50 protein-coding genes and 1 tRNA gene (2 of these 51 only partly in view) are annotated in these 57,671 nt (G+C 54.9%); 28 read left to right on the forward strand and 23 right to left on the reverse strand.

The window, feature by feature from the left end; translation table 11 throughout:
* Window positions 1-1,094: the 3' portion of an iron-containing alcohol dehydrogenase gene (locus tag D4100_RS13340; RefSeq protein ID WP_119804549.1), read on the forward strand. The gene continues 34 nt to the left of window position 1, outside the view; 1,094 of the gene's 1,128 nt are visible here — the last part of the coding sequence; the start codon falls outside the window, past its left edge; its stop codon occupies window positions 1,092-1,094.
* Window positions 1,095-1,497: 403 nt separating this feature from the next.
* On the opposite strand, the gene D4100_RS13345 is transcribed toward D4100_RS13340, so the two are convergent.
* From D4100_RS13345 to D4100_RS13390, 9 genes are all read right to left on the reverse strand, one after another.
* Window positions 1,498-2,748: a phospholipase D-like domain-containing protein gene (locus D4100_RS13345; protein ID WP_119804550.1), complete on the reverse strand. Its 1,251-nt coding sequence runs from the start codon at window positions 2,746-2,748 to the stop codon at window positions 1,498-1,500.
* Window positions 2,741-3,391 carry a MotA/TolQ/ExbB proton channel family protein gene (locus D4100_RS13350; RefSeq protein WP_004949824.1) on the reverse strand — a complete coding sequence of 217 codons (651 nt, stop codon included), beginning with the start codon at window positions 3,389-3,391 and terminating at the stop codon, window positions 2,741-2,743. Before D4100_RS13350 ends, D4100_RS13345 begins: the two co-directional genes overlap by 8 nt.
* Before the next feature lie 19 nt (window positions 3,392-3,410).
* Window positions 3,411-5,654, reverse strand: coding sequence for a TonB-dependent receptor family protein (locus D4100_RS13355; protein WP_119804551.1), 2,244 nt, complete (start codon window positions 5,652-5,654; stop codon window positions 3,411-3,413).
* Window positions 5,655-5,695: 41 nt separating this feature from the next.
* Window positions 5,696-6,436 carry an energy transducer TonB gene (locus D4100_RS13360; RefSeq protein WP_119804552.1) on the reverse strand — a complete coding sequence of 247 codons (741 nt, stop codon included), beginning with the start codon at window positions 6,434-6,436 and terminating at the stop codon, window positions 5,696-5,698.
* A 1-nt stretch (window position 6,437) separates the two neighbouring features.
* Window positions 6,438-6,845 (reverse strand): ExbD/TolR family protein, encoded by a 408-nt coding sequence (locus D4100_RS13365; protein WP_004949818.1) that lies wholly within the window; start codon window positions 6,843-6,845, stop codon window positions 6,438-6,440.
* Between the two features lie 285 nt (window positions 6,846-7,130).
* The gene (locus tag D4100_RS13370; RefSeq protein ID WP_119804553.1) at window positions 7,131-7,358 is read right to left on the reverse strand and encodes a non-oxidative hydroxyarylic acid decarboxylases subunit D; all 228 of its coding nucleotides are present in this window, start codon (window positions 7,356-7,358) and stop codon (window positions 7,131-7,133) included.
* Window positions 7,359-7,367: 9 nt separating this feature from the next.
* Window positions 7,368-8,795: a non-oxidative hydroxyarylic acid decarboxylases subunit C gene (locus D4100_RS13375; RefSeq protein WP_065505864.1), complete on the reverse strand. Its 1,428-nt coding sequence runs from the start codon at window positions 8,793-8,795 to the stop codon at window positions 7,368-7,370.
* Between the two features lie 291 nt (window positions 8,796-9,086).
* Entirely contained in the window at window positions 9,087-10,007 is a 921-nt protein-coding gene (locus D4100_RS13385) for a L,D-transpeptidase family protein (RefSeq protein ID WP_119804554.1), read from the reverse strand.
* Between the two features lie 175 nt (window positions 10,008-10,182).
* Window positions 10,183-11,061 (reverse strand): helix-turn-helix domain-containing protein, encoded by an 879-nt coding sequence (locus D4100_RS13390; protein ID WP_065505862.1) that lies wholly within the window; start codon window positions 11,059-11,061, stop codon window positions 10,183-10,185.
* A 114-nt stretch (window positions 11,062-11,175) separates the two neighbouring features.
* On the opposite strand from D4100_RS13390, the gene D4100_RS13395 reads away from it, so the two are divergent.
* From D4100_RS13395 to yncE, 3 genes are all read left to right on the forward strand, one after another.
* The gene (locus tag D4100_RS13395) at window positions 11,176-11,994 is read left to right on the forward strand and encodes an AraC family transcriptional regulator (RefSeq protein WP_199685693.1); all 819 of its coding nucleotides are present in this window, start codon (window positions 11,176-11,178) and stop codon (window positions 11,992-11,994) included.
* Between the two features lie 234 nt (window positions 11,995-12,228).
* Window positions 12,229-12,783, forward strand: a complete 555-nt coding sequence (locus tag D4100_RS13400) for an NADPH-dependent FMN reductase (RefSeq protein ID WP_119804556.1) — start codon at window positions 12,229-12,231, stop codon at window positions 12,781-12,783.
* A gap of 276 nt (window positions 12,784-13,059) precedes the next feature.
* Complete coding sequence (yncE, locus tag D4100_RS13405; protein ID WP_119804557.1) at window positions 13,060-14,136, forward strand: 7-bladed beta-propeller protein YncE; 1,077 nt, start codon at window positions 13,060-13,062, stop codon at window positions 14,134-14,136.
* A 32-nt stretch (window positions 14,137-14,168) separates the two neighbouring features.
* On the opposite strand, the gene D4100_RS13410 is transcribed toward yncE, so the two are convergent.
* On the reverse strand, window positions 14,169-14,483 hold the full coding sequence (locus D4100_RS13410) for a hypothetical protein (RefSeq protein WP_119804558.1): 315 nt from the start codon (window positions 14,481-14,483) through the stop codon (window positions 14,169-14,171).
* A 255-nt stretch (window positions 14,484-14,738) separates the two neighbouring features.
* Here D4100_RS13410 and D4100_RS13415 point away from each other — a divergent pair, with 255 nt between their 5' ends.
* The 7 genes from D4100_RS13415 to D4100_RS13445 all read left to right on the forward strand — a co-directional run bounded on the left by D4100_RS13415 (window position 14,739) and on the right by D4100_RS13445 (window position 21,626).
* On the forward strand, window positions 14,739-16,118 hold the full coding sequence (locus D4100_RS13415; RefSeq protein ID WP_119804559.1) for a glutamine synthetase family protein: 1,380 nt from the start codon (window positions 14,739-14,741) through the stop codon (window positions 16,116-16,118).
* A 57-nt stretch (window positions 16,119-16,175) separates the two neighbouring features.
* Window positions 16,176-16,715, forward strand: coding sequence for a GNAT family N-acetyltransferase (locus D4100_RS13420; protein WP_119804560.1), 540 nt, complete (start codon window positions 16,176-16,178; stop codon window positions 16,713-16,715).
* A gap of 14 nt (window positions 16,716-16,729) precedes the next feature.
* On the forward strand, window positions 16,730-17,431 hold the full coding sequence (locus D4100_RS13425; RefSeq protein WP_119804561.1) for a trehalose-6-phosphate synthase: 702 nt from the start codon (window positions 16,730-16,732) through the stop codon (window positions 17,429-17,431).
* Window positions 17,432-17,716: 285 nt separating this feature from the next.
* Window positions 17,717-19,897, forward strand: coding sequence for a carbon starvation CstA family protein (locus tag D4100_RS13430; RefSeq protein ID WP_119804562.1), 2,181 nt, complete (start codon window positions 17,717-17,719; stop codon window positions 19,895-19,897).
* A gap of 190 nt (window positions 19,898-20,087) precedes the next feature.
* A complete protein-coding gene (locus D4100_RS13435) occupies window positions 20,088-20,291 on the forward strand; it encodes a YbdD/YjiX family protein (protein ID WP_004953088.1) in 204 nt (67 codons plus the stop codon).
* A gap of 22 nt (window positions 20,292-20,313) precedes the next feature.
* Entirely contained in the window at window positions 20,314-21,276 is a 963-nt protein-coding gene (yjiA, locus tag D4100_RS13440) for a GTPase (protein ID WP_119804563.1), read from the forward strand.
* Window positions 21,277-21,371: 95 nt separating this feature from the next.
* A complete protein-coding gene (locus tag D4100_RS13445) occupies window positions 21,372-21,626 on the forward strand; it encodes a hypothetical protein (protein ID WP_119804564.1) in 255 nt (84 codons plus the stop codon).
* An 87-nt stretch (window positions 21,627-21,713) separates the two neighbouring features.
* On the opposite strand, the gene D4100_RS13455 is transcribed toward D4100_RS13445, so the two are convergent.
* Window positions 21,714-22,736 (reverse strand): LacI family DNA-binding transcriptional regulator, encoded by a 1,023-nt coding sequence (locus tag D4100_RS13455; protein ID WP_147417752.1) that lies wholly within the window; start codon window positions 22,734-22,736, stop codon window positions 21,714-21,716.
* 285 nt (window positions 22,737-23,021) lie between these two features.
* On the opposite strand from D4100_RS13455, the gene ascF reads away from it, so the two are divergent.
* The 8 genes from ascF (at window position 23,022) to D4100_RS13495 (ending at window position 36,107) form a co-directional block, all read left to right on the forward strand.
* Complete coding sequence (gene ascF, locus D4100_RS13460) at window positions 23,022-24,467, forward strand: PTS cellobiose/arbutin/salicin transporter subunit IIBC (RefSeq protein WP_119804566.1); 1,446 nt, start codon at window positions 23,022-23,024, stop codon at window positions 24,465-24,467.
* Between the two features lie 16 nt (window positions 24,468-24,483).
* Complete coding sequence (locus tag D4100_RS13465) at window positions 24,484-25,914, forward strand: 6-phospho-beta-glucosidase (protein ID WP_119804567.1); 1,431 nt, start codon at window positions 24,484-24,486, stop codon at window positions 25,912-25,914.
* Window positions 25,915-26,269: 355 nt separating this feature from the next.
* Window positions 26,270-26,587 carry a hypothetical protein gene (locus tag D4100_RS13470; RefSeq protein ID WP_119804568.1) on the forward strand — a complete coding sequence of 106 codons (318 nt, stop codon included), beginning with the start codon at window positions 26,270-26,272 and terminating at the stop codon, window positions 26,585-26,587.
* A gap of 257 nt (window positions 26,588-26,844) precedes the next feature.
* Complete coding sequence (locus tag D4100_RS13475; RefSeq protein ID WP_119804569.1) at window positions 26,845-27,966, forward strand: HNH endonuclease; 1,122 nt, start codon at window positions 26,845-26,847, stop codon at window positions 27,964-27,966.
* Window positions 27,967-28,022: 56 nt separating this feature from the next.
* A complete protein-coding gene (locus D4100_RS13480; RefSeq protein WP_119804570.1) occupies window positions 28,023-28,940 on the forward strand; it encodes a restriction endonuclease in 918 nt (305 codons plus the stop codon).
* Window positions 28,941-29,102: 162 nt separating this feature from the next.
* Window positions 29,103-31,694, forward strand: a complete 2,592-nt coding sequence (locus D4100_RS13485) for a type I restriction-modification system subunit M (RefSeq protein ID WP_119804571.1) — start codon at window positions 29,103-29,105, stop codon at window positions 31,692-31,694.
* Between the two features lies 1 nt (window position 31,695).
* Window positions 31,696-32,880 (forward strand): restriction endonuclease subunit S, encoded by a 1,185-nt coding sequence (locus D4100_RS25685; protein ID WP_158586343.1) that lies wholly within the window; start codon window positions 31,696-31,698, stop codon window positions 32,878-32,880.
* A 17-nt stretch (window positions 32,881-32,897) separates the two neighbouring features.
* The gene (locus D4100_RS13495; protein ID WP_119804572.1) at window positions 32,898-36,107 is read left to right on the forward strand and encodes a type I restriction endonuclease subunit R, EcoR124 family; all 3,210 of its coding nucleotides are present in this window, start codon (window positions 32,898-32,900) and stop codon (window positions 36,105-36,107) included.
* 164 nt (window positions 36,108-36,271) lie between these two features.
* Here the strand turns inward: D4100_RS13495 and D4100_RS13500 are convergent, their stop codons facing one another.
* The 6 genes from D4100_RS13500 to D4100_RS13530 form a co-directional block, all read right to left on the reverse strand.
* Window positions 36,272-37,570 carry a type II toxin-antitoxin system HipA family toxin gene (locus D4100_RS13500; RefSeq protein ID WP_119804573.1) on the reverse strand — a complete coding sequence of 433 codons (1,299 nt, stop codon included), beginning with the start codon at window positions 37,568-37,570 and terminating at the stop codon, window positions 36,272-36,274.
* Between the two features lie 2 nt (window positions 37,571-37,572).
* A complete protein-coding gene (locus tag D4100_RS13505; RefSeq protein WP_004953056.1) occupies window positions 37,573-37,821 on the reverse strand; it encodes a helix-turn-helix domain-containing protein in 249 nt (82 codons plus the stop codon).
* A gap of 174 nt (window positions 37,822-37,995) precedes the next feature.
* Entirely contained in the window at window positions 37,996-38,631 is a 636-nt protein-coding gene (locus D4100_RS13510; protein ID WP_119804574.1) for a carbonic anhydrase, read from the reverse strand.
* Window positions 38,632-39,040: 409 nt separating this feature from the next.
* Window positions 39,041-39,991 (reverse strand): nucleotidyl transferase AbiEii/AbiGii toxin family protein, encoded by a 951-nt coding sequence (locus D4100_RS13515; protein ID WP_119804575.1) that lies wholly within the window; start codon window positions 39,989-39,991, stop codon window positions 39,041-39,043.
* Entirely contained in the window at window positions 39,984-40,379 is a 396-nt protein-coding gene (locus tag D4100_RS13520; protein WP_119804576.1) for a DUF6088 family protein, read from the reverse strand. The genes D4100_RS13515 and D4100_RS13520 overlap by 8 nt, the downstream gene beginning before the upstream one ends.
* A 248-nt stretch (window positions 40,380-40,627) precedes the next feature.
* Window positions 40,628-40,712 (reverse strand) — tRNA-Leu (locus tag D4100_RS13530).
* A gap of 25 nt (window positions 40,713-40,737) precedes the next feature.
* Between D4100_RS13530 and D4100_RS25600 the strand changes: the two genes are divergently transcribed.
* Both D4100_RS25600 and D4100_RS13535 read left to right on the forward strand, forming a co-directional pair.
* A complete protein-coding gene (locus tag D4100_RS25600) occupies window positions 40,738-41,010 on the forward strand; it encodes a hypothetical protein (protein ID WP_147417753.1) in 273 nt (90 codons plus the stop codon).
* An 826-nt stretch (window positions 41,011-41,836) separates the two neighbouring features.
* Complete coding sequence (locus D4100_RS13535; protein WP_119804577.1) at window positions 41,837-42,481, forward strand: acyl-homoserine-lactone synthase; 645 nt, start codon at window positions 41,837-41,839, stop codon at window positions 42,479-42,481.
* On the opposite strand, the gene D4100_RS13540 is transcribed toward D4100_RS13535, so the two are convergent.
* The 3 genes from D4100_RS13540 to lptF all read right to left on the reverse strand — a co-directional run bounded on the left by D4100_RS13540 (window position 42,482) and on the right by lptF (window position 45,570).
* Entirely contained in the window at window positions 42,482-43,198 is a 717-nt protein-coding gene (locus tag D4100_RS13540; RefSeq protein WP_065505835.1) for a LuxR family transcriptional regulator, read from the reverse strand.
* Window positions 43,199-43,405: 207 nt separating this feature from the next.
* Window positions 43,406-44,476 carry an LPS export ABC transporter permease LptG gene (gene lptG, locus D4100_RS13545; protein ID WP_020825022.1) on the reverse strand — a complete coding sequence of 357 codons (1,071 nt, stop codon included), beginning with the start codon at window positions 44,474-44,476 and terminating at the stop codon, window positions 43,406-43,408.
* Entirely contained in the window at window positions 44,476-45,570 is a 1,095-nt protein-coding gene (lptF, locus tag D4100_RS13550; protein ID WP_065505834.1) for an LPS export ABC transporter permease LptF, read from the reverse strand. Before lptF ends, lptG begins: the two co-directional genes overlap by 1 nt.
* Window positions 45,571-45,851: 281 nt before the next feature.
* Between lptF and pepA the strand changes: the two genes are divergently transcribed.
* The 4 genes from pepA (at window position 45,852) to D4100_RS13570 (ending at window position 51,518) form a co-directional block, all read left to right on the forward strand.
* On the forward strand, window positions 45,852-47,363 hold the full coding sequence (gene pepA, locus D4100_RS13555) for a leucyl aminopeptidase (RefSeq protein WP_062869416.1): 1,512 nt from the start codon (window positions 45,852-45,854) through the stop codon (window positions 47,361-47,363).
* A gap of 85 nt (window positions 47,364-47,448) precedes the next feature.
* Window positions 47,449-47,898: a DNA polymerase III subunit chi gene (locus D4100_RS13560; RefSeq protein ID WP_012005017.1), complete on the forward strand. Its 450-nt coding sequence runs from the start codon at window positions 47,449-47,451 to the stop codon at window positions 47,896-47,898.
* Window positions 47,899-47,911: 13 nt separating this feature from the next.
* Window positions 47,912-50,803, forward strand: coding sequence for a valine--tRNA ligase (locus tag D4100_RS13565; protein WP_119804578.1), 2,892 nt, complete (start codon window positions 47,912-47,914; stop codon window positions 50,801-50,803).
* A gap of 211 nt (window positions 50,804-51,014) precedes the next feature.
* Window positions 51,015-51,518 carry a GNAT family N-acetyltransferase gene (locus D4100_RS13570; protein ID WP_037432108.1) on the forward strand — a complete coding sequence of 168 codons (504 nt, stop codon included), beginning with the start codon at window positions 51,015-51,017 and terminating at the stop codon, window positions 51,516-51,518.
* A 110-nt stretch (window positions 51,519-51,628) separates the two neighbouring features.
* Here D4100_RS13570 and D4100_RS13575 read toward each other — a convergent pair whose 3' ends face one another.
* On the reverse strand, window positions 51,629-52,654 hold the full coding sequence (locus tag D4100_RS13575) for an acyltransferase family protein (RefSeq protein WP_119804579.1): 1,026 nt from the start codon (window positions 52,652-52,654) through the stop codon (window positions 51,629-51,631).
* Between the two features lie 402 nt (window positions 52,655-53,056).
* On the opposite strand from D4100_RS13575, the gene D4100_RS13580 reads away from it, so the two are divergent.
* Entirely contained in the window at window positions 53,057-54,664 is a 1,608-nt protein-coding gene (locus D4100_RS13580; RefSeq protein WP_119804580.1) for a GMC family oxidoreductase, read from the forward strand.
* A gap of 15 nt (window positions 54,665-54,679) precedes the next feature.
* On the opposite strand, the gene miaE is transcribed toward D4100_RS13580, so the two are convergent.
* Together miaE and rraB are read right to left on the reverse strand one after the other, a co-directional pair.
* Window positions 54,680-55,444: a tRNA isopentenyl-2-thiomethyl-A-37 hydroxylase MiaE gene (miaE, locus tag D4100_RS13585; protein WP_065505830.1), complete on the reverse strand. Its 765-nt coding sequence runs from the start codon at window positions 55,442-55,444 to the stop codon at window positions 54,680-54,682.
* 44 nt (window positions 55,445-55,488) lie between these two features.
* A complete protein-coding gene (gene rraB, locus D4100_RS13590; RefSeq protein ID WP_065505829.1) occupies window positions 55,489-55,917 on the reverse strand; it encodes a ribonuclease E inhibitor RraB in 429 nt (142 codons plus the stop codon).
* 163 nt (window positions 55,918-56,080) lie between these two features.
* Between rraB and argF the strand changes: the two genes are divergently transcribed.
* Complete coding sequence (gene argF, locus D4100_RS13595) at window positions 56,081-57,100, forward strand: ornithine carbamoyltransferase (protein ID WP_065505828.1); 1,020 nt, start codon at window positions 56,081-56,083, stop codon at window positions 57,098-57,100.
* A gap of 240 nt (window positions 57,101-57,340) precedes the next feature.
* Window positions 57,341-57,671, forward strand: the beginning of a protein-coding gene (locus D4100_RS13600) for an ABC transporter substrate-binding protein (protein WP_119804581.1). 1,238 nt of this gene lie beyond the right edge of the window; the window shows 331 of its 1,569 coding nt (coding positions 1-331); its start codon is at window positions 57,341-57,343; the stop codon falls past the right edge of the window.

Raw genomic sequence — 57,671 nt, forward strand, 5'->3', positions numbered from 1 at the left:
CCTGGTTCGGCCACGGCAGTATTAGCCAACTGATCCCACTACTGGCCACCGATCCCCAGCCGACATTGCTGTTCAGTTGCCGCTCATTCCTCAATGGCGCGGTGTATGCCTCGTTGGCAGATGCCCTGACGCCGCTGCTGATCGGCACCGAGATCGTCAGCCACGAGGCCTCGCCGCAGGAGATCGACGCCTGGGTCGCGCGTTGGCGCGGCAGGGCGCTACGGGTAGTTGCCATAGGCGGCGGCAGCGTACTGGATGCCGCCAAGGCGTTTGCTGCCTTGGTCGAGCATCCGTTGCCGACGCTGCGCTATATGGAAAAGATCGGCGATACCAAAATCAGCGGCGCTACCCTGCCGCTGATCGCCATCCCGACCACTGCCGGCACCGGCAGTGAAGTGACCCAGAACGCGGTGATCACCGACACCCGGCTCAGCAAGGTGAAAGCCTCGCTGCGCCATAACAACTTCGTGCCGCATACCGCCATCCTGGATCCGCAGCTGCTAGAGGGCGCGCCGGACCAGGTGCTGGCCTACTGCGCCATCGACGCCTTTACCCACCTGTTCGAAGCCTATCTGTCCAAAACCGCCAGCGCCATGACGCGCGAGATGTCACTGACCGGCATCCGCCATTTCCTGGACGCCTGGCCGGCGCTCAACCGCAGCGATCGCGCCCGTGAAGCCATCATGCAGGCCTCTTACCTGGGCGGGCTGACGCTGAGCGCCGCCGGGCTGGGGGTGATCCACGGCATTGCCGGCGAGATTGGCGCGCTGCACGATTACCACCACGGCCAGGTCTGCGGCCGCCTGCTGTTACCCTTCCTCGAACTGCTGGCGCAAAGCGAGCAGCCGCAACAGCGCGCGCTGATGAGCGCTCTGGCCGCGCGCCTGTTCCCCGAACAGCAGGACAGCCCGGAACGCTATCTGATCGAATTTATTACCCGCAACGCCATCGCGCCGTTCTGGCAAGATGATCTGCCGATTTCCAGCGGCGAACTGGCGGTGACGCTGGAAAAATCCAACAGCAAAAACTCGTTGATCGACTATACCGCTGCGCAACGGCAACAGATGATCGAAGGCGCATTCCGCGTCGAATGATAATATAATGAGATCAAAGCAATAGCGGGAGATCGGAAATGGGTATCATCGGCTGGATTTTCACCGGCATCGCAATTGGCATTCTGGTTGGCGTACTGCTAAAGATCTTCAGCAGGAAGAAAAAGCAGTAAACGGATTTTAAAGACCGGCAGCGCCGAAAGCTTGTTCAAATAGACCGTCTTTACGCAGCAGGTAACGGCGGTTTATTCCCGGCTCGAACAGGCATAACACCCCGCGTTCGACGATAGTAAAAGCCCCCTAATCCAGATTGAACATATTCCCCAGTTCGCGATTGCGTTCCCCAGGCATATGCCCGCAGAACAGTTGCTGAGCACACTGGAGAGGGCCGGCTGGCGGCCATGAAAGGGTATTGTGGGCGCGGGTTGCCCGCGCCCACGATAAATCAGGACTCGCCGCCCGGTTTCGGCACCGGGTAGTCGTAATCCAGTTTCAGCGGTTCGGCGTAAACGCTGTCCCACAGTTGGCTGTAGAGTTTATCCAGCCGCTGGCTCATCGCCGGGCTGTGCAGCACCAGCTCCAGGTTGCGCGAGTTATCCAGATAGCCGCCGGTCCAGTTGCTGGTGCCCACCCAGGCGGTTGCGCCGTCGATAGTCATCAGCTTGCTGTGGATCACCCGGGCGAACGGGATAAACCCGTGGCTGGCCGGCGGAATGGTCACCACCTTTATCTGCACGTTCGGTACCAGCGCCAGGCTTTTCAGCCAGGCGATATCCGGTTTTTTGGTGTTCCAGTTGGCCACCATCAGCTCGATCTGCACACCGCGCGCGGCGGCGCTGCGCAGGGCGTTATCGATGACCGCGTAATAAGGCCGGCTGCGTTCGGGGCCGAAAGACAACGGCGCATAGTCCATCACCTGCACCCGCACCCGCTGTTTGGCGCTCGCCAGCAGACGCGGCAACTCAACCTGCGAGTCAATCACGCCGACCGGGTTATAGGCCCGCGGGCTGGCGACCAGATAATTGCCCTGCGGCGTTGCCGCCGTGGGCTGATATGCCAGCTGCGGCACCGGTTTATCCGCAGTCAGCAGCGCCTGCGCCCGCCAGTCCTGCTCGAAGATCGCCTGGATCTGCCCGACAACCCCGGCATCGCTGATGCGCAGCCCGGTTTCATGAATATGTTCCAGCGCCCGCCAGTCGAAGTTCTGGCTGCCGACAAACGCCTGCTCGCCATCCACCAACAGGTATTTGGCATGTAAAATACCGCCGCTCAACCGCTGGTAAGGAATAATGCGCAGCTCCAGGTTGGGGATCGCCTTCAGCTGTTCCAGTGTCTCCGGGGTGGAGATACGGATCCCCTTCTCTTCCATCAGAAAACGGATTTTCACCCCGCGCTCACCCGCCGCTTTCAGATGTTGCAGCACGCCGTCCAACAGCGAACCCTGCTGGTTCGCCACATAGAACTGCCCCAGATCGATGCGGGTTTTCGCCGCATCGAACATCTGCTGCCACACCTCGGCGGTGTTGCGCAGGTCATCCGCCTGCAACGCGGTTTCCACCGGCGCGGTATACACCAACTCGTAGCCGGGAATAGCAAAACGCGCCGCCGCACTCTGGCTCAACATCAACAGACAGCCACCCCATAACGCCGTGTAAAGGCGGCCTAATGGCCGCCGTGGTTGATGGCCATTAGGCATAGCGCGGAGCCTCACTGTCAACCCATTGCTCGCGACTGCCGTTTTCCGGGCGGCTGGCCGGTGCCCCGGCACGGATCAACAACACTTTCAGCAGTTCGTTGATGCGCTCCATGCGGCTTTGCAGGTAGTTGTTGCCCACCAGGCACAACAACGCGATGGCGATCCCCAGCCCGGTGGCGTACAGCGCGGTACCCATGCCGGCGGACACCAGGCTAGGTTCGGACACCCCGGAAGCGGCCAGCGCCTTAAAGGTTTCGATAATCCCCATCACCGTTCCCAACAGCCCCAGCAGCGGGGCGGCGGTGACGATGGTTTCCAGCAGCCACAGACCACGCGCCATCAGCGGTTTGCTCAACAGGTACTGCGCGTCGACCAGATCGCCTATCGCTTCGCGGTCACCGGCGCGGTGTTTCTGCTCCAGTACCGGCGCGATCACCGCCAGCGGCAGGCTGTTGCGCTGGGTCAGTTCGTCCGGCAGATCGGCGGCGCGATGCACGTCCGGCGTCAGCGCCTGCTCCAACCGACGGGCCTGGCGCTGGGTGTAGGCGAAATACAGCGCGCGTTCGATAATGATCACCAGCGCAATCGCCAGCGCGGCGTACATCACGTAGAAAATAATGTCGTGCAATAAATTGGCATTCATAACATACCCCTCGAATTAGTTAAAAGGTGGCTTCCAGCGACACGCTAAAGGTGCGCTCTTCCCCGACGTTGTAATACGGCGTACTGGCTTTCACGCCGCCATAAGGCGCGGCGTTGAAGGTGGTGGTACGTACCGAGGTCAGGTATTCCTTGTCGAACAGGTTGCTGACGCCGAAACGCAGCGCCGCGCTTTTAATGATTTTCTTGTCCACCGGCAAATACACCCCCGCCGCCAGATCGAATACCGTGCGGCCGCCGATCTTCTCGTCGTTGGTCAGATCGCCGTAGAACGAGCTGACGTATTTGCCGCTGACGCTGCCGTAATACAGGCCGTCGTCGTAGCCCAGCGTCATGTTCAGCAGGTTTTTCGGCACGTTCGGCACCTCTTTGCCGGACGTCGGCAGCGGCAGCCCGCCGTTGCTGACGATGTCGTTCTTCTGCTTCGACTGGGTATAGGTGTATGAGGTGTAGTAGTTAAAGTTGTGCGGCAATTGGCCGCTCCACTCCAGCTCCAGCCCTTTGTTCTCCACGTTGCCGATGTTCATCATCTCGTAGTCGCCCGACGAGTTGGTGGTGGAGACTTGACGATCGCTGTAGCGCATATAGAACAGCGTGGCGCTCATCAGCATGTCTTCCTGCTGGAAGCGCCAGCCCAGCTCGTGGTTCCAGCTCAGCTCCGGCTTGGTGCTGATCGAGTCGCCGACGTTGTACAGCACGTAGTTCGGTGGGGTACGCATGTTGCGCGTCAGGTTATAGAACACCTGATTTTCCTGGTTCAGCTTGTAGCTGGCGCTGAAGTTCGGCAAGAACTCGTGGTAAGTGGCATCGCGCTTCTCCGGCGTGTTGTACAGGCTGCCCCGGTTGTCCCCTTTACGTTCCACGTACTGATAGGCCAGCCCGCCGACAAAGGTCCAGTCCGGCGTGGCGTACCAGGTGTCCTGCAGCCACACTTTCTGCGCCGGGGTGATGGTGTATTGGTTACGGCCCTGCACGGTCTTGCCGTTGGCGTCCTGCACCTGATCGGAACCGCCCGGTTTACCCGAAATCTGCGCCGGGTTGCCGTCGTCCTTGATGCCGATAAACGGCTGGGTCTGCAACTGGCGCGCACGTTCATACCAGTAGCCGATATCCAGGCTGTGCTGATCGTTGATGTCCCACTTCAGCTTGGTGGTAATGCCGGGGCGCCAGGTCTGGGTCCACGACGGGCGGTAATAGGTGTTGGACTGCAAATTGCTGAGATCGTACTGCCCGGCCTTGTCCGAGGTACTGGACAGCACCGACGCCGTCTGGCCGGTGAAGCTGCCGCCGTTGCCCCAGTAGTAATACGGCTGCAGGGTCAGCGACAGATTGTCGCGCAGCTGCAGCTTTTGGGTGAATGACAGCGTGAAGGTATCGAACGGGTTGCGGTTGAGCTTGTAGTACTTGTTCAACTGGCCCTTGCTGTTGTATTCCGGCGTGGTGGCGTAGTCGGTATGGCGCCCGTCGCTTTCGAACTGCGCCTTGCTCAGGGTGTTGTAGTTGACGTTCTGCTGGCGGTTGTACTTCATGATCAGGTTACTGCTGTTGCCGTTACCGTCTTCGTACAACGAGTTCATTTCGAACTTGTTGGAATATTCGCGCCCTTCACCGCGCCATTTTTTCGCCTCGGTGTGCGAGTAGGAGATCCAGTTGCTAAAACCGTTGTACTCGCCGGTTTCCAAACGAGCAAAGGTTTTGCTCAGGTTGTTGCTGCCCAACGTCTGTTTGACGAAGCCGCCGAAATCTTTTGCCGGCCGGCGCGTCACCATGCCGATATTGCCGCCGCTGGAACCGATGTGCGGGCCGTCCGCTTCGGATGAACCCTGGGTGACGAACACTTCCTCCAGGTTCTCCGAGTCGCCCAGCAGGTTCGGGTAAACCGCATAGTTGCCGGAGTCGTTGATCGGGATACCGTCCATCGACAGGCCGATCTGATCCGAGTTCATGCCGCGCATGGTGTAATCGACGCCGCTCAGGCCGCTGGCGTCGTTGCTGTTGACGTTCAGGCCCGGCGTGTATTTCAGTTTGTCGATGGCATTGGCCGCGGCGGGCATTTTGTCCATCGCCTCTTTGGTGACGGTGGAACGCGCCTTGGCGCTGTCGTCCTGCACCATCATGCCGCCGCCCAGCGACTGCCCTTTCACGCTGATGGTACCGACGTCGGTGGTGTCCGCCGCCAGCGCCGCGCCCGGCAGCATCGCCGACATCACCGCCAGATAAATCCCAGATCGATTGAAAGACTTCATTGTTTCCATCCCCTAAAAAATCAAACTGTTATGCCAGGTCGCTAAGGCGCCTGATAATTGAACGTGGCTGAAAATCGTTTTGTTGTTTGCCCGGCAAAAGCGTCGCTCGGGAACGGCTTCACCTGGCTGATGCTTTGTAAACTGCTCATCGCCGCGCGGTTGAGCAGCATGCTGGCAGCCTTGTTGGCGATGCCGGAAGAGAGCACACGGCCGCTGCGATCGACCTCCAGCCAGACCTCGACGTTGCCCTGCGGCCGTTCGAGCGAAGCCTGCCGTCCGCTCGGGTAGCGCTTGCGCTGTTCCAGTTCGCGGCGCAGTGCCTGCAAATAACCGTTTTCGATCGCCTGGGCATTCACCTTCGGCGCGGCAGGTGCGGCCGGCGTTGGCGCAGGCTTGCTGATCAGCGCTTTCGGGGTTGGCGGTGCGGATACCGGCCTGGCCTTTTCTACCGGTTTGGCTTTCTCTTTTACCGGCTTGGGCTTGGGTTTCGGCTGCGGTTTAGGGACCGGTTTGGCCTCGATGATCGGCTCCGGGGCCGGCACCACAGGTTCAGGAACGGGTTGCGGCTCCGGTGGCGGGGGTTCGGGTTGCGGTGGGGTTTCCACCGGCGGTTCCGGCTGAGGTTCAGGCTCCGGCTCGACCAACGCCAGTTCCATGGTGGTGTCGTCATAGCGTGGCTGGATCTTCAGCGCAGCCTGCTGGCTGGCGAACAGCAAACAGCCCGCTACGATCAGCGCCGGCAGCCAACTGAAAAGGTGACGTGAACGATAGAGCAGATACATGTCACAGCTTCCGTGTAGCGATAGAGACGGAATAGAAGCCGCCCTGGCGCAGGTTATCCATCACCGCCACCAGCCGCTCCACCGCAACGCCCTTGTCGCTGTTGACGATAATGGTGGTAGTCTGGTTTTCCTGCTGCTGCTGTTTGAGCGTGCTGACCAGCGCGTTAAGCGCCACCGGTTGGCCGTCCAACTGCAATTGCTCCTCTGCCCCCAGCGTGATGATCGCCTTCTTCTGCGGCTTCAGTTGCTGAGCGCTGCCGGCGGACGGCAGCTGGGTCTTCAGCCCCAGCGCCGGGATCACGTTCAGGCTAATCAGCACAAAAAACACCAGCAAAAACATCATCACGTCGATCATCGGAATCAACTCGATGTGCGCCTTGTTCTTTTTCGGTTCGTTCCAGTTACGCATGGCACTCCCTCCCAAAAGCAAAGCAGCCAATATAGGAGGCCTTTGTTTACCTTTCGTTACGTTTTTGTGATCTTATTCTCACAGCGTGGATTTTTTGCGAAAATTATCTCAATCGCAGGTGCGACAGGGGATATATAACCCATTAATTAACGCTATTTTTTATCGGAATAACTGCGATTCAGGCCTGCCGCCGTACTGATGGCAGAGCCATAAATGTGAAAATAGTGACAGGGTGTATCGATCGGACGGGGGGATAAAAAGGCGGGCTTTTACCCGCCTGCGGATTTATTTCGTCAGAAGGGGAGGAATGGTCGGCACTTCCGGCGCATTATCGATATCGTGCTGAGTCATGCGAAATTCGAGCGGATAATGTTCCCGTTCCGTTCTGCGGACGGGTTCGGTGTTTCGCCAAGTATAGAGGCAGTGCCGGCACTGATATACCGTCCATACGTCCTTGACCGGCGAATGCGCCATGACGTCTATTTTCTGATCGGCGCAACGAGGACAAATCATATGAACTCCTTAATGGCGGTTAGCCAGCATGGCGGTTAATTTATCCACCCAAAGGGCGGTTTCGGGTAAGTCTTTGACCGGCTGGTTGTAGTGGCCACGCGTATCCGGAGCAACCGGCGTTGTCGCGTCGATGATTAATTTGTCCGTGATACCCGCAGGGCTGGAACCGGGATCCAATTTCAGCACGGGCATGTTTGGTATTTGCACCAGGTCGCCGGCCGGGTTGACCTTGGTGGACAACGCCCACATGACCTGCGGCAGGTTAAAGGGATCAACATCTTCATCGACCATGATCACCATTTTCACGTAACCAAGACCGTGCGGCGTGGTCATTGCCCGCATTCCCACCGCACGCGCAAAACCGCCATAACGCTTTTTGGTTGAAATGATGACGAGCAGACCATGGGTATACATCGCATTCACCGCCTGCACTTCCGGAAACTCGGCTTTCAGCTGTTGATACAAGGGTACGCAGGTTGCCGGCCCAATCAGATAGTCGATTTCTGTCCAGGGCATGCCCAGATACAAGGATTCAAAAATCGGCCGTGAGCGGTAAGAAACCTTATCAATGCGCACCACCGTCATGTTGCGGCCACCGGAATAGTGGCCCGTAAACTCACCGAAAGGGCCTTCAAGCTCGCGCTTGCGGCCTTCAATCACCCCTTCAATGATGACTTCAGAACCCCAGGGTACATCGAAGCCGGTCAAGGGGGCCGTCGCTATCGGGTACGGGCTTCCACGGAGGGCACCGGCCATTTCATACTCCGACTGATCGTATTTCAGCGGCGTCGCCCCCATCAGCGTAATGATCGGGTCGTTGCCCAGCGTAATGGCGATAGGAAGATCCTCTCCGCGCTCTTCGGCTTTATGAAGATGCAGTGCGATGTCGTGCACTGGTACGGGTTGCAGACCAAGCTTGCGTTTTCCCTTCACCTGCATACGATAAATGCCGACGTTTTGCTTGCCGAAGTGCCCGGGATCTTCAGGGTCACGGGAAACCACGCAGGCTTTATCAAGATAGAATCCGCCGTCACCGTCGTTTAAGCGAAACAGCGGAAGGATCTCAAACAGATTAATATCCTCGCCGTTGACCTCGTTCTGAGCCCAGGGCGGATTATCGCGGCGTTCCACAGAGACAGGGAAACGATCCCAGCGGCGAATATACTCATCGATTTGCTGTTTCACCGGCGTTGTCGGCGGGAGCCCCAGGGAAATGGCGTGGTTTTGCCATGATCCCATGGTGTTCATTACCACGTGAGCATGTTCAAATCCTTTAATGTTCCTGAATGAAATGGCCGGGGCGCCTTCACCGATTCTTCCGGTTGCGTTTGCCGCCGCGGCAATATCCGGTTCCGCCTGAACCTCCTCTGTAATTTCGAGTAATTGCCCGGCCTCATCCAGCGCAGATAAATAACTTCGAAGATCATCATAAGCCATCTTTAAACCTCCTCACTGTCAGCCTCTTTTTTGTCGTTCTCTTTTAATCCAGCCCAGCGTTTGCCTGGCTGCAATCAATACGAATTGATCCGGAACCCGTGCGATAACAGGTATCTTGAAAGAGCCGATAAAGCCCATTACGAGTCCGCGCTTTTAGTATTGAAGACGATGATTGGGAAATAATAAAGATGAGTTCGCCATGCGATATTGATTACAGAGGATGGCGGCCGAAAGGCATAAAAAAAGACGCCCGCAGGCGTCTTTTATCGCAACCACTGAAGCCCGGGGCTATCAGTTCACTTTAACCGGCATACCGGAACGGGCCTTAATCGCCGCGTCCACTTCGCTCTGGTTAACGGCAGGATCCATCGCCACTTTATCCACGGCGGCAGAAAGGGTTAACGGCACCGGATCTTTGGACTTCAGTTCTTCTTCGTTAGCGGAAAGCGGGTTGTGCACTTCCATGTAACGGGAACCGTCCGGCTCAACGGTGGCTTTCACCGGCTCATTGATAAACTGCACACGGGTGCCGACCGGCACGTTGTCGAACAGATATTTGATGTCGTCGGCACGCAGACGCACACAGCCGTGGCTCACGCGCAGGCCGATACCGAAGTTGGCGTTGGTGCCGTGGATCGCATACAGGCGACCAACGTACAGCGCATACAGGCCCATCGGGTTGTCCGGACCGGCCGGGAACACCGCCGGCAGGATCTCGCCGTCTGCCGCGTATTCTTCACGCATTTTGGCGGTCGGCGTCCAGGTTGGGCCGTCTTTTTTACGCTGTACCGAGGTTACCCAGTTCAGCGGGGTGTCTTTACCCAACTGGCCGATACCGATTGGCAGCACGACCACGGTGTTGGTGCCTTTCGGGTAGTAGTACAGACGCATCTCGGCGCTGTTGATGATGATGCCCTGACGCGGGGCGTCCGGCAGGATCAACTGCTGTGGAATAGTCAGGGTGCTGCCCGCTTTCGGCAGGAACGGATCCACGCCCGGGTTGGCTTCCAGCATATTGCTCAGGCCCATCTGGTATTGAGCGGCAAAGCTCTCCAGCGGCAGTTTGCTGTCTTCCGGTACGGTGACCTGGATGTTTTCACCAACCAGACGGCTGTCTTTGGCAGGTAAAGGATAAACGACAGCGAAGGCAGCCTGGCTGAATGCAACCAGCGCCGTAAACAGGGTTAATAACGCGCGAATGTTCATTTTCATCTTCGTGTTGGTCGGTGGCCACTGGCAGATTATTGATATAGGTTATTTTCGGCCATAAATGACCGGATGCGCATTATATGTGCACATTGACCTAAGTGCGAAACATTACCGGTGTCATGGCGCACTTTTTTGTAACCTGCTGCGGCGTGAAGATGAATTACTGTGAAAAACACCGCTAAAGCGCGGCGGTTGACGGTGTCATTCGGCGTATGGGGATCAGGTATTCACAACGGATCGCCGTGCTCGCTCCGTTGCATACCCCACCCGGCGTGGGGTAAAAACGCTCGATATCCTGCCCGGGCCGGCGGACCGCTTTCATCATCGGGATCGCGGTGTCGTACAGGCGAGCGATAAAGTTTTGCAATTCTTCTACCCTGCCCTGATAGGCAAAACTGGCGTAGTCGCCTTGCTCGATAAACACCGCCTCGCCTTCCGCCTGCTGATCCGCCAGCGCCACGGTATAGACCACGCGTTTGGCACCGCGTTGGCGGCTGTCCGCTTCCAGGCTGGTGAGGCCATACACCACCGTCGGCAGCTCGGCTTGGGTGCTTACCATCTGGCGCCAGGCGTGTTGACGCAGCTCGTTTTTCGGATGCGGCAATTGCTCCAGGGTGCCGCTGCTACGCCGGGTACGCCCCACCAGCTGCATGGCGGGCAGAGTGACAATGTCCGCCTGCGGCAACGGCCCTTCGCTCAACCGCAGCGGCGGTTGCATGCCGTGGCTGGCCCAATCCGGGCTGCGGCGATAGCCGGCCGGCGGCAAACCGAACTGCTTTTTGAAACAGCGGGTGAAGGTTTGCTGGGAATCAAACTGGTATTTATCGGCAATGCAAGCCACGCTGATGTGGGTGAGCCGCAACTCGCGCGCAGCGGCGCTCAGCCTTCTGCGCCGGGCGTAGGTCCCCAGAACATGGCCGGTGACCTGTTTGAACAACCGCTGCAAATGCCATTTGGAATAGCCGGACCTGGCGGCGATATCGTCCAGCGTCAGCGGCTGGTCAAGATTTTGCTCAATCCAGTCCAGCAGCTGCATGATTACCTGTTGCTGATACATTACGCCCCCTCAAAGCACCAAGACTGGTGCCTACTTTATCGACTGCGGCGCTAGACCGCATTGCACAATCAGGACATAATGTTTTTCAATTGCGCCAAATTGAGAATTATTCTCATGACCATCATTACCAAACCGCGTTTCGATATCGATCAGGTGCCACGGGCGATTTTCGCTGTTCAGGGCTCCACCATCAGCAGCGATTGGGAGATGGCCCCTCACCGCCACCGCAAAGCTCAGTTGATTTATACGGTGCGCGGCATGATCCGCTGCGAGGCGGAAAACGGCCTATGGCTTGTGCCGCCACAGTGCGCGCTTTGGATGCCGGGCAACGTGCTGCATAACGCCCAGGGGGCCGGCGACACCGAATGCTATTGTCTGTTTGTCGATCAGGACGCTATCGCCGGCCTGCCCAGCCATTGCTGCACGCTGGCGGTGTCGCCGTTGCTGCGCGAGCTGCTGTTGCAGGCCAGCGGGTTCGATCCGCTCTATGACGAACGGGGCCCGGAAGGCCGGCTGACCACCGTGCTGCTGGATCAGGTGGTTAACGCACCGATCGAGAATCTGCATTTGCCGGTCTCTCAGGACGCGCGCCTTCGCCAACTGACCGAACGCCTGCTGGCCAATCCGGCGGACAAAGCCACCCTGAACCAATGGGCGCAGCGCATCGGCATGAGCGAGCGCTCTCTCAATCGCACCCTGCAGCAGCAAATGGGCATGAGCTTCGGCCACTGGCGGCGGCAGTTGCACGTGATGCTGGCGTTGCAACGGCTGACCAAGGGCGACAGCGTGCAAAGAGTCGCGCTGGATCTGGGCTACGAGAGCGCCAGCGGCTTTGTCACCATGTTCCGCAAAGCGGTGGGCAAACCGCCGGCGCGCTATCTGGCGGAGAGAAGCGCCGCGGGGCAGGCGGCAGGGAGCGGCATTGCCATGTAGCGGGCGGCGGTTAAGCACTAACTTCTCATTGCGGCGGTGCCGATCTTTATATTCACGCCGATGGAGATCATCGCCTTTTTACTTTAGCCATTTCGGGGAGTAATTTTTCTGGCTATTGGCAGCGGAAACGCGCTTCCCGGCAGCACGTCATAAACGTGCCAACCGATCGGTATCCTTGGTGTAGCACCGCAGTTTCAACGCAATGCCCCCTCGCGGGTTGGAAAATATAATTTTATGGCACACGAATTTCGCATTTTGGGCATTTCCGGCAGCTTGCGCGCCGCGTCGCTGAACAGCCTGTTTTTGCGCGCCATGGCGCTGGTGAGCCCCGACAGCGTGCAGTTCGAGATTTACTCGCACCTGGGCGCCATTCCCTTATTCAACCCAGACCATGAACAACAGGGCCATCCGGCCGTCGCCCACTGGCAATCCGCACTGGCGCAGGCCGATCTGGTGCTGTTGGCCAGCCCGGAATACGCGCACGGCGTGACCGGCGTGATGAAGAATGCGTTGGACTGGATCGTCGGCAGCGGAGAACTTGTGGACAAGCCACTGGCTTTTCCCAATATTTCCGTACGCGCAAAACTGGCGCAGTCGCAGTTGGCGGAAACGTTGCAAATTATGGGCTGTCGCCTGATCGAAACCTGCAGCCCCTGCGCCACCCTCGCCGCGCCTTATGTCTTGTCGGAGGCCGATGAACGCACTTTGGTCGACCATCCCGACATAGGCCCACGGCTGAAGGCTCTGTGGCGCAACATTGAACTCAGTCTGTCGTCGGGCAGACAATAACGCCGCTGCATTTGCATTAATGAGGCAAACGGGGGATTAACAGGCAAGCGGGGAAGATGCTGAATGACGGCATCCCCCTCCACATTGTGATTTTCACCCCAACCCCTGCCGAAATAGCTCCCCTCCGTCATGAATAATGATTATTATTCGCAACTAAAAGGATCGGCGCGCGACGACGCGACCGGCCGGATTTCCCCTTTATTCAATGTTGAGCTTTCCTGGCTCCAGGGCCACCGCCCTGTGGGCGATATGCTTTGTTAACTCCATGGAGAGGTTATGAATTCTGCCACCACCACCAGCCGCCGCTTTGGCGCACGCGCCACCTTCCCGCTGCTGCTGCTCACGTCGATGCTGTTTTCCGCCCCGCTGCTCGCCCAGGGCGAGCCTGAACTGCTGCGCAAACCGGTAGGTAAAGGCGCTTACGAGATGGTGTACAGCCAGGGCGAAAACGCGCTGTACCTGGCGACCTCGCAAAGCCGCAAGCAGGACAAGGGCGGCGTGGTTTATCGGCTGGATCCCAAGACGCTGGACATCACCCAGGTTATTCACAACGACATCAAACCTTTCGGCGCCGCGATTAACGGCAAGACCGATACGCTGTTCTTCGGCAACACGGTAAACAATTCGGTGACCGCTATCGACGCAAAAACCGGCGAAGTGAAAGGCCGCCTGGTGCTGGATGCCCGCCAACGCACCGAGACGGTAAAACCGCTGGCGCCGCGTGAGCTGGTGGCCGACGCCGCGACCGACACGCTGTACATTACCGGGCTGGGTGAATCCAGCGTGGTCTGGGTGGTGGACGGTAAAGCTCTCACCCTGCGCACCACCATCGCCGATACCGGTAAATACGGCACCGGCCTGGCGCTGGACGCCGCAGCCGGCCGCCTGTATGTGACCAACGCCGACGGCGAGCTGGTGACTATCGACACCAAAACCAACAAGGTGCTCACCCGTAAAAAGCTGGATGAAGGCAAAGAGCACTTCTTCCTGAACCTCAGCCTGGATCCGGCCACCCACCGCGCGTTTATCACCGATTCCAAGCAGCCGCAGGTGTTGATCGTCGACACCCGCGACGGCACTGTCCTGAGCAAAATCGAGGTGCCGGAATCGCTGGCGGTGCTGTTCAACCCGGCGCGCAATGAAGTTTACGTGACCCACCGCAAGGCGGGCGAAGTGAGCGTGATTGACGCCAAAAGTTACAAGCTGCTGAACACCCTCAAGACGCCGACCCACCCGAACAGCCTGGCGCTGTCACCGGATGGTCAGACGCTGTACGTCAGCGTCAAACAAGCTTCCAGCCGCGAAAAAGAAGCCACGGCTCCGGATGACGTGATCCGTATCGCGTTGAAATAATCAAGACCGGGGGCGCTTCGGCGCCCCCACCTCTACGGCTTCCCCAGAAACCCATCGGCTTCCTGAACCACTGCCTTTTGGGTCGCCCGCTGGTAAAGGCACAGCGCTTTGCCCGGTTTGTTCTTCATAAACGGCTGCGGATAGCGCCCGCTGATCAACAGCGCCGAGTAACCGACGGCGTCATCATAATGAATGATCGCCCCGGCGGCTTTGGCCGCTTTCAATCCGCTGGCCTTCAGGCAGGCAGCCTGCAGCGCTTTATCCCCCTTGGCCCAGGCGGCTTCGGACGAGGCAGCCGCATTGAAGGCGGTGATGACGGCGGCAAACAGGATAATGATTCTGAGCATGGCTCTCTCCGATTTATTTTGTTATCCGCAGTATATGCAGCCTTTTATTATTCAGCCATCGGACAGCCGCGTATTATTTACAGTTTTTTTATTCCGGGCAGAAATAAAGTTACGGCGTTTTTACAGACAGTTTTCAGGGGCGCGGATAACATCATTACATCGCCATTATGGCCTCACGAGACGGATGCCTCATGTGTTTATACCCTGCCTTGTTTATTATTGAACCCGCGTTTTTCATTAAGCTCGGGGGCCGCCATGTATTCTAATATTATTGGCTTCAACCCTATGCTGGCGGATATTCCTGCCTCGCGGTCGCGCTCATTTCGCAAGGAAGTCGAACAGTATTTACAGCGCTATCCGGATACCGAACACGTCGATATTTATCTCAACGATCTGAATGGCCAGTTTCGCGGCAAGCGGCTGCCGGTGGCCGAACTGTTCTCGCTGGATAAGGGCTGCTATTTCCCGTTGTCGATTTATGCCATGGATCTCGGCGGGCGGGTGATCGAGGAAAGCGGGCTGGGCCAGCAGGCGGGCGAACCGGATCGCTTGTGCCTGCCGGTGCCCGGCACGCTGCGGCCCTGCGCCCGCGATCCGCAACGCCATGCTCAACTGCTGCTGACGATGAAAGATGCCGATGGCGACGCCTGCGAGCTGGAACCGCGCGTGGTGCTGCAACAGCTGCTCGGGCGGTTGCATGCCAAAGGCTATTACCCGGTGGTGGCGGCCGAGCTGGAGTTTTATCTGCACGATCCGCAGCAACTGCCCGCCGGGGCCGGCCACAGCCCAACGCAGAGTTTTTCTGTCGATGCGCCGGAGCGCCACCATGCGCTGCTCAATGAGATTGAGCATCAGGCCCGGTTGCAGGCGCTGCCGCTGACGGGGATCGTGGCCGAGGCCGCCTCCGGCCAGTATGAGTTGAACCTGCACCACAGCGCGCGGGTGCTGGAAGCCTGCGACCAGGTGTTGGCCCTGAAACGGCTGACGCGCCAGATGGCGGAAAAACACCACCAGCACGCCTGCTTTATGGCCAAGCCCTGCGCGCAGGCCGCCGGCAGCGGTTTGCATTTTCATATCAGCCTGCAGGATGAACAGGGCCACAACCTGTTGGCCGGCACGCCGGGCGAGCTGAGCGCCACCATGACGCAGGTGATGGCCGGGATGCTGGCGCTGATGCCGGCCTCGATGGCGATATTCGCGCCGAATATCAATGCATTCCGCCGTTTCCGCCAGGGCATGCACGTGCCGCTGCGCGCCTCCTGGGGCCACAACAACCGCACGGTGGCGCTGCGCCTGCCCTGTGCCGACAGCGCCAACCAGCGGATCGAATACCGGCTGGCCGGTGCCGACGCCAACCCTTACCTGGCGATGGCGGCGATGCTGAGCGGCATGCTGTACGGGCTGGAGCATGCACTGCCGCTGCCCCCGGCGGCCTGCGGCAACGGTTATGAAAACGACGACGCGGCGGCGCTGCCGCTGAGCCAGCAAGAAGCGCTAACGCTGTTCCGGCAAAGCCTGCCGCTGCGCGAAACGCTCGGCCCGGCGTTTACCGCACTGTGGCACACCTGCAAGAGCGCCGAATTGCGCCGTTTTGAAGAGCAGGTCACCGAGGCGGAAATAAGCTGGATGCTGTAACGCCGTGGTTTCGCCACGGTGACGACCTTATTTATTGGCAATGCAAAGAGGACGACGATGAAGTATCAACCTCGGTCGGTAATAGCCGACAATAATAATCAGCCGAACGCAGTCAATGATGGGCCGCTATTCACCTGGCATAAAGGTGCCTTGACGATCAGCACCGATCGCCGGCTATTGGACATCGATTTCATTCATCACTTTCTTCGTCATTCGCACTGGGCGCAGGGGATCGACCGCACCACGCTGGAGCATGCCATTCGCCACAGCCTGTGCTTCGGCCTGTACCGAAAAAAACGCCAGATCGGTTTTGCCCGGGTAGTGACGGACCGCGCCACCTTCGCCTGGTTGAGCGACGTGTTTATCACTGCCGAATATCGCGGCAACGGGCTGGGGCAATGGCTGATGCACAGTTGCCTGGAGCATCCGCTCATCGGCGGGCTGCAGCGCATCATGCTCTATGCCAGCCAGGCGCCATGGCTTTATGCCAAGGCAGGCTATGAACCGATCAACCAGCCAGACAGGGTGTGGACCATCACGCAGCCCGCGATTGATCAGCCCTGCGGCGCACTCAATATCCCCCAATCTGTGCACTGAGTAAGGAAGACACCATGTCCCGTTTGGTTTTGATCTCGAATAAACAGTGTGACAGCAAGGATCTGGCCTGCGCCACGCAGGCCCTTTCGCCCGACGGTGCGAGTGAGGCGGATCGGGGATTGTGGCTGGGCTGGAACGGCGACGTGCAGAACTTTGGCGAACGCCCGGTCAGCTATCGGCACAACGTCGGCTATGAACAAGTGACCTTCCCGCTGTCGATCGATGAGTTTTGCCGCCACTATCAGGGCTACTATCACGATGGCCTGTGGCCGGTGTTCCACAACCAGCCGGAGAAAGCGCATTTCACGCCGGAGAATTACCGGGCTTACCGGCAGCTCAACCTGCATTTCGCCGACATCGCCTGCGAGTATGTTTGCCCAGGCGACATCATCTGCATCGATGATTACCAGTTGCTGCCCTGCGGCCAGGCGCTGAAGGAGCAGGGATTGCTGAACCCGAGCGCGTTCTTTTTCCACCTGCCGTTCCCGTCGGCGGCGCTGCTCAGGCAGATCCCCGAGCACCATGGGTTAATCGAGTCGCTGTTTTTCTACGATCTGATCGGCTTTCAGTCGCTTGACGACCGCAATAATTTCCTCAGCTATCTGGCCGGAGAATACCCGCTGGAAATGTTGCCCGACGACCAGTTGCAGGTTAACGGGCACATCTTCGCCACCGGCATCTTCCCCGCCGGGATCAACGCCAGGAAGATTTACTGATTCAGGCTGCCGCATTGGCAACATCCTCCGTCGTATCGGTGTTGCCAATGCGCTAAAGCAACCACTTCGGCGCCCAACCGTTCACCCTGCATTTCCGACCGTTCAGCCTGCGTATTGAACCGCTGACTGAAATTCACATGTCTTCCCTTTCCCTAAGCCGCAATGATGAGCTGTTGCCAAACCTACGGCTCCACCGTTATCCGCACCCCGGCTACGTGCCTGAAACATCTTATAAGCGGATTAACTCACTCATTTTTTTGCAGATTGAACCATTAAGGACACCTCATGAACCGAGAGGGGATTTTAAAACACATTCCGTGGATGCTACTGGGGATACTCGGTGCTTCCTGCCTGGGCGTGGTTGCGCTGCGCCGTGGCGAACACATCAGTGCGCTGTGGATCATCGTCGCGTCGGTGGCGGTGTATCTGGTGGCATACCGGTATTACAGCCTGTATATCGCCACCAAGGTGATGAAGCTGGACGCCTTCCGCGCCACCCCGGCGGTGGTCAACAACGACGGCCTGAACTATGTGCCGACCAACAAGAACGTGCTGTTCGGCCACCACTTCGCCGCCATTGCCGGCGCAGGCCCGCTGGTCGGCCCGGTGCTGGCGGCGCAGGTCGGCTACCTGCCCGGCACGCTGTGGCTGCTGGGCGGCGTGGTGTTGGCGGGGGCGGTGCAGGACTTTATGGTGCTGTTCATCTCCTCGCGCCGCAACGGCGCTTCGCTCGGTGAGATCATCAAAAAGGAAATGGGCCCGGTGCCGGGCACCATCGCGCTGTTTGGCTGCTTCCTGATTATGATCATCATCCTGGCGGTGCTGGCCCTGATCGTGGTGAAAGCCCTGGCGGAAAGCCCGTGGGGCGTGTTCACCGTCTGCGCCACCGTGCCGATCGCGCTGTTTATGGGCATTTACATGCGCTTCCTGCGCCCCGGCCGGGTAGGGGAAGTGTCGGTGATTGGCATCGTGCTGCTGGTGGCTTCCATCTGGTTCGGCGGCGTGATCGCCCAGGACCCGTACTGGGGCCCGGCGCTGACCTTTAAAGACACCACCATCACCTTCACGCTGATTGGCTATGCGTTCGTCTCCGCTCTGCTGCCGGTGTGGCTGATCCTGGCGCCGCGCGACTATCTGGCCACCTTCCTGAAGATTGGCGTGATTGTCGGGCTGGCGATTGGCATCGTGATCCTCAACCCCGAGCTGAAAATGCCGGCGGTGACGCAGTTTGTCGACGGCACCGGCCCGGTGTGGAAAGGTTCGGTGTTTCCGTTCCTGTTCATTACCATCGCCTGCGGCGCGGTTTCCGGCTTCCATGCGTTGATCGCATCCGGCACCACGCCGAAGCTGCTGGCCAATGAAAAAGACGCGCGCTTTATCGGTTACGGCGCGATGCTGATGGAATCCTTCGTCGCCATCATGGCGCTGGTGGCGGCCTCGATCATCGAACCGGGCCTGTACTTCGCCATGAACACCCCGCCGGCTGCGCTGGGCATCACCATGCCGGACCTGCACCGTTTGGGTACCGAAGACGCGCCGATGATCATGGCGTCGCTCAAAGATGTGACCGCTCACGCGGCGGCGACCGTCAGTTCCTGGGGTTTCGTCATCAGCCCGGAACAGATCCTGCAAACCGCCAAAGACATCGGCGAGCCTTCGGTGCTGAACCGCGCCGGTGGCGCGCCAACGCTGGCGGTGGGCATCGCACACGTGTTCCACCAGATCATCCCTGGCGCCAATATGGGCTTCTGGTATCACTTCGGCATTCTGTTCGAGGCGCTGTTTATCCTGACCGCGCTGGACGCCGGCACCCGTTCCGGCCGCTTTATGCTGCAGGACTTGCTGGGCAACTTTGCGCCCTTCCTGAAAAAAACCGACTCGCTGGTGGCCGGTATCGTCGGCACCGCCGGTTGCGTGGGCCTGTGGGGCTACCTGCTGTACCAAGGGGTGGTCGATCCTCTCGGCGGCGTGAAGAGCCTGTGGCCGCTGTTCGGCATCTCCAACCAGATGCTGGCGGCCGTGGCGCTGGTATTAGGCACCGTAGTGCTGATCAAGATGAAGCGCACCCAATACATTTGGGTCACCGTGCTGCCGGCGGTGTGGCTGCTGATTTGCACCACCTATGCGCTGGGCCTGAAGCTGTTTAGCGACAACCCGCAACTGGAAGGTTTCTTCTTCCAGGCCGGCGAGTACAAACGCAAAATCGCCGAGGGCGGCGCCGAGCTGAGCGCCCAGCAGGTAGCCAACATGCAGCATATCGTGGTGAACAACTACACCAACGCCGGGCTGAGCATTCTGTTCCTGCTGGTGGTGTACAGCATCATCTTCTACGGGGTGAAAACCGCGATGGCGGCGTATAAAAACCCGAACCGCAGCGACCAGGAAACGCCGTACGTGCCGATGCCTGAAGAGATGCCATCCCACGGCGTAACTGAGGGGGACGTCAAAGTTTCGCCGCAGCACTGATGGTGATTTAACGGATACCCTGCATAATGAAAGCTAAGTAGTACCCAATGGATTTCGAGCCGCAACACGGCGGCAAATGAGCGCCCCCCAGGAGCTTGCACAGGTAAGTGACTGGGGTTCGCGAGTGCAGCCAACACCGCTGCGGCTCGAAAGACGACGGGTACGCAGGGTCATTTTTTGGGAGAAGGCCATGTTCGGAAATCTCGGCCAGGCGGGGAAATATCTCGGGCAGGCGGCGCGCATGTTAGTGGGCGTGCCCGACTACGATACCTACGTCCAGCACATGAAAGACAACCACCCGGACAAGCCGGTGATGACCTATAAAGAATTTTTCCGCGAACGCCAGCAGGCCCGCTACGGCGGCGACGGCAAAGGCGGCATGCGCTGCTGCTGATTTGAGTCAATAAGGACCCGACATGAAACCCATCGCCGTCACCATTTTGACCGGCTTTTTGGGCGCAGGCAAAACCACCCTGCTGCGCCATATTCTGAACGCCGACCACGGCTACAAGATTGCGGTTATCGAAAACGAGTTCGGCGAAGTGCCGATCGACAACGCACTGATTGGCGACCGCGCCAGCCGCATCACCACCCTGAGCAACGGCTGCATCTGCTGCAGCAAAGCCAACGAGCTGGCAGACGCACTGCTGGACCTGCTGGACGGCGTAGACAGCGGCCAGTTGGAGTTCGACCGGCTGATCATCGAATGCACCGGCATGGCCGACCCCGGCCCGATCACCCAGACCTTTTTCTCGCATGAGCTCATTTGCGAACGCTTCCTGCTGGACGGCATCATCACGCTGGTGGACGCCGCGCATGCCGATCAACAACTGAACCAGTTCAGCATCGCGCAGGCGCAGGTGGGATACGCCGACCGCATTCTGCTGACCAAAACCGACGTAGCGCCGGACTGCGAGGCGCTGACCCAACGCCTGCAACTGATGAACGCCCGCGCGCCGGTTTACACCGTGACGCACGGCGATATCGACCTGAGCCTGCTGTTCGGCATCGAAGGCTTTACGCTCAACGACAGGCTGAACCTGACGCCGCCCACCCCGCTGTTCCGCCGCATTCCGCAGCCGCAGAACGACATTCGGTCGATCGTGGTGTACCACGACCAGCCGCTGGAACTGATGCAGATTTCCGAAGTGATGGAAGGCCTGCTGCTGGAATACGCCGACAGCCTGCTGCGCTACAAGGGCATTTTGTCGATCAAGGACGAACCGCGCCGGCTGCTGTTCCAGGGCGTGCAACGGCTGTATAACGCCGACTGGGACCGCGAGTGGCTGCCTGAGGAAGAACGGCGCAGTACGCTGGTGTTTATTGGCGTGGACTTGCCGGAGGAGGAGATCCGGGAGCGGTTTGCTGCGTTGGGTTGAGAGCTTGGCTCAACCTAAGAACCCTAATGCGTGGCGCTTTAACGACATAACAGTAGGGGCATACTAAAATATAACCAAGAACTGAGGATGCCCTTATGCCCCAAAGAACTGTTGTTAGTGTTGCAAGTTATGTTCATAAACTTGCAGAAGATCATAAGATTACAGCGTACCGCGACGGAATGAGCCGTATGGCGGTTGCCATTACCGCGCTGGCTGACGACGCTGTCGAATTGGATGACGTTGAGCAATTATTGGTTAATCTTAAACGGAAAGGTGTTCTTACCAAGTCGGAAATACTTGAGCTTCAGGGGCGTTACTTCCGCGAACAAAGGAATGAACGGTTTAGATAAAGAAAATATCTCCTACGGCAGTCTGGATGATCCTGAAATTCAAAGTATTTATATGACATACCGCGGAAAATAATAAAACACGCCTCCTTACTCCACCTGAAAATAAGGCCCCGCCGCCACAGAATCCCGCAGGATCAGGCTCGCCGGGAAGGTCGGGCGTTTGCTCAGTTCGCCGCCGTCCAGCATAGATACCAGGCGGTTGATGGTTTCCTTAATCATCTCGGTCACCGGCATCTTCATGCTGGAGAGCGAGGGAATGGTGTAAGGCGCCAGCGGAATATCATCGAACCCGATCACCGACACGGCGGACGGCACCGGGATTTGGCATTCCGCCAGCCGCTTCATGGCGCCGATGGCCATTTCGTCGTTGCTGGCGACAATGGCGCTGAACGCATGGCCGCCGGCCAGCAGCGCATCGACCGCCGCCATGCCGCTTTGCGCATTCCACTTCCCTTCGACAATCAAGGCATTGTTGACCGCAATACCCTGTTCCGCCAGCGCGGATTTGTAGCCGGAGAGCCGCTCCAGCCCGGTGGGCGAATCCAGCGAACCGGTGATAAACGCAATATCGCGATGCCCAAGTTGGATAAGGTGCGTCACCGCCGCGGCACTGGTGGCGTGCTGATCGCTGAAGATGCAGTAGCTGTCGTTCAGCCTTAAGCGGCGGTTGATGACCAGGATCGGCTGCTTATGCCGGGAGATGATCTCGTCCATTTGCGCGATAGAGAGAAAACGCGGGTAGATAATCACCCCGTCGCAGCGCAGATCCAGCAGGAATTGAATGGCCGCCATTTCTTCTTCTGCGGTGTGCTTGCCGTCCGCCAGGATCAGCTGGCGGCCGTTTTCTTCCATGATGCGGGCGGATTGAGACATCAGCTCGCTGAAGTAGTTACCGCTGTACAGCGTGTTGGTGACCACCAGCCCGATGGTCTGGGTGGTTTTGGTCGCCAGATTGCGCGCCAGCAGGTTGGGCCGATAACCCGTCTCGGCAATGGCTTTATCCACCAGCGCACGCTTCTCCGGGCTGACATAGCCGCTGCCGGACAACACGCGGGATACCGTCGCCTTAGAAACGCCGGCCTTTTTAGCCACCTCAAGTATTGTTGCCATCTGTGCGCCGTCAAAATCCATTGGATGAGCGCAGTCTACCCAAGACGCCCCCCGTTTGAAATGTTTTCACGCCCGCCAGCGCGAGCGCCCTTGATCTAAAAGTGACCAGCCTCACGAAACGAAAAACCAAAAAATCATAATTCTTGCCAACAACAAAATACACCTTCATGATTTTGTGAAACCGGTTTCTTGTGGGCGTTTCATTGAGATGGAACGGCGGATCGCCCAGGCAGTAAAAATTCGCCTTTGGGCAATCCAAATTCATATCTTAAGAGACGATATTTCATGCCGAAGAACTACACAGAGATCTCGCAGGCAATCGTGAATGCGGTGGGCGGCCTCGGCAACATCGAAGCCGTGACGCACTGCATGACCCGCCTGAGATTCGTTGTCAAAGACAAGGCGCTGATCGACACCCCGGCGCTCAAAGCGATTAATGGCGTGCTGGGCGTGGTGCACAGCGGCGAACAGTGCCAGGTGATCATCGGCAACGAGGTATCGAAAGCCTACCAGGCGGTGCTGGCGCTCGGCCTGCCGGGTAACCCCCCTGCCGCCGCGCCCGCAAAACGCAAAATCACCCTGAAAGGCATCGGCGCCGGCATTCTCGATGCGCTGGTGGGCACCATGTCGCCGTTGATCCCCGCCATTATCGGCGGCTCGATGGTGAAGCTGCTGGCGATGATGCTGGATATGGCCGGCCTGTTCGAAAAAGGCTCCTCAACCCTGATCATCCTGAACGTGATCGGCGACGGCGCGTTCTTCTTCCTGCCGGTGATGGTCGCGGCTTCAGCGGCGCTGAAGTTCAAAACCAACATGTCGCTGGCGATCGCCATTGCCGGCGTGCTGCTGCACCCCAACTTTATCGATCTGATGGCCAAAGCGGCGCAGGGCCAGGCCGTGGAGTTCGCCTACATCCCGGTGACGGCGGTGAAATACACCTATACGGTGATCCCGGCGCTGGTGATGACCTGGATCCTGTCGTATATCGAACGATGGGTTGATCGCATCACCCCGGCGGTGACCAAGAACTTCCTCAAGCCGATGCTGATTGTGCTGATTGCCGCGCCGATCGCGATCGTGTTTATCGGCCCGCTCGGCATCTGGATCGGCAGCGGTATCTCCGCGCTGGTGTACACCGTGCACGGCTATTTGGGCTGGCTCTCCGTCGCCATTATGGGTGCCATCTGGCCGCTGCTGGTGATGACCGGCATGCACCGCGTGTTCACCCCGACCATTATTCAGACCATCGCCGAAACCGGCAAAGAAGGCATGGTGATGCCTTCGGAGATTGGCGCCAACCTGTCGCTCGGCGGCTCTTCGCTGGCCGTGGCGTTCAAAACCAAAAACCGCGAACTGCGCCAGACTGCGCTGGCCGCTGCTGCCTCCGCCATTGTGGCGGGGATTTCCGAACCGGCGCTGTATGGCGTGGCGGTGCGGCTTAAACGGCCGTTAATCGCCAGCCTGATCAGCGGCTTTGTCTGCGGCGCCGTCGCCGGTATCGGCGGGCTGGCCAGCCATTCGATGGCCTCGCCCGGCCTATTCACCAGCGTGCAGTTTTTTGACCCGACGAACCCGATGAGCATTGTCTGGGTGGGCGGCGTGATGGTGCTTTCCGTGGTGCTGTCGTTTGTGCTCACGCTGATTTTGGGGTTCGAAGACATTCCGGAAAGCGAAGCAACCAGCCCGGCGGCCACTGCGCCTGCGGCGAATACCGCTAACGCGACCCATTGAGAAAATTGAGGATTGCATGTCTGACTTAACATTCCCGCAAGGGTTTTTATGGGGCGGCGCCTTGGCCGCCAACCAGTCTGAAGGTGGTTATCTGGAGGGCGGGAAAGGGCTGACTACGGTCGACATGATCCCGCATGGCGCCAACCGCATGCCGGTGAAGCTGGGCCTGGAGAAGCGCTTTACCCTGCGTGAAGACGAGTTTTATCCGAGCCACGACGCGATCGATTTTTACCATCGCTACCGCGACGACATCGCGCTGATGGCGGAGATGGGCTTTAGCGTATTCCGCACCTCCATCGCCTGGAGCCGGCTTTACCCGAACGGCGACGAACTGACGCCTAACCCGCAGGGCATTGCGTTCTACCGCAGCCTGTTCGAGGAATGCCGCAAATACGGCATCGAGCCGCTGGTCACCCTGTGCCATTTCGACGTGCCGATGCACCTGGTGACCGAATACGGCTCCTGGCGCAACCGCAAGATGGTGGAGTTTTTCACCCGTTATGCCCGCACCTGCTTCGAAGCCTTCGACGGGCTGGTGAAATACTGGCTCACCTTTAATGAGATCAACATTCTGCTGCACAGCCCGTTCTCCGGTGCCGGGCTGGTGTTCGAAGCCGACGAAAACCCCGAGCAGGTGAAATACCAGGCCGCGCACCACGAACTGGTGGCCAGTGCGCTGGCGACCCGCATCGCACATGAGGTGAACCCCGCCAACCAGGTGGGCTGCATGCTGGCGGGCGGCAATTTCTATCCGTGGTCCAGCAAGCCGGAAGACGTGTGGGCCGCGCTGGAGAAAGACCGCGAGAACCTGTTCTTTATCGACGTGCAGGCCCGTGGCGCTTACCCTTCTTACTCTGCCCGAGTGTTCCGCGAAAAAGGCGTTAGCATCGCGATGGAGGAAGGCGACACCGAGATCCTGAAGAACACGGTTGATTTCGTCTCCTTCAGCTATTACGCCTCGCGCTGCGCCTCTGCCGATATGAACGACAACAACAGCAGCGCCGCCAACGTGGTGAAATCGCTGCCGAACCCGCACGTACCGCGCAGCGATTGGGGCTGGGGCATCGACCCGCTGGGTTTGCGCATCACCATGAACATGATGTACGACCGCTACCAAAAACCGCTGTTCCTGGTGGAAAACGGCCTGGGCGCACACGACGAGTTCAATGCCGCCGGCGAGATAGAGGACGATTACCGCATCAGCTACCTGCGGGAGCACATCCGCGCCATGGCCGACGCCATCGCCGACGGCGTGCCGGTGATCGGCTACACCACCTGGGGCTGCATTGACCTGGTGGCGGCCTCGACCGGGGAAATGAGCAAACGCTACGGCTTTGTGTACGTCGACCGCGACGACCACGGCAACGGCACCCTCGCCCGCACGCGCAAGAAATCCTTCTGGTGGTACAAGAAGGTGATTGCGAGCAATGGGGCGGATTTGGGGTGATGGGGCTGACGGCGACAAGGGCCGCTGAAGGCGATAGTTGCGAGCTGGATTCCAGATTAAGTAGTAAGCCCCTGTAATTCCATACAGGCTATTTTTTCACCTTTCTGCCAGCGCTATAGTCCCTTGGCTGCGGCACAATCCGCAGCCGGAGTTAGCGTTCCGAATCTGACATATACCGCGGCGTTGTGTAATAATGCCGCAGCTTTAGCTCACCCCAAATAATGGTGGCTCAGGCGGGGGCTTCGCAAGAAGCGCCGGTTCCTATGTCCCGGTGACGCTAACCCCGTCTGGGCTACCACCCGAGTTTAGCGTCTCTGGTGATAGTCATTATCTAATGACATATGGAGATGCAATCATGGCTGATACTTCCACCTCACAACCCGCCACAAGTACCCTCACCCTCTATCGCGAACTGTTCAACCAACTCGATCTCAGCACCTTAGACTCGTCACAGCTCCTAGACTTAGCCGCACTCTCCGCCGAGCAGGCCGAAGGGTTATGTCATGGCCTGATGCTGTGCGGCAACCTGCTGCAAAAGCACCCACAAACCGATGACACCGGTTGGGAACAACTAAATCACTACCTCAATGCAACAGCTCACTTGGTGCCCGCCCTGTGCAACCTTTATGGCCGTGCATTGCGGGAGATGGAGTGCCAGGAGCTGGCAGGTTAAAAACAGATAAAAATGATAATAATAAGGACGGTATTAGTTTGGTGCCGTTCTTATCCCCTCCAGAAAATCCCATAGATTTCGATTACATATCACGATAAATACATTCACGAGGATAGGCATTTTCCCCCTAGCCTGGCATAGTTAACGCATTCGATAAATCGATGAGCTAACTGCTGGATGACTACGTATGGCCTCCGCCTACTGGCAGTAAGCCCACGCATTGCCCAGAACCTGTTCTGCAATGAGAGGGGGATGTTTTGACTATTAATATAGAGATGTTATCTTCGAAAGAGGCTGTTTTAAAAGCCATTGAAGAATATAAAGCACTGGGTTGTGATGCTCTTCTGGAAAAATATAACGTCAAACGAATTAAAAAATGTGTGCTTCGTTATAATAATGAAAGTTACGACATCAGAGTTATCGCCGCGGCCGCTTATATTTATCAGTTCGGAAAGCCACTAGAAAAAATAAAAACTAATAGTGGTCCTAAGATAGCTATTCAAGCACTTAAAAATCTCGGTTTCGATATCGTAGAAACGCCACACCCTATTGAGCACTTAGTAAAGGGTAAACTGTACACGCGTAAAGAGCTCATCGACCTCTACGGTGGGCAACTCCAGGGCGGCATCTGGACACCGACAGAGTTCCCCGTCATCTTCATTTTCACCGGCGAAAGTGGCGAGGCTTATGGGTACAAGGATGGATGGTCTGCTGATGGCAGTTTCTCCTACACAGGAGAAGGTCAAAAAGATGACATGAAGTTTATTAGAGGTAATAAGGCCATCCGTGACCACAAAGAGAATGGCGAAGACATATTCCTCTTTGAAGATAATAAGAAAGATAAGGGTGTAAGATTCGTTGGAATGTTTGAATGTGATACTTGGGATTACATTGACTGCCTGGATTACAAAAAAGATAAAATGAGGAAAGGGATAGTTTTTAATCTATTCCCGGTATCTTCTGCTCGAGAAGTTGATAATGATATTGATACTTCAGAAATAGCCCCGAAGAAAGAAACACTCGAACAGCTACGTGCCAAGGCGATAAAATCATCAATGATGACAGGCCAGCGCCAGCAAGGTGACAGTAAGAAATCTTGGTTCAAACGCAGCGAGGACGTGAAAAAATACGTTCTGCAACGTGCCAATGGTATCTGTGAGTCGTGCGATCAGCCTGCGCCGTTCAAGAAAAACAACGGTGAACCGTACTTAGAACCCCACCACACAAAACGACTAGCCGATGAAGGCCCCGACCACCCGCAGTGGGTTGGCGCCATCTGCCCTACCTGCCACCGTCGGATACATAGTGGGGCTGATGGGGTGGACGTTAACAACAAGCTTATGGTGAAGTTGGAGTTGAAAGAGGCGACGTTGGGTTAGTTTCCAATATAAAGCTTACGGTCATAAACAGAGAAATAAGGATTAGGAGCCCCGCAATGTCAGTGCCTACATACGACCAATTTATTGAGCCAGTATTGCGCTTTTTGGCAACGAAACCTGAAGGTGCCCTCTCGCGAGATGTTCAAGATGCAGCGGCAGATTTACTGAACTTGGACGAAGAACAACGAGCAGAAACCATCGCCAGCGGCCAATTAGTTTACAAAAACCGCACCGGCTGGGCACACGATCGTTTGAAGCGTGCGGGGTTGTCGCAGAGTCTGTCTAGAGGGAAATGGTGCTTAACTGCCAAAGGAACCGAGTGGCTACAACAGCATCCTCAACCTTTAACGGATAGCGAAGTTGAGCATATCGCACTGGCTTTCACCAACGTAAAGCTTCAACAAAACAAGGATGCAGTGGACTTAGACCCAACGGTGGAGCTACCTAACAGCGAAGCCATGCTTACCAGCAGCCCGGATGATCGACTAGAACAATCCATTAAAGAGATCCGCGATGCTGTTGCAGCAGAACTGCTTGAGAACTTGCTTCAAGTATCTCCCGGCCGTTTTGAAATCATCGTTCTGGATGTTCTGCATCGCTTAGGTTATGGCGGCCATCGCGATGATCTAAAGCGCGTTGGGGGCAGTGGTGATGCGGGTATTGATGGCGTTATCTCGTTGGACAAGCTAGGCCTGGAAAAAGTGTATGTGCAAGCCAAACGCTGGCAAAACACCGTGGGGCGCCCTGAATTGCATGCTTTCTACGGCGCACTTGTGGGACAAAAAGCCAAACGCGGTGTGTTCATCACCACTTCTGGCTTTACCAAGCATGCAGTTGAATTTGCTCATTCGGTGGAAGGCATGGTGCTCATTGACGGCAACCGGCTTGTGCACCTGATGATGGACAATGAGGTTGGCGTGAGCTCAAGGCTGCTTAAGGTCCCTAAGCTTGATAGCGACTATTTCGATCAGTGATGCACCAGATAAGATGGCTGTCTTGGTAGGAATCGAGACTGCAGACTACTCACTGACACAAGTTCGAAAAGCCTTGCCACTAGCAAGAGGCTCCTATCAAACGTACAATCAAAACCCTAAAATAGCCTTTTCAAAAAAGAATTGCTTTAAACAGGATTTATAGTGAATAAACAACAGCTTGCGGCAAAAATCTGGGAATCCGCCAACCAGATGCGTTCTAAAATTGAAGCCAACGAATATAAAGATTACATACTCGGCTTTATCTTCTACAAGTACCTAAGTGACCAGCTAGTGCAGTTTGTCACCAAACAGGGTATGAGGCCCGAAGATATCAAAGCCCTCAATGAAGAAGACGCCGACACCGTTAAATACGTGCAAAGCAACTTGGGCTACTTTATTGCCTACGACAATCTGTTTTCTACATGGATTGATCCAGCATCCGAATTTGATGAATCTAACGTGCGTGATGCGCTCTCAGCATTTAGCCGTTTGATTTCGCCAACTTACAAAAAACTGTTCGAAGGCATTTTTACTACCTTAGAAACAGGTTTAAGCAAACTGGGTGAAAGTGCTGGCAAACGCACCAAAGCCATCAGCGACTTACTGCACCTGATCAAAAGCATCCCCATGAATAGTAATCAAGGGTATGACGTACTGGGCTACATTTACGAATACCTACTTGAGAAATTTGCCGCCAATGCGGGTAAAAAAGCCGGTGAGTTTTACACGCCTCATGAAGTCTCAGTACTCATGTCGAACATCATCGCCCATGAGTTAAAACACAAAGATACCATCAAAATTTACGACCCTACTTCCGGCTCTGGTTCGTTGCTAATCAATATCGGTGAGGCGTTCGAGAAATACGCTAAAAACAAAGACAGCATCACCTATTTCGCCCAAGAGTTAAAAGCCAATACCTACAACCTAACCCGTATGAACCTCATCATGCGCGGTATCAAAGCCAGCAACATTAAAACCCGTAATGGCGACACCCTCGAAGAGGATTGGCCGTATTTTGATGATAGCGATCCTCAAGGCTCATACTACGCCTTGCATGTCGATGCAGTGGTGTCCAACCCGCCTTACTCACAAAACTGGGACCCCAGCTTTAAAGACAGCGATCCACGCTATTCACGTTTTGGCCTCGCACCTAAAACCAAAGCCGATTTTGCTTTTTTACTGCATGACCTCTACCACCTAAAACCCGATGGCATTATGGCTATAGTACTGCCCCATGGTGTCTTGTTCCGCGGCGGTGAAGAGGGTCAAATTCGTAAGCAACTCATTGAGCAGAATCATATTGATACTGTTATCGGTTTACCGGCTAATATCTTTTTTGGCACCGGCATTCCAACGGTGATTTTAGTACTCAAACAAAAACGCCAAAACACCGATGTATTGGTGGTCGATGCCTCCAAACACTTTATGAAAGAAGGCAAAAACAACAAACTACAAGCCAGTGACATCAAGCGCATTACTGATGCAGTGATTAACCGAGAAAGTATCGACAAGTTCTCGCAACTGGTGAGCAAACAAACCCTGTGCGACCACGGTTACAACCTCAACATACCGCGCTATGTAGATTCCTCTGCGGCGGCACCAAGCTGGGATTTACATGCCACCATGCTCGGCGGTATCCCCAATAGCGAAATTGCCGAGCTGCATCATTTTTGGCAAGCCTTCCCGCAATTACACGGTACCCTGTTTACCCCCAAATCCGACGCTTACAGTGAGCTAGCAATTGCCAAACAAGACGTCAACGCCAGCATTAGCGGGCACCCGCAAGTGCAGGCATTTATCAGCGCCTACAACCAGGCATTTAATGGCTTTGATGACCAGCTAAACGCCCAGTTAATACAAAATTGGCAAAGCGTAAAGCGTAACCAACAAGAGGCGGTATTAAGTACCGAGCTATTTACTCGCTTAGCCACCATTGCCTTAATCGACAAATACCAGGCTTACCAATTTCTAAACAACCAATGGCAAATTATCAGCGCCGATTTAGAAATGATGCAAACCGAAGGTTTTGCTGCCACCAAGCAAGTTGATCCCAATATTGTTATAAAGAAAAAAAATGGCAATGACACCGAAGTACAAGAGGGTTGGAAAGGCCATATATTACCCTTCGATTTAGTGCAACAAACTTGCTTAAGTGATGACTTACAAGCCCTGGCAGCTCAAGAAACCCGCTTGGTAGAAATCGCCAGCCTGCTTGAAGAAATTTTAGAATCCCTGACCGAAGAAGAAAAAGAACAAGATACGGTCAAAGAAAGCAGAGACGGCTTTGCCAATGCCGAATTAAGCAAGGCCGCCAAAGCCTTCTTGAAAGAACAAAAAGAGAGCAAGGTGAAATTTGCCGCAGAAAGCTACGAAGCCAAAATCATTGCCGCGAGTAAACTCATTGATGAAGAAAAAGTCCTGAAAAAAGCGGCTAAAGATGCCGCCACGGCCCTGCACTTAACCACCAAAACCACCCTCGAAGGGTTAACTGATGAACAAGTGAACCACCTGCTGCACCTTAAATGGATTGCGCCATTAAGCAGCGAACTGGCTGCCATGCCAAATGCCGTGATTAGCCAGCTCACCAGCCAAGTGCAAGCCCTGGCGGATAAATACGCCGTCACCTATGCGCAAGTGGCGAGTGAGATAAAAACCACCGAGCAACAACTGGCACAGATGATGGGCGAACTCATCGGTAATGAGTTTGATTTGCAAGGCTTGGCAGAGCTCACCCACTTATTGAAGGGGGAATAAGATGAGTGCGGATAATAAAGTGCCAGAGATTCGCTTTAAGGGGGTTAGTGGGGCGTGGTATGAGGTAGCTTTATCAAGTGTTATTGATATTCGAAGCGGAAAAGACTACAAGCATTTAGGCAAAGGCAATATACCTGTTTATGGAACAGGCGGCTATATGCTTAGTGTAGATAGTGCATTGTCAAATTATGATGATGCAATCGGAATTGGTAGAAAAGGAACTATAGATAAACCTTGTATTTTACGTGCTCCCTTTTGGACAGTAGATACTCTTTTTTATGCAGTACCTTTTCCAGGTTTCAATCTAGATTTTTTATTTTGTCTTTTTCAAAAAATTGAATGGAAAAAACATGATGAATCTACAGGAGTACCAAGCCTATCGAAGATCGCAATTAATAATGTGTCAGTTTATGCAACCAATGAATTAGAACAAACTGCCATCGGCAACTATTTCCAAAAACTCGATAGCCTAATCAACCAGCACCAACAAAAGCATGACAAACTCAGCAACATAAAAAAAGCCATGCTGGAAAAGATGTTCCCCAAACAAGGTGATACCATACCAGAGATTCGGTTTAAGGGGTTCAGTGGGGAGTGGGCGGAGATTAAGTTTTCAGAGATATTTAATGAAAAAGATGGAATTCGTAGAGGCCCTTTTGGTGGTTCGATTAAGAAGGAAATGTTTGTAGCCAAAAGCGATTACGTTGTTTATGAACAACGCAATGCTATTTATGATCGATATGATACTCGGTACAATATATCAAGAGAAAAGTACCAAGAGTTAATTAATTTCAGCTTGGCCTCTGGCGACTTTATTATGAGTGGAGCTGGAACAATTGGTAGAGTTTCAAGGGTACCAGATGGCGTTAAAATTGGTGTTTTTAATCAAGCGATTATCAGAATTAAAATAAATGATGAGCGTGTTGATTCAGAGTTCTTTTTGCAGTGGATCAGGTCGGAAAAAATGCAAGAAAGATTAACGGAATCCAATCCAGCATCAGCCATGGTTAATTTGGTTCCTATGAATGAGTTAAAAGCTTGGGATGTAGTAGTTCCAAACAAAAAAGAACAAACCGCCATCGGTAACTATTTCCAAAAACTCGACGCGCTAATCAACCAGCACCGACAGCAAATCACCAAACTCAATAACATCAAGCAGGCTTGCTTGAGCAAAATGTTTGTTTAGCAGGGGTAGAAGAAATCATGACCACCTTTACCACTGAAGCACAATTTGAGCAGGCCTTTATTGAAGTACTGACCCATAAGGGCTGGGAAACAGAGATACTCAAACATAAAACCGAAGCGGATTTACTGCAAAACTGGGCGAACATTTTGTTTGAAAACAATCGCCAGCGGGATCGTTTAAACGATGTTCCGCTTAGCGCGACTGAAATGCAGCAAATTATTGAGCAAATCAAAGAACTTAAAACCCCGCTCAAGCTCAACGGTTTAATTAACGGCAAAACCGTGGCTATTAAGCGCGATAACCCGGCCGATACCTTGCATATGGGCAAAGAAATCAGCTTAAAAATATACGATCGCCAAGAAATCGCCGCAGGCCAAAGCCGTTACCAAATTGTGCAACAGCCTAAATTTGAACGCGGCAGCCCCTTGCGCAACGACCGCCGTGGTGATGTGTTGCTACTGATTAACGGTATGCCGGTGATCCATGTAGAAATAAAGCGCAGTGGCATTCCAGTTAGCCAAGCCGTAAACCAAATTGAAAAGTACAGTAAAGAGGGTGTATTTAGCGGCCTGTTTTCGCTCATCCAAGTGTTTGTAGCCATGGAGCCCAACGAGGCCAAATATTTTGCCAACCCCGGGCTAGACGGCAAGTTTAACCCTGACTATCAGTTTAACTGGGCCGATTTTAATAACGAACCCATGAACCACTGGAAAGACATTGCCTCCACCCTGCTTTCCATCCCTATGGCGCACCAGTTAATTGGCTTTTATACCGTTGCTGACGATACCGATGGCGTGCTTAAGGTAATGCGCAGTTATCAGTATTACGCCGCCAATGCGATATCTGACAAAGTGGCTAAAACCAACTGGCAGCAACTGGGTAGCGCGGCCAATAATCCCGATCGCCTCGGGGGTTATGTGTGGCATACCACCGGTTCGGGTAAAACCATGACCAGCTTTAAATCGGCGCAGTTGATTGCACAATCGAAAGATGCCGATAAAGTGATTTTTTTAATGGACAGGATTGAGCTGGGTACCCAATCTCTCCTCGAGTATCAAGGTTTCGCTGACGATAGAGATTCCGTTCAAGCCACCGAAAATACTCACGTACTCATTACCAAATTAAAAAGCACCGCCCCCGCCGATACCTTAATTGTCAGCTCCATTCAAAAAATGAGTAATATTTTTGAAACGGTAGATGATGAAGGCGCGGCCACAAACTCCGCGGATATTGAAAAAATTCGCGCTAAACGTTTGGTGTTTATTATCGATGAGGCGCACCGCTCTACCTTTGGCGACATGCTGATTATTATTAAACGTACCTTTCCGCGCGCTTTGTTTTTTGGCTTTACCGGTACACCGATTCAAGAAGAAAACGAAAAAAACGGCAATACCACCAGTACCGTATTTGGCAACGAGCTACACCGCTATAGCATTGCCGATGGCATACGCGATGGCAACGTACTCGGTTTTGACCCTTACAAAGTGCCAACCTTTAGAGACAGCGACCTAAGACAAGCTGTGGCGTTAGATCAAGCCAAGGCCGGTTCAGTGAAGGAGGCCATGGATAACCCAGCCAAGAAGAAAAAATTTAACCACTTTATGAATGATGTGCCTATGGCTGGCCACAAAGATGCCACGGGGAAATACCACAGAGGTATTGAAGACTATGTGCCTAAAAGTCAATATTTAAGCGACACCCACCAAGCCAAGGTGGTGGAAGATATTCTGCATAAATGGGATGTGCTCAGCCAAGGCACTAAATTCCACGCCATTTTGGCCACTAACAGCATTGCCGAAGCCATTGACTATTACCGCCGTTTAAAAGCAGCTAAACCTGAACTTAAAGTATCGGCCCTATTTGACCCGAACATTGATAACGACGGCAGTGGCGACCGTGGCCCCACCTTTAAAGGCGATGGCCTGGACGAAATTATGACCGACTATAACGTGCGTTACGGCCAGGATTTTGATTTTGCCCGCCACGCTGCCTTTAAAAAAGATTTAGCGGCACGCCTTGCCCATAAAAAGCCCTATGAGCGCATTCATACCGAGCCTTCAAAGCAATTAGATTTACTGATTGTTGTAGATCAAATGCTCACTGGCTTTGACTCTAAATGGCTTAATACCTTGTATTTAGATAAGGTGATTAAATACCAAAATATTATTCAAGCGTTCTCGCGCACCAATCGCTTGTTTGGCCCAGACAAACCCCACGGCATCATCCGTTATTACCGCTATCCACACACCATGGAGCAACATATCAATGATGCGGTAAAACTCTATTCAGGTGACAGACCTATCGGCTTGTTTGTTGATAGGTTAGAAAGCAACCTTAAAGCCATGAATGACTTAGTGGTAGACATTGCCGAGTTGTTCGTCAGTGCGGGTGTTGAGAATTTTGAAAAACTGCCAGACGATATAGAAACCTGTGCCCAATTCGCCAAATTATTTAACTCCTTTAGCCAACACCTAGAAGCGGCTAAAGTACAAGGTTTGCATTGGGAACAGTCGATCTATTCCTTTACTGAAAATGATGTAGAACATGAGGTAACGCTGTCCATAGACGAACAAACTTATCTGAGCCTAGTTCTGCGTTACAAAGAGTTGGTAGCCAAAGGTGATGGCAGTGGCACAGGTGGCGGCGATGTGCCTTTTGATATCAGTGGCTATTTAACTGAGATAGATACTGGCAAAATCGATGCCGACTACATGAACAGCCGCTTTGATAAATATTTAAAAGAGCTGAACAAACACCAAGACTCTGCGAACATTGAAACCACATTAAATGAGCTGCACAAGTCGTTTGCATCACTCACCCAAAGCGAGCAAAAGTACGCCAAGCTCTTCTTGCACGACTTGCAGCGTGGTGATGCGCAGTTAATTGAAGGCCATACTTTCAGAGACTATATCAACACCTACAAAGATAACGCTGAAAATGCGCAATTAAACGCAGTTGTTAATGCTCTTGGTTTAGATAAAGGACTACTCATAGCATTAATGGCTGATAGTGTTAATGATAAGAATCTCAACGACTTTGGTCGCTTCGACGCATTAAAAGAAACGGTAGATAAAGCGAAAGCCAAGGCCTATTTTGAAAAACAAGACGGAGTAACCATACCTCTATTTAAGCTGAATATTCGCATTGACCAGTTTTTGAAGCAGTTTATTTTTGCACAAACGGATGATTTCTTAAGTGACAAAGATGTTGTTGGTGATGTGATGTGATGACGTATCTCCCTCAGCGTAAGTCCTGCCATACTTATGCTGAGTGTTCTTTTTTCAGAGGTACTGCATCATGAACTCGATAAAAGTCATTGGAATCGATCTGGCTAAATCTGTCTTTCAGGTCCGCGTCTTCCCTTATAATCATCTAGCGAACAACAATCCCCCTACCCCGGCAACCTCTCAGCCTGCCGCCGAACCCCAGAGAAAATCGCATCACTCACAGAACGGGGGAAATCGTCCGGCAGCATCGCTTCCACATTAGCGATTGCCTGTTCCGTTTGCGCTTTTAGCTCAGCCATCACCTGCAGCGTTTTCTCTTCGGAATACCCCACCGCTCTCGCGGTAGAGATAAAATGCCGTGGCAAGATTTGACTCCAACGGTAATGACGGCTCTTCCCTATCGCAGCCATGGCCATTTTGGCTTTCTGCGGTGCTATGCCGCGGGCGTGCATAAAGGGGTAGCCTGAGAGCACATCATAAAGTGGGGTCATTCGATAGGCCGTTTCCTGCTCAATGAACAGGCTAAAGTTTTTGGCATGCCCATCAATGGCCGCCAGCATCCAGAATACAATTTGGCTTTTAAAGAAGGTGTCTCGATCGGGTAATGGCTGCTGAGAACCCATTAGCAGTTGCATCGCAGCCGCAATACCGGGCCCGCCATCAGCCTCATATTTCAGCGCAGGAGCAATGCCTAACGCCTGGCAGAAATCCTCTTGCGGCAAACGAATCAGCCAGCTGTTATCCCGCGCCCAACGCCGGTCAAAACGTTCGACGATCAGGACCTTCTGCTCGCCAAAATGCGCTAACTCGGCCTGCGCTACCGGCAGGCCAAACTGTTCTGCCATGCGCAAACATAACCACTCATTCTCACAGCTTTCGCTGAGATCCAGATTGTTATGTGCGATATGCCCAATGGGTAGTTTTATGATGTGGCTGGTTGGCGTACTCCCCTGTGGCCGGCACCACTGATTGCCGAACCAAAGCAGAGCGGTCTTTTCCTGCGCACCCGCCAGAGAGATCCGGAAATCATCAGTACCCGCCTCCATGCCCAACGGCGCCTCGCGGTACCCCAGCAGAAGTTGCTCTATTTCTTCGTCACTGACAGGCACGGCGTTCACTTGCCTTACCGAGGCCACATCGGCATGTTCAGGGTAAAGCTGGATCGCACCCACGCAGTCGCCGCCAATGCTGGAAAGCAGATCAAAAGGCTGTTTGGTTGCCGTTCTAAAATGCGCCTGTAGGCGGCTGCGAATAAGCTCGCTGTCCGGCAGCAGGTTGTCGAAAAAGTTATACACCACGTCACCGCGAAACGGTTCTGGTTGTAGCGGCAGGGATAACGATATGGCGCGCACGCCGGCTTGTGTCAGCCACTGTTCGTGGTAAACAAACGACATCGCGCCGCCCGCATGCTTTTCCAGCGTCCCTACAAGGGTGCCATTCAGCGCCACACGTAGCTTTTCCATGCTCACCACTCCTGATCCCAGGTTTTGGGATCGACCGGCTTGCCGCGCGGAGTCACTTGTAGCTCTAAATCCAGCGCAGCAAGCAGTTTGAACAACGTCTCCAGCCGCGTGCCGTCCGGGTTGTTTTCAAACGCGGAAACCGTGGCCTGCTTTAACCCAATGCTGTCAGCAGTTTTACTTTGGCTTTGGTTACGCTTTTTACGTTCATTGCGTAGCGCATGCGCCAACATCTTTGCCGAGGTGATTTTCATTTTATCCTCCCAAGCGGATGAAATGAGTATTATCCCCTATAGCGGATAAAGCAAATATTATCCTCTATAGGGGATAAAATAACCTACTCTGATTAAGCGGCTCTTTAGCTCTATCCATAAAAAAATCCACGCCGGAACGTGGATTCAATTTCATCGCCAAGGCCAGGCATCACGTTATTCGAAGTGAACTTCGGGGTTATCCGCCAGCGAAACGAAATTCTTCGTATTTTTATCCAGCGTGCGGATCTCGCCACTTTCGATGTCGTACACCCAGCCGTGCAGACGCAGGCCGTTGTTGCGCAGACCAACAGCAACGGACGGGTGAGTCTTAATATTATTTAGCTGGGCTATAACGTTCTCTTCAACCATAGCGTTAACTTTGTCGGTTTCGCTATCCCACGTTTTCTTCTCTACCACCGCTTTTGCCGCGTCCGCATAGTGCAGCCAGTGGGCCACAGCTGGCATCGGGTCAAGGCACTGGCAAGAAGCTATCGCCTTCATGGCGCCGCAGTTCGAGTGGCCGCAAATCACGATATCCGAGACGCCCAATGCCACCACCGCGTATTCAATGGTCGCCGACACCCCACCCGGCTCCGGGCCAAAGGAAGGAACGATGTTGCCTGCGTTACGGATAACGAAAAGCTGCCCCGGCTCTTGCTGAGTCACAAGCTCGGGTACCAGGCGGCTGTCAGAACACGAAATAAAAAGCGCTTTAGGGTTCTGGCTGGAGGCAAGGCTGCGGAAGAGCTCCTGACGCTGAGGGAAAATCTCTTTCTGGAAGTTGAGGAAGCCTTCAATGATATGTTGCATAGCACACTCTCTGGATCTGTAGTCTCGATAACATGATAAGCATCACTTCCCGTTAGTCCAGCACCTCGTAGGCAAAAAAGCGCGTTTCAAGGGCCTGGGGGGCAAGCCTGCCAAGTTACGAGGTACTGCAATCCGTTGATGAAGATAAGTCTGGGTAAGATGAGGAAAACTCGCGGGGCAAATCGCAGACACAAAAAAACCACCTTTCGGTAGCTTCTTGTTCGCGCTGTACTAATGGTGCGAAGGCCGGACTCGCACATAATGATTAATCATTTGATTTTAAAAAATTAAAAATAACTTTTAGATAATGTACCAACATCGATACCAACACATTAAATCGTTGAGTTTGGGACTCGAATCGGGCCAGCCCTGCCCAGGAAGATACTAACAATCGAACATATCTCTGGCGCTATGCATCAACCACATCCAATGCCGTCTTGCGAAAACAGGTATAGGCCTCTTCCCAGGAAACCTGGCTTTCACCGAATACCATTGGTGTAACAAACTGCAGATAGCGTTCCTTATAAACAGGATTGCTCGCCAGTTCTTCCAGCCCCATTTTCAGCTCTTCAACAGGCGATTCGCAGAATTCAGGGTACTGGGCACCGTAGCGTTCAATATCCTGCTCAATGCATTCCTGCACCAAGTGCTTCAAAACAGGAACGTCAGAACCTTTTTCTCTAACTATACAAAAATTGTCGTAGATATGACGCACCAGTGACTCATCCACTGCACGCTCCACATCACGCATGCTTGCAGCCGTTCTACGCATCATCGAAATCAGCTTTTCAGCCTGCGTGCTGGTGATAGTTGCGCAGGGGAAAGCCCCCACTACTTCGCCCTTCTTTGTTAGATCCATTACCAATGAACTAATAGCGCGGTTTTCCGCAACCTCAAGCAAATCTGTTTCCATTAGTTCCAGTTTGATAAATGGCCTTAAGCAGGGAATTTGTGCATATTCCTGCGGGTAGCGCACCGGAATTTCATTATAGCGATATTCATCACGAGTAACCTTTGGATACTCTTCATCCAGGCGAAACGTACCAGAGGCTGCAATCGTTTCGATAATGATCTGAATAATACCCTTACGGATGTTTTTACGCTGACCTCTGGAATATTGCTGGGAAAAACCGGCGACAGGGACAAGCTTAATGTCCACGTCCTCCGACATCCTGTTCAAAGATATCCCCGCTTTTGACAATGCCGTTCCACCGGCAAAAACCAGTTGATGCGTATCAAAGGCCAGAGGCTGGAGCAATCGCAATAACTCAACGATGTAATAATCTTTCTCTACAATTGCAACTGATTCAATGCCCAGAGCATCGGCAACATCTGGGAATAGCGTTGTTAAATCATCCATTTAATTTACTGTTCCCTACTGACAACGTTCTCTTAAAACGTGGTGAGGTTTTGATTTCCAGTGATGCGGGGATCTGAGTGGATTTACCACTATTATAGGCGCTTGTTGCTCCAACCAAGCGGTAATCCACGTTCAGACGTTCCAACGCCTCAATCACTACCGCAGCAGAACCTCCGGGAGCAGCAGGCATCAACTTGCCGGTAATCACATTTTGCCGCGCTTTGGTATAGACGCCATAGCCTACTTTCAACAGCTGTCCTTCCTTCACCAGTTCACGCAGTGCTCTACCAATTTGATCGTAACCAGCAAGATCTTTGAAATCGTCACGAGTGAAAACATAACGCTTTGAGCGTTTCAGTCGTGACTGAATACGAGCTTTTATGGTCATGTTATCCTCCTTTGGTCATTTCTTCATCATAGCAAACATACGACATTTTTACAGCAAACATACGACACTTAACTTACCCTGCTGCCAGCATTCCCGGATAGTGTCTAGCGATGATGTCACTCATCAGCTCAAGGCGCTTGAAGGTTATGTACTGAAGATAAGTCTGGGTAAGATGAGGAAAACTCGCGGGGCGGATTTCAGGCACAAAAAAACCACCTTTCGGTGGTTTCTTGTTCGCGCTGTACTAATGGTGCCGAAGGCCGGACTCGAACCGGCACGTATCTCTACGGTTGATTTTGAATCAACTGCGTCTACCGATTTCGCCACTTCGGCACTGCAAGTAGTATGCGGAAAACGGGTGCATTATACCTTTCAGCGATCCGCGTGCAACACTTATCCGTTGTTCAATGAGTTAAGTGCTGAAAAAATCGTCATAGTCGCTACTTTCCCCTTCCCTCCAATGCTTTTCTGCAAAGAATGCGCGAACTTTATCGCCCGCACGTCCGCCGCTTCTGCATATCAGATGGCCGCGTCGCCCACCACAGGAGTGATAAAAATGGCTCATTCAGGCCGCAATCATGCCGAAGCGGCATCGACTCTGCGCAAAATGGATAAGCAACCAATCAATTGAAATTAATATGCACCCTATTTTAGTAGCCAGAAAGTGGTATCGGTACCGTATCAAGACGGGAGGGAGGCAGAGTTGGGGGATTTTGCGCAGCAAGATGGCTGGTGTATGACCAACGATGCAATAGCGCGCTATAGCAAGCTCACCCATGGCAAAAACCAGCAGAGAACACTTGCCTCTGCTGAGTTGATAGCTCTAAGATGGTGAAAGTAAAATTTCCCTGGTGTTGGCCTATTTGGCAACCTGATTCAACATAGGTCAGGTTTTTTTATTATTTTTCATCAAAACTTAATAGGGAAATTATATGGTCTTATAGCGTCAGAGGCTAGTTAGACTAAAGTATAGTACGGCACTATACCTTTATTTGTTCATGTGGTTTATTATTTCACACCAAGGCAATCGGGCAACGTAACTATTTAAAACCAACAGTAATTAAGATTTATCAGCAGTCAACCAGCAGGCGTCATTTTGTAAAATAACAACCCCCCTATATCAATCCTGTTAGAAAACACTTTCCACGTTGCACTCACTAACCCCCTTATATTTATTGTCATTCATCTTATCGACCTCAATAATATTATTTTCATTCTGCATTCCAGCTACAGCAAATATCTTTCAGGCCACCCTGCACAACCGCTAAAGACAGTGCTGCTTCCCCCTCTATCACAGGGCCGGCGGAGCCGTTCACGCAAGCTGAAACCTGACTGGGCGGGATAATAAGGTTAACCAAAGTAGATTAAAAAGAATTATCATTATTGCGCCTGGCATGCGGTTAATGAAACTTCACTGATGTTACCGGATAAGTTTATTTTAATACAAGGGTGACATTATGTTTAATATCTATAGCGTTAACTACTCATCAATGAGTAACGAAAAGTCAGAAGATCTTTATATGCTAAGAAAGAACACGTTTAAGGACCGATTACAGTGGGCTGTAAACTGTTCAGACGGCAAGGAGCTGGATCAGTTTGATAATGAAAAGACCAATTACATTTTTGGCGTTAAGAACGACGTAATCATTTGCGGCACGAGGATGATTGATATGAAACACGACAATATGTTGAACAGCGCATTCTCCTCATTTTTTAACAACGCCTACATTCCAGAAGGGAACTTCATCGAGTCCACGCGCTTTTTCGTCGATAAAGAAAGAACCCATTCGCTGTTGGGGCGTCGATTCCCCGTTACCCTGGCTTTGTTCCTCTCGCTGATTAACTATGCACGGCAGCACCGTTATGACGGCATTCTTGCCGTCGCCAGCCATCCGATGCTACATATCATCAAGAGCTCAGGCTGGAATGTCTCGCTGCTGGAGACCGGAATTTCCGAAAAGAACGAGCCTGTTCATCTGTTGCTGGGTCATGTGGACGACAAAAGCCTGGAGGCGTTGAAAGCCAGAATATTCAGTAAGCTCAGTATGCCGGACGAAAGCATTCTGAACGCCTGGCCGCTGACGTCAAAGCCGGCAATCTAATCAACAAACCGGTCTAATCAGCTGAAGTTCCATACCCAGACGTATTGCATGCCGGGCATTCGCCACCCCCAGCTTTTTGACAATGTTGGACATATGAAACTTGATGGTACAGGTCTTTATCCCCAGGATCATTCCCGTTTCCTGGTAGGTTTTACCCACGCTGGCCCAATAGAGGATCTCGTTTTCCCTGTCGGTAAAGCGGGAGTTTTTTTCCGAGTCGGCGGCGTTTTTTTCTGACAGTGAAGCCAGCGTAAGATACGTCTCATGCACTGACGCCAGCAAGAGCGCAATGTCGCCTTTATTCTCGATAAGCGCCTGCATTATTTCCGCCTTGCGCTCGCAGTTGAGCGTAAAGGACAGGGTGACAAGATTATTATTAAAGTCGTGCAACACGAAGGTATAGCCGTTAGCCACCCCAAACTCACGCGCCCGATCGAAAAGTTCAGGGAAGCGAAACCCTGCGCCGGCCATCAAATTTTCATCCCAGGCGAAAGGCGTCAGACGATTCAGCGCGGTAATAACCACCGGGTCGGTATACTGCAATCCTTTTTCTTTATATTGCTTTACCCATTCCCCCGGGTAGTTTGTTACGCCAAAGATGCACGACATATCTTTTTTGGATAAGACAACATATGCCCAGATGAGCTCGCCGAAATCATGTAATGCCGCTTCCAGACGCTTGCTGATAACGCTGCTGATATTGTCTTCATATTCCATTAACTGCCGGCTCCCGATAGCTAAAAAATACCGCTCAGCAGAATATACCAGAAAGAGGTACGCAGCCGGAACCTCCGGCTCGGCTATACGTTGACGAGTGGCTTATCAGGGCGCAGGCATGAACTGCACCCCAGAACGTCCGCAACGCGTAGAAACAAAAAAGGCGCAACCCAATGGCTACGCCTTCTTAAACTGCCCGTAATGCCGCTACTTGCGTTTCAGCAGCATATACACGCTGATCAGCAGGAACAGCATGCTCGGCAGCAGCGCGCCCAGCACCGGCGGCATGTTGTACACCAGGCTCAGCGGGCCGAAGATCTGGTCCAGCACGTAGAACAGGAACCCGAAGCTGATGCCGGTCACCACGCGCACGCCCATCGGCACACTACGCAGCGGCCCGAAGATGAACGACAGCGCCATCAGCATCATCACCGCCACAGAAAGCGGCGAGAACACCTTGCTCCACATGTTCAGCTGGTAGCGGTTGGCTTCCTGGCCGCTCTGCTTCAGGTACTTCACGTAGTTGTGCAGGCCGCTGATGGAGAGTGAGGTTGGGTCCAGCGCCACCACGCCCAGTTTGTCCGGGGTGAGGTTGGTTTTCCATTCGCCGGTCAGCGTTTGGGTGCCGGTGACCTGTTTTTCGTTGGTCAGGTCGGAAGTATCCACCTGCGAAAGCTTCCACACGCCGTCTTCAAAGCTGGCGGTGGCGGCATAGCGCACCGTCTCCAGCCTGCGCTGGTCGTTGAAATGGTAGATGTTTACGCCGGAAAGCTCTTTCTCGCCCGCCACGCGCTCAATGTAGATGAAGTCGTTGCCGTCCTTCGCCCACAGGCCGTTTTTGGTGGAAAGCAGCGAGCCGCCGTACATCTGTTGCGCACGGTAGTTGCGCGCCATCTGGTCGCCCTGCGGTGCCACCCACTCGCCAATCGCCATGGTCAACAGCACCAGCGGGATAGCGGTTTTCATCACCGAGCCGGCGATCTGCATGCGGGTAAAACCGGAAGCCTGCATCACCACCAGTTCGCTGCGCGTTGCCAGTTGCCCCAGGCCGAGCAAGGCGCCCAGCAGGGCCGCCATCGGGAAGAAAATCTCGATGTCCTTCGGCACGCTCAGCAGGGTAAACATCCCCGCGCTCAGCGCCGTGTACTCGCCCTGGCCCACTTTGCGCAACTGGTCGACGAACTTGATGATGCCGGAAAGCGACACCAGCATGAACAGCGTCATGATGATGGTGTTGAAAATCGTCTTACCGATATAACGGTCTAAAACGCCAAACATCAGGCCGCTCCTCTCAGGCGTGCGCGCAGCTTACGCATCGGCACGGTATCCCACAGGTTTAGCGCCAGCGCGATCGCGAAGTACGCCGCGTTGACCACCCACAGCCAGATCATCGGGTCCAGCTTGCCCTTGCCGCCGTTGGAACGCAGCGAGGTCTGCAGCAGGAAGAAAATCAAATACAACAGGATGGCCGGCAGCATGCTCAGCACGCGGCCCTGGCGCGGGTTCACCACGCTGAGCGGCACCACCAGCAGCGCCATGATGGCCACGGACAACACCAGCGTCAGGCGCCAGTGGAACTCGGCGCGCGCGTCCGGGTCGTCCGACTGCCACAGCGTCTGCATCGACATCTGTTCGGCCTGGTTGCCGTCAATGGCGACCGCACGGTGGCCCACCACCGCTTTATAGTCGTTGAAATCGGTTATGCGGAAGTCACGCAGCAGCGCGGTGCCTTCAAAGCGGGTGCCCTTGTCCAGCGTCACCACCTGCGAACCGTCTTTCATTTGGTTGATCTTGCCGTGCTCGGCCACCACCACGGAAGGGCGCTGGTTGCCGTTCGGCCGCAGTTGCGCCAGGAACACGTCGTTGAAGGTGCTGCCCTTGACGTTGCCGATAAACAGCACCGCGTTGCCGTCTTGCGAGGGTTTGAACTGCCCTTCCGCCAGGCCGGCGATGCTCGGGTTGGCTTTCGCCTCGCTGATCACCACGTCCTGATAACGGGAGGCCAGCGGGCCGGCCCAGAACACGTTCACCGCCGCCACGGCGGAGGTTATCAGCGCCAGCACCATCGCAGCGATGATCAGGGTGCGTTTACCCAGCCCGCAGGCGTGCATAACGGTGATTTCGCTGTCGGTATACAACCGCCCAAGCGTCATCAACAAGCCGAGAAACAGGCTTAATGGCAGGATTAGCTGCGCCATCTTCGGCACACCCAATGCAAGCAGAGAGAGGACTAAATTTGTCGGGACATCGCCGTCCACCGCGTCGCCTAACACCTTGACCAGGTTCTGACAAAAGAAGATCAGAAGCAGGATAAAAAGGATCGCGATTTGGCTCTTTAGCGTTTCCCGTACCAGATATCTTATGATGATCACGCTTATTACGCCTGTGAAAACTTGTCTTTTTGCAGGAAAATCGATAGTTTCATCGCTAATCCGCCATTTATTCTCATCATATGGCAACCGTCATAGCTAAAATAGTATTACAACATCTAGCATTTGGGTGTCCTATAGGAACTTGCTTATAGTCGCCAAAACAGAGCAATTTACGCCGTTCAGGTTAACATAGTTAGTTAACTCAATGGCGGGAGTTGATTACGGCGTTGGGTCATTCTAGCCGTAGCTTCCGCCTTTGTCTTTAAGATTCAGGAGAGTGCATGGAGTTCAGTGTAAAAAGCGGTAGTCCGGAAAAACAGCGCAGTGCCTGTATTGTAGTCGGCGTTTTCGAACCGCGCCGCTTGTCCCCTATCGCAGAACAACTCGACAAAATCAGTGATGGTTATATCAGCGCATTGCTGCGCCGTGGCGAACTGGAAGGTAAAGTCGGGCAGACATTACTGCTGCACCATGTACCTAACATTCTCTCCGAACGCATCCTGTTAATCGGCTGTGGCAAAGAGCGCGAGCTCGATGAACGCCAGTACAAACAGGTGATTCAAAAAACCATCAATACCCTTAACGATACCGGCTCCATGGAAGCGGTCTGCTTCCTGACCGAGCTGCACGTGAAAGGCCGCAACACTTACTGGAAGGTGCGCCAGGCGGTAGAAACCGCCAAAGAAACGCTCTACACCTTCGATCAGCTGAAAAGCAATAAAGTGGAGCCGCGCCGTCCGTTGCGCAAAATGGTGTTCAACGTGCCGACCCGTCGCGAGCTGACCAGCGGCGAACGCGCCATCCAGCACGGTCTGGCGGTGGCTTCCGGCATTAAAGCGGCGAAAGATCTCGGCAACATGCCGCCGAACATCTGTAACGCCGGTTACCTGGCCTCCCAGGCTCGCCAACTGGCGGACGCCTTCAGCACCAACATCGTTACCCGCGTCATCGGCGAACAGCAGATGAAAGAGCTGGGGATGAACGCCTATCTGGCGGTCGGCCATGGTTCGCAGAACGAATCATTGATGTCGGTGATGGAATATAAGGGCAACCCGAACCCGGACGCTAAGCCGATCGTGCTGGTGGGCAAAGGGCTGACCTTCGATTCCGGCGGTATCTCGATCAAACCTGCCGAAGGCATGGACGAGATGAAGTACGACATGTGCGGCGCCGCCACGGTGTACGGCGTGATGCGCGTGGTGGCGGAGCTGAACCTGCCGCTGAACGTGATCGGCGTGCTGGCCGGCTGTGAAAACATGCCGGGCGGCAGCGCTTATCGTCCGGGCGACGTGCTGACCACCATGTCCGGCCAGACCGTCGAGGTGCTCAACACCGACGCCGAAGGCCGCCTGGTGCTGTGCGACACCCTGACCTACGTAGAGCGTTTCGATCCGGAGCTGGTGATTGACGTCGCCACCCTGACCGGCGCCTGCGTGATCGCGCTGGGCCACCACATCACCGGCCTGATGTCGAACCACAACCCGCTGGCGCACGAACTGATCGGCGCGTCCGAGCAGGCCGGCGACCGCGCGTGGCGTTTGCCGATGGCCGACGAGTACTACGAGCAGCTGGACTCCAATTTTGCCGATATGGCGAACATTGGCGGCCGTCCGGGGGGTGCCATCACCGCCGCCTGCTTCCTGTCGCGCTTTACCCGCAAGTACAGCTGGGCGCACCTGGACATCGCCGGCACCGCCTGGCGTTCCGGCAAGGCCAAAGGGGCAACCGGGCGACCGGTAGCCTTGCTGTCTCAGTTCCTGTTGAACCGTGCTGGACTGAACGGCGACGATTAAATCTGAGCGGTAATTCAGGTATAATCCCGAGGGGCACAGCATGCTGTGCCCCTACATTTTTTTATAGGCAGCGGTGAATCAGATGATCAAGCAGGCAACGTTCTATTTAATTGAACACGCGGAACCGGCAGGCGCGCTCAGCGCGCATGAGGCCGTGGCCTGCGCCGTTGCCGCCGAACGTTGGCGTTCCGGCAAGCGGGTGTTGATCGCCTGCGAGAGCCAGGAACAGGCCCAGCGGCTGGACGAAGCGCTGTGGCAGCGCGATCCGCACCAGTTCGTGCCGCACAACCTGGCCGGCGAAGGCCCGCACTACGGCGCGCCGGTAGAGCTGTGCTGGCCCGGCAAGCGCGGCAACTCCCCGCGGGATCTGCTGATCGCCCTGCTGCCGCAGTTTGCAGATTTTGCTACTGCTTTCCATGAAGTGGTAGACTTCGTCCCTTACGAAGACACCCTGAAACAGTTGGCGCGCGACCGATATAAAGCCTATCGCAGCGTCGGCTTCCATTTGACCACGGCAACGCCGCCAACTCACTGAACAACGATATAAAATGGAAAAGACAAACAGTCATCTCGATACCGCATACGACCCGAAAGAGATCGAACAGAAGCTGTACGATCACTGGGAAAACCAGGGTTACTTCAAGCCAAACGGCGATACCAGCCAGGAAAGCTTCTGCATCATGATCCCGCCGCCGAACGTCACCGGCAGCCTGCACATGGGCCACGCTTTCCAGCAGACCATCATGGACACCATGATCCGCTACCAGCGCATGCAGGGGAAAAACACCCTGTGGCAGGCCGGTACCGACCATGCCGGTATCGCTACCCAGATGGTGGTTGAGCGCAAGATCGCCGCAGAAGAAAACAAAACCCGCCATGACTATGGCCGCGACGCGTTCATCGACAAAATCTGGCAGTGGAAAGCGGAATCCGGCGGCACCATCACCCGCCAGATGCGCCGTCTGGGCAACTCCGTCGACTGGGAGCGCGAGCGCTTCACCATGGACGAAGGCCTGTCCAACGCGGTACGCGAAGTGTTTGTCCGCCTGCACAAAGAAGATCTGATCTACCGCGGCAAGCGCCTGGTGAACTGGGATCCGAAACTGCGCACCGCCATCTCCGATCTGGAAGTGGAAAACCGCGAGTCCAAAGGCTCGATGTGGCACCTGCGCTACCCGCTGGCCGACGGCGCCAAAACCGCCGAAGGCAAAGATTATCTGGTGGTCGCCACCACCCGTCCGGAAACCGTGCTCGGTGATACCGGCGTGGCGGTGAACCCGGAAGATCCGCGCTACAAAGACCTTATCGGCAAAGAAATCATTCTGCCGCTGGTTGGCCGCCGCATCCGCATCGTCGGCGACGAACACGCCGATATGGAAAAAGGCACCGGCTGCGTGAAAATCACCCCGGCGCACGACTTTAACGACTACGAAGTCGGTAAACGTCACGGCCTGCCGATGATCAACATCCTGACTTTCGACGGCGATATCCGCCAGGAAGCGGAAGTGTTCAACACGCTCGGTGAAATCTGCACCGACTACTGCAACGAAATTCCGGCCCAGTACCGTGGCCTGGAGCGTTTCGCGGCGCGTAAAGCGGTGGTTGCCGCCTTTGAAGAATTGGGTCTGCTGGAAGAGATCAAACCGCACGACCTGACGGTGCCTTATGGCGACCGCGGCGGCGTGGTGATCGAGCCGATGCTGACCGACCAATGGTACGTGCGCACTGCACCGCTGGCGAAAGTGGCGGTGGAAGCCGTTGAGCAAGGCGAAATTCAGTTCGTGCCGAAGCAGTACGAAAACATGTACTTCAGCTGGATGCGCGACATTCAGGACTGGTGCATCTCCCGTCAGCTGTGGTGGGGCCACCGCATTCCGGCCTGGTACGACGTGAACGGCAAAGTCTACGTTGGCCGCAGCGAAGAAGAAGTGCGCAGCGAAAACAACCTGGGCGCCGACGTGGTGCTGAACCAGGACGAAGACGTGCTGGACACCTGGTTCTCTTCCGGCCTGTGGACCTTCTCTACCCTGGGCTGGCCAGAGCAGACCGACGCGCTGAAAACCTTCCACCCGACCAGCGTGATGGTCAGCGGCTTCGACATCATCTTCTTCTGGATTGCGCGCATGATCATGCTGACCATGCACTTCATGAAGGACGAAAACGGCAAGCCGCAGGTCCCGTTCAAGACGGTCTACATGACCGGCCTGATCCGCGACGACGAAGGGCAGAAAATGTCCAAGTCGAAAGGCAACGTCATCGATCCGCTGGACATGGTTGACGGCATCTCGCTGGAAGATCTGCTGGAAAAACGCACCGGCAACATGATGCAGCCGCAGCTGGCGGAAAAAATCCGCAAGCGCACCGAGAAGCAGTTCCCGAACGGTATCGAACCGCACGGCACCGACGCCCTGCGCTTCACCCTGGCGGCGCTGGCCTCTACCGGCCGTGACATTAACTGGGACATGAAGCGTCTGGAAGGCTACCGCAACTTCTGTAACAAGCTGTGGAACGCCAGCCGCTTTGTGCTGATGAACGCGGAAGGTCAAGACTGCGGCTTCAACGGCGGCGAGAAAGTGCTGTCGCTGGCGGACCGCTGGATCCTGGCCGAATTCAACCGCACGGTGAAGGCTTACCGCGAAGCGCTGGACACCTATCGCTTCGATCTGGCCGCCAACATTCTGTATGAATTCACCTGGAACCAGTTCTGCGACTGGTATCTGGAGCTGACCAAGCCGGTGGTAAGCAACGGCAGCGAAGCGGAACAGCGCGGCACTCGCCACACGCTGATCACCGTGCTGGAAGCCCTGCTGCGCCTGGCGCACCCGGTGATCCCGTTCATTACCGAAACCATCTGGCAGCGCGTGAAAACCCTGACCGGCGAAACCGCAGCGGCTCTTCAAAACGAAAGCATCATGCTGCAGCCGTTCCCAGAGTACGACGCCGCGCTGGAAGACACGCAGGCGCTGAACGACCTGGAGTGGATCAAGCAGGCGATCACCGCGGTGCGCAACATCCGCGCCGAGATGAACATCGCGCCGAGCAAACAGCTGGACGTGCTGCTGCGCAACTGCAACGCCGATGCCCAGCGCCGCGTGCTGGAGAACCAGAGCTTTATCGAGCGTCTGGCGCGCCTGGCATCCATCACCCTGCTGCCTGCGGGCGAGAAAGGCCCGCTCTCGGTCACCAAGCTGGTGGACGGCGCCGAGTTGCTGATCCCTATGGCCGGCTTTATCGATAAAGACGCCGAAATCGCGCGTCTGTCGAAAGAGATGGGCAAGCTGGATGCGGAAATCGCGTCGATCGAAGGCAAGCTGTCGAACGAAGGCTTTGTGGCGCGCGCACCGGAAGCGGTGGTCGCCAAAGAGCGCGAGCGTCTGGCGGCCTGTAAAGAAGGCAAAGTGAAGCTGCTGGAACAGCAGGCGACCATCGCCGCGCTGTAACGGCTGCGGGTTGGTGGCAACAGCTGAAAACAGCGGGGATCTCCCCGCTGTTTTTTTATCGCCGTTGCATCCGGCCCGGTTAAGATGTTATTACAAGGTGAAAGGCAACGTCCCATATGGACGCCGCCAGGGTATAAACCCGGCGCGTTTTTGTCTGCACCAAAAATGATATTCCGGAACCATTCAGGTTCTTTTTATGGCGAGTGTAAACATGACAACAGCAACCCCAGTGCGTCTTCTGGTGCGCCCAATAACGGCCGACGACAATGCCGCTATTGCTAACGTCATTCGCGAAGTCTCCGCCGAGCACGGTTTGACGGCGGATAAAGGCTATACCGTTTCCGACCCCAATCTGGACGTCTTGTATCAGCTCTACAGCCTGCCGCGCAGCGCTTATTGGGTGATAGAAGTCGACGGTCAGATTGCCGGCGGCGGCGGCATTGCCCCGCTGCAGGGCGGTGAAGACGATATTTGCGAATTACAGAAAATGTATTTTCTGCCGGTTTTGCGCGGCAAGGGCCTGGCGAAACGCCTGGCGTTAGAAGCCCTGGAGTTTGCCCGTCAACAGGGCTTCCGCTGTTGTTATTTAGAAACCACCGCCAGTCTGACGCAGGCCATCGGACTGTATGAGCATCTGGGCTTCGAACACATCGACTGCGCCATGGGCACCACCGGCCACGTCGACTGCGAAGTGACCATGCTGAAAACGCTTTAATCAGAGTTGGTTGTAAGCCCGAGATACTCGGGCCTAGCGCACCGAGGGGCGCTCCGACGGCCAAGGCCGTTACGACCCCTTCGGCACGCTCTCCCTAATAACGGACTTTGTCAGCCTTCTGGCAGATCCCGCCTTGAATCTGTTTTCCCCCCCATCCCCCCGCTTTTGATCGCCCACTCAATCCGGCTCAGTACCAGGCTGGTGAGGTACGACACCAGGATCAACAACAGCAGCACCAGCGGCGTATAGCGCGGCGCAAAAATCAGTTTCTGGGTGAAGTAATAGCAGTAGAAGCTGTGGGTCAGCCACATGTACATCGAATGTTTGCCCAGCTCAACCACCACCTTGTTCACCCTGCTGCCCAGCGCGTCGGCGGTTTTCATCATCGCGATAATAAACAGCGGCGTCACCAGCAGCAGCCCCGGATTATGGGCAACGATAAACACCGCCACGGTTACCACCAGCAAGATCAACGGATGGGTGCGCCCCAGCGTGGCTATCAGCTTCGCCAGCCACGAGCCCGCCGGGGCCTGTTGGGTACGGCCAAACACCATGCCAAAACCAAAAGGCAGCAGCCAGGTGCAATATTCGATCAGCACCTGCGGCGCCCAAGGGAAATACTGCAATCCCTTGCCGCACATCGCCGCAGCAAACAGCACGCCCAACAAGGCCGTCGTATTCAGTTTCGACAACAGCGGCAACGAGAGCACATACAGAACATAAAGTTTGAAGAACCACCACTCGCTGTTATAGGTGGATTTGAGGCCAATAAAGTTTTCAATAAACAGCGATGGCGAAAGGGAATATCTTTCACCCGGAAAGAAAATGATGCCGATCGGCACAAAGATAAACAACACTATCCAGTAGCTGATATATAAATTCTTCAGCTTGCCCCAGATATATTTAAAAGAAATTTCTTTTTTAAGTGAAAAGCCATAACCGGACAAGAACAGGAACATCGACACGCAAATCTTGCCGAACAGGCCAAGATACATCTCAATGTCTATCCCGTTAACAATATGATATACCGAAATATCAGGGCTAATTCGGCCTGGATAAGCGAACAGGTGATGGACCAACATCAGAATGATGGCAATCCCTTTTAAATAATTAGACTTATTAATTGAAATTTCCATATTTCTTAATATATTATCCGCTATCAGGTGTCGTTATCATATAGCAGCCCCCATTTTCTGACACTTCCTTTCTAATCGGATTAATCCCATATTTAATTTCCCGGTAAAAAACAAAGGCACAGCGTTTTTATTAACGCGTTTTTCCCACTCTGGTTGCCTTTTTTTGTTATCCCACGCCACCAAAACCCGGCCCGAAACCAGGAATCAAAAATCATTAACATGGTCATATTTTAATTAATTTGTTAAATACAAATAAAATCAAATAGATAATAACAAAACAAAAATCAATCATCATATTTTTTGTGATATTCATTAACAAATTAACGATCACAAATTGACCTCTTGCCGCCTTGCGATACTCTGCCCTGACAGGCTTATGCCGCATTCGCACGGAGAAGGGTCATGTCGGAAAACGCTTTTGATTACATCATTGTCGGCGCAGGCTCCGCCGGCTGCGTGCTGGCGGCGCAGCTGATCCGCCGTACCCAGGCGCGGGTACTGCTGCTGGAAGCCGGCGGCGACGACAATAACCTGTTCATCAAGATGCCGGCCGGCGTGGCGAAAATCATCGCCAAAAAAAGCTGGCCGTATGAAACCGAACCGGAGCCGCACGCCAACAACCGCCGCATGCAAATTGCCCAGGGCAAAGTGTTGGGCGGCAGCAGCTCGGTCAACGGCATGATCTACATTCGCGGCCAGCGGCAGGATTACGACGAATGGGCCGAACGTTACGGCTGCGTCGGCTGGGGCTATCAGGATGTGCTGCCCTATTTCAAACGTGCCGAGGCCAACGAGAGCCTGTCCGACGCTTATCACGGCGGCGAGGGGCTGCTGCCGGTCAGCGAGAACCGCTACCGCCACCCGCTCAGCATGGCGTTTATCCGCGCCGGCCAGGAGCTAAACCTGCCTTACCGCAACGATTTCAACGGCGACAGCCAGCACGGCGTGGGGTTTTACCAAACCACCACCCATAACGGCGAACGCGCCAGCACCGCCCGCACCTATCTGAAAGCGGTACGTAACGACCAACGGCTGGTGGTGAAACTGAACGCGCTGGTGCATCGGGTCGTGTTCGACGGCAACATGGCCACCGGCGTGGTGTATAGCCAGAACGGCGGCAGCGAAGTCACCGCCCATGCCGCGAAAGAAGTGATCCTCAGCGCCGGCGCGGTAGGCTCGCCGAAGATCCTGATGCTGTCCGGCATCGGGCCACGCGAGCACCTGCAACAGCTGGGGATCGAACCGCGTGCGGACTTGCCGGTGGGCAAGAACTTTCACGATCACCTGCATATGTCGATCAACGTCAGCACCCGTGAACCGGTCAGCCTGTACGGGGCCGATCGCGGCCTGCAGGCGCTGCGCCACGGCACTGAATGGCTGGCGTTCCGCAGCGGCGTGCTCACCTCCAACGTGCTGGAAGGCGCCGCCTTCACCGACAGCCTGGGCGACGGCCGGCCGGACGTGCAGATCCACTTTCTGCCGCTGCTGGACAGCTGGGACGACGTGCCCGGCGAGCCGCTGCCGGACATTCACGGCTTCACGCTGAAGGTCGGCTACCTGCAACCGAAGGCGCGCGGCGAAGTGCTGCTGCGCAGCCGCGATCCGCGCGATCCGGTCAAGCTGCACGCCAATTACCTCGGCCACCCGGAAGATCTGGCCGGCAACGTGCGCGCGGTGAAGTTCGGCCTGCGCTTCCTGCAAACCGCCGCCCTCAAGCCGATCGTCAAAGATCTGCTGATGCCGCAACCGGCGTGGCTGAACGATGAAGCGCAACTGGAGGAGTTCGTGCGTAACTTCTGCAAAACGGTGTATCACCCGGTAGGCAGTTGCCGCATGGGCCCGTCGCCGCAGGACTCGGTGACCGATCTGCAACTGCGGGTACACGGCTTTGAACGGCTCCGGGTGATCGATTGCTCGGTGATGCCGCAGGTGACCAGCGGCAACACCAATGCGCCGACCATCATGCTGGCGGAAAAAGCGGTGGATTTGCTGCTGGGCGCGCCGCAATAAGGGAACGCCCGGCGGTCAGGCGGCTGCGGGCACGCCGCTGTGGAAACGCAGCTCGCTGTCCGGCGACAGGATCAGCGCCGCTTCAATGCGGCCGAAGTGGGCCACCCGCTCGCTGATGTCGCCGCCGGCAATCTGTTCGGCCAGTGTCAGGTAATCCTGATAATGCCGTGCCTCGGAGCGCAGCAACGAGACGTAGAAACGGTTTAACTCGTCGTCCAGGTGCGGTGCCAGCCGGGCGAAGCGTTCGCAGGAGCGCGCTTCGATATAGGCGCCGCAGATCAGCTTGTCGATCAACGTGGCCGGATCGTGGGTGCGAACCTCGCGGATCATGCCTTTGGCATAGCGGCTGGCGGTGATTTTCTTGTAGGGGATGCGCCGCGCCTGCATGATCTCCAGCACCTGCGAGAAGTGGTGCAGCTCTTCTTTGATCAGCAGCACCATCTTGTCCGCCAGTTCCTGGCCGTAGGCCGAACCGTTTTTCGGCAAGATTTTCCTGGTGAACTGGCCCTGGCGGAACAACGCTTCCGGCTCGCCCTGCGCTTCATGCAGAAAGGCCTCGTAAGGCCTGAGCAACGCCAGCAAGGCATCGCCGCTCTCTTTGTCCGCCACGTAGCGACGGATCAGCCACATGCCGGTCTGCGCCGCTTTCAGCTCGCACACCATATGGTCAGTCAGCAACAGCGGCAGGTTTTCCGGACGGCGCGCAGCGTCGATCCAGGCATCAGGCGTTTCACAGTGCAGGAAGTTTAAAATCGGGGATAACAGGGATTGGTATTTCATCAGCTTCAATTAGGGGCCGGCTAGCGCCGGCCCACAGAAATTAATCAGTGGCGTTTGCCGTCGTCGTCTTCGTCGATCAATTCACCGTCTTCTTCATCATCCTCACCGTCTTCACCGTTCGGATCTTCGTAGTAGGTGCCCCAACCGTCGTAGTTAACGCCGCAACGTTCCGCCAGCGCCACCAACTGCTCTACCTGGGTGTCGATCAGTTCGGCGTTCAGGCCGACTTCGCTGATCACGTCGCAGCACATCACCAGCGTGCCGTCTTCCACTTCCAGCTCTTCGGCGTCGGTCACTTCGTAGCCCAGCTTGAAGGCTTCGACAGCGGCCTGCTCCAGCACTTCAAACTTTTCAGCAGAGAAATGGTGTTCGATGGTGTAGAGCGCATCCGGATCGCTGCCGTCTTCCAGCAGTTCTTCGATGATCAGGCGGGTCTCTTCACGTTGTTCTTCCAGCTGTTCGCGGTTTGCCATGCCTATATCCTCAAGTCAAATGGCCTGTATTCCTTCTATTTTCACACACCGCCGTCATAGCTGCCACGATAAACGTGAAAGATTTCTTCTGCGGGGTTGAAATTGAATATTCATACATATAAAGTGAATTTTAATTCAATTGAAACGATCAGGACATGCGGAAATGAGTACGATGAACCCGTTCTACAAACGTCACTTTCTGAGGTTAATGGATTTCACGCCGGCAGAGCTGCTGGCGCTGTTGCGGCTTTCGGCCGAATTGAAGCAGGCCAAAAAGCAGGGTAAGGAAACGCGGCGTCTGCAGGGCAAGAACATTGCGCTCATCTTCGAAAAAGACTCGACCCGCACCCGTTGCTCTTTCGAAGTTGCCGCTTTCGATCAGGGCGCCCAGGTCACCTATCTCGGCCCAAGCGGCAGCCAGATCGGCCATAAGGAATCGATGAAAGACACCGCCCGCGTGTTGGGCCGGATGTACGACGGTATTCAATACCGCGGTTACGGCCAGCATCTGGTGGAAACCCTGGCCACCCATGCCGGCGTGCCGGTGTGGAACGGGCTGACCAATGAATTCCACCCAACCCAGCTGCTGGCGGACCTGCTCACCGTACAGGAACAGTTGCCGGGCAAACCTTTGAGCGAGGTGAAATTCGCTTACCTCGGCGACACGCGCAACAACATGGGCAACACCTTGCTGGAAGCTGCCGCGTTGGCGGGCATGGATCTGCGCCTGGTGGCACCGAAAGCCTGTTGGCCGCAGCCGGAACTGGTGGCCGAGTGCCAGGCGCTGGCGCAACAGACCGGCGCCAAGATCACCCTGACCGAAGACATTGCCGAAGGGGTGAAAGACGCGGATTTCCTGTACACCGACGTGTGGGTGTCGATGGGCGAACCGAAAGAAACCTGGCAGGAGCGGATCGCGCTGCTGAAACCCTATCAGGTCAATATGGCGATGGTGAAACTGACCGGTAACCCGAACGTCAAATTCCTGCATTGCTTGCCGGCGTTTCACGACGACCAAACCACCCTCGGCAAACAGATGGCGGAACAATACGGGCTGCAGGGTGGCATGGAAGTCACCGATGAAGTGTTCGAATCTGCGCACAGCGTGGTGTTCGATCAGGCCGAAAACCGCCTGCACACCATCAAGGCGGTGATGGTCGCCACGCTGAGCGAAACCATTTAAAGCATATTGCCGGGGCGCGTCACGCACAGGCAATGGGGCGCGCAGGCCTGCCGGCTTGCGCGCCCCAACCCCTTCCCCGCTCTGGCAACCCCCGGCCGGCGCGCCTAATATATTCTTGTCATATCAAATAGCCGATTGACCTTTGCCAGCCTTGGGCAAAGGTTCTACCGTGGTGCGAAAACCAACGATAACAAACACTTCTCAGCACTGCCGCGCAGTGCCCTCAGGGGATACACACCGATGAACGCCAAAGTCCTGCCGCTGTTAATGCTTGCCGCTCTGTCCGCCTCTGCGCTCGCCGCCACCCCGCCCAACACGCTGGTGGTAGTGCAATCGCTGGACGATATCGTCAGCCTGGATCCGGCGGAGGCCAACGAGCTGTCCAGCATCCAGACCGTGCCCAGCCTGTATCAGCGGCTGGTGCAGGCGGATCGCGACGATCCGGCGAAAGTGGTGCCGGTGCTGGCGGAAAGCTGGCAGGGCGATGCGGCGGCAAAAACCCTGACAATCAAGCTGCGCCCGCAGGCGGCGTTCGCCTCCGGCAACCCGCTGACCGTCGACGACGTGATCT

Origin of the sequence: Serratia inhibens (genome assembly GCF_003591175.1) — a bacterium.
GTDB classification, from domain to species: domain Bacteria; phylum Pseudomonadota; class Gammaproteobacteria; order Enterobacterales; family Enterobacteriaceae; genus Serratia; species Serratia inhibens.

Bases quoted from the DNA above. Each gene is read 5' to 3' on its own strand.
- D4100_RS13345 (WP_119804550.1), bottom strand. From the start codon at position 2,748: ATGCCTAATGGCCATCAACCACGGCGGCCATTAGGCCGCCTTTACACG.
- D4100_RS13350 (WP_004949824.1), bottom strand. From the start codon at position 3,391: ATGAATGCCAATTTATTGCACGACATTATTTTCTACGTGATGTACGCC.
- D4100_RS13355 (WP_119804551.1), bottom strand. From the start codon at position 5,654: ATGAAGTCTTTCAATCGATCTGGGATTTATCTGGCGGTGATGTCGGCG.
- D4100_RS13360 (WP_119804552.1), bottom strand. From the start codon at position 6,436: ATGTATCTGCTCTATCGTTCACGTCACCTTTTCAGTTGGCTGCCGGCG.
- D4100_RS13365 (WP_004949818.1), bottom strand. From the start codon at position 6,845: ATGCGTAACTGGAACGAACCGAAAAAGAACAAGGCGCACATCGAGTTG.
- D4100_RS13370 (WP_119804553.1), bottom strand. From the start codon at position 7,358: ATGATTTGTCCTCGTTGCGCCGATCAGAAAATAGACGTCATGGCGCAT.
- D4100_RS13375 (WP_065505864.1), bottom strand. From the start codon at position 8,795: ATGGCTTATGATGATCTTCGAAGTTATTTATCTGCGCTGGATGAGGCC.
- D4100_RS13385 (WP_119804554.1), bottom strand. From the start codon at position 10,007: ATGAAAATGAACATTCGCGCGTTATTAACCCTGTTTACGGCGCTGGTT.
- D4100_RS13390 (WP_065505862.1), bottom strand. From the start codon at position 11,061: ATGTATCAGCAACAGGTAATCATGCAGCTGCTGGACTGGATTGAGCAA.
- D4100_RS13395 (WP_199685693.1), top strand. From the start codon at position 11,176: ATGACCATCATTACCAAACCGCGTTTCGATATCGATCAGGTGCCACGG.
- D4100_RS13400 (WP_119804556.1), top strand. From the start codon at position 12,229: ATGGCACACGAATTTCGCATTTTGGGCATTTCCGGCAGCTTGCGCGCC.
- yncE (WP_119804557.1), top strand. From the start codon at position 13,060: ATGAATTCTGCCACCACCACCAGCCGCCGCTTTGGCGCACGCGCCACC.
- D4100_RS13410 (WP_119804558.1), bottom strand. From the start codon at position 14,483: ATGCTCAGAATCATTATCCTGTTTGCCGCCGTCATCACCGCCTTCAAT.
- D4100_RS13415 (WP_119804559.1), top strand. From the start codon at position 14,739: ATGTATTCTAATATTATTGGCTTCAACCCTATGCTGGCGGATATTCCT.
- D4100_RS13420 (WP_119804560.1), top strand. From the start codon at position 16,176: ATGAAGTATCAACCTCGGTCGGTAATAGCCGACAATAATAATCAGCCG.
- D4100_RS13425 (WP_119804561.1), top strand. From the start codon at position 16,730: ATGTCCCGTTTGGTTTTGATCTCGAATAAACAGTGTGACAGCAAGGAT.
- D4100_RS13430 (WP_119804562.1), top strand. From the start codon at position 17,717: ATGAACCGAGAGGGGATTTTAAAACACATTCCGTGGATGCTACTGGGG.
- D4100_RS13435 (WP_004953088.1), top strand. From the start codon at position 20,088: ATGTTCGGAAATCTCGGCCAGGCGGGGAAATATCTCGGGCAGGCGGCG.
- yjiA (WP_119804563.1), top strand. From the start codon at position 20,314: ATGAAACCCATCGCCGTCACCATTTTGACCGGCTTTTTGGGCGCAGGC.
- D4100_RS13445 (WP_119804564.1), top strand. From the start codon at position 21,372: ATGCCCCAAAGAACTGTTGTTAGTGTTGCAAGTTATGTTCATAAACTT.
- D4100_RS13455 (WP_147417752.1), bottom strand. From the start codon at position 22,736: ATGGCAACAATACTTGAGGTGGCTAAAAAGGCCGGCGTTTCTAAGGCG.
- ascF (WP_119804566.1), top strand. From the start codon at position 23,022: ATGCCGAAGAACTACACAGAGATCTCGCAGGCAATCGTGAATGCGGTG.
- D4100_RS13465 (WP_119804567.1), top strand. From the start codon at position 24,484: ATGTCTGACTTAACATTCCCGCAAGGGTTTTTATGGGGCGGCGCCTTG.
- D4100_RS13470 (WP_119804568.1), top strand. From the start codon at position 26,270: ATGGCTGATACTTCCACCTCACAACCCGCCACAAGTACCCTCACCCTC.
- D4100_RS13480 (WP_119804570.1), top strand. From the start codon at position 28,023: ATGTCAGTGCCTACATACGACCAATTTATTGAGCCAGTATTGCGCTTT.
- D4100_RS25685 (WP_158586343.1), top strand. From the start codon at position 31,696: ATGAGTGCGGATAATAAAGTGCCAGAGATTCGCTTTAAGGGGGTTAGT.
- D4100_RS13495 (WP_119804572.1), top strand. From the start codon at position 32,898: ATGACCACCTTTACCACTGAAGCACAATTTGAGCAGGCCTTTATTGAA.
- D4100_RS13500 (WP_119804573.1), bottom strand. From the start codon at position 37,570: ATGGAAAAGCTACGTGTGGCGCTGAATGGCACCCTTGTAGGGACGCTG.
- D4100_RS13505 (WP_004953056.1), bottom strand. From the start codon at position 37,821: ATGAAAATCACCTCGGCAAAGATGTTGGCGCATGCGCTACGCAATGAA.
- D4100_RS13510 (WP_119804574.1), bottom strand. From the start codon at position 38,631: ATGCAACATATCATTGAAGGCTTCCTCAACTTCCAGAAAGAGATTTTC.
- D4100_RS13515 (WP_119804575.1), bottom strand. From the start codon at position 39,991: ATGGATGATTTAACAACGCTATTCCCAGATGTTGCCGATGCTCTGGGC.
- D4100_RS13520 (WP_119804576.1), bottom strand. From the start codon at position 40,379: ATGACCATAAAAGCTCGTATTCAGTCACGACTGAAACGCTCAAAGCGT.
- D4100_RS13535 (WP_119804577.1), top strand. From the start codon at position 41,837: ATGTTTAATATCTATAGCGTTAACTACTCATCAATGAGTAACGAAAAG.
- D4100_RS13540 (WP_065505835.1), bottom strand. From the start codon at position 43,198: ATGGAATATGAAGACAATATCAGCAGCGTTATCAGCAAGCGTCTGGAA.
- lptG (WP_020825022.1), bottom strand. From the start codon at position 44,476: ATGTTTGGCGTTTTAGACCGTTATATCGGTAAGACGATTTTCAACACC.
- pepA (WP_062869416.1), top strand. From the start codon at position 45,852: ATGGAGTTCAGTGTAAAAAGCGGTAGTCCGGAAAAACAGCGCAGTGCC.
- D4100_RS13565 (WP_119804578.1), top strand. From the start codon at position 47,912: ATGGAAAAGACAAACAGTCATCTCGATACCGCATACGACCCGAAAGAG.
- D4100_RS13570 (WP_037432108.1), top strand. From the start codon at position 51,015: ATGACAACAGCAACCCCAGTGCGTCTTCTGGTGCGCCCAATAACGGCC.
- D4100_RS13575 (WP_119804579.1), bottom strand. From the start codon at position 52,654: ATGGAAATTTCAATTAATAAGTCTAATTATTTAAAAGGGATTGCCATC.
- D4100_RS13580 (WP_119804580.1), top strand. From the start codon at position 53,057: ATGTCGGAAAACGCTTTTGATTACATCATTGTCGGCGCAGGCTCCGCC.
- miaE (WP_065505830.1), bottom strand. From the start codon at position 55,444: ATGAAATACCAATCCCTGTTATCCCCGATTTTAAACTTCCTGCACTGT.
- rraB (WP_065505829.1), bottom strand. From the start codon at position 55,917: ATGGCAAACCGCGAACAGCTGGAAGAACAACGTGAAGAGACCCGCCTG.
- argF (WP_065505828.1), top strand. From the start codon at position 56,081: ATGAGTACGATGAACCCGTTCTACAAACGTCACTTTCTGAGGTTAATG.